The 55,382-nt window shown below is 62.3% G+C and carries 53 protein-coding genes (2 of these 53 only partly in view); 35 read left to right on the forward strand and 18 right to left on the reverse strand.

Translation table 11 applies throughout. From position 1 onward, the window contains the following. The 4 genes from BUA36_RS03215 to BUA36_RS03230 all read left to right on the forward strand — a co-directional run. Positions 1–785: the end of a M61 family metallopeptidase gene (locus BUA36_RS03215; RefSeq protein ID WP_072781261.1), read on the forward strand. 1,090 nt of this gene lie to the left of the window's left edge; only the last 785 of its 1,875 coding nucleotides appear in the window; the start codon falls outside the window, past its left edge; it ends in the stop codon at positions 783–785. Positions 786–869: 84 nt separating this feature from the next. Then, positions 870–1,754: a sensor domain-containing diguanylate cyclase gene (locus tag BUA36_RS03220; RefSeq protein WP_229255593.1), complete on the forward strand. Its 885-nt coding sequence runs from the start codon at positions 870–872 to the stop codon at positions 1,752–1,754. A gap of 9 nt (positions 1,755–1,763) precedes the next feature. After that, a complete protein-coding gene (locus tag BUA36_RS03225; RefSeq protein WP_072781265.1) occupies positions 1,764–2,396 on the forward strand; it encodes a glutathione S-transferase family protein in 633 nt (210 codons plus the stop codon). Positions 2,397–2,410: 14 nt separating this feature from the next. Beyond that, positions 2,411–2,749, forward strand: a complete 339-nt coding sequence (locus BUA36_RS03230) for a hypothetical protein (RefSeq protein WP_072781266.1) — start codon at positions 2,411–2,413, stop codon at positions 2,747–2,749. Here the strand turns inward: BUA36_RS03230 and BUA36_RS03235 are convergent. Continuing rightward, complete coding sequence (locus BUA36_RS03235; protein ID WP_072781268.1) at positions 2,746–3,504, reverse strand: alpha/beta hydrolase family protein; 759 nt, start codon at positions 3,502–3,504, stop codon at positions 2,746–2,748. The genes BUA36_RS03230 and BUA36_RS03235 overlap by 4 nt on opposite strands. A gap of 13 nt (positions 3,505–3,517) precedes the next feature. On the opposite strand from BUA36_RS03235, the gene BUA36_RS03240 reads away from it, so the two are divergent. After that, on the forward strand, positions 3,518–3,709 hold the full coding sequence (locus BUA36_RS03240; protein WP_072781270.1) for a DUF1653 domain-containing protein: 192 nt from the start codon (positions 3,518–3,520) through the stop codon (positions 3,707–3,709). A gap of 35 nt (positions 3,710–3,744) precedes the next feature. On the opposite strand, the gene BUA36_RS03245 is transcribed toward BUA36_RS03240, so the two are convergent. The 4 genes from BUA36_RS03245 to imuA all read right to left on the reverse strand — a co-directional run bounded on the left by BUA36_RS03245 (position 3,745) and on the right by imuA (position 7,392). Next, entirely contained in the window at positions 3,745–4,425 is a 681-nt protein-coding gene (locus tag BUA36_RS03245; RefSeq protein WP_084559961.1) for an RES family NAD+ phosphorylase, read from the reverse strand. 4 nt (positions 4,426–4,429) lie between these two features. Continuing rightward, on the reverse strand, positions 4,430–5,059 hold the full coding sequence (locus BUA36_RS03250; protein WP_072781275.1) for a hypothetical protein: 630 nt from the start codon (positions 5,057–5,059) through the stop codon (positions 4,430–4,432). Positions 5,060–5,291: 232 nt separating this feature from the next. Beyond that, a complete protein-coding gene (locus BUA36_RS03255; RefSeq protein ID WP_072781277.1) occupies positions 5,292–6,770 on the reverse strand; it encodes a Y-family DNA polymerase in 1,479 nt (492 codons plus the stop codon). Continuing rightward, a complete protein-coding gene (gene imuA, locus BUA36_RS03260; protein ID WP_072781279.1) occupies positions 6,697–7,392 on the reverse strand; it encodes a translesion DNA synthesis-associated protein ImuA in 696 nt (231 codons plus the stop codon). Before imuA ends, BUA36_RS03255 begins: the two co-directional genes overlap by 74 nt. A 114-nt stretch (positions 7,393–7,506) precedes the next feature. Here imuA and BUA36_RS03265 point away from each other — a divergent pair, with 114 nt between their 5' ends. The 3 genes from BUA36_RS03265 (at position 7,507) to BUA36_RS03275 (ending at position 10,765) form a co-directional block, all read left to right on the forward strand. Continuing rightward, a complete protein-coding gene (locus tag BUA36_RS03265; RefSeq protein ID WP_072781280.1) occupies positions 7,507–8,763 on the forward strand; it encodes a putative Na+/H+ antiporter in 1,257 nt (418 codons plus the stop codon). A gap of 98 nt (positions 8,764–8,861) precedes the next feature. Then, the gene (locus BUA36_RS03270; protein WP_072781282.1) at positions 8,862–9,839 is read left to right on the forward strand and encodes a TlpA disulfide reductase family protein; all 978 of its coding nucleotides are present in this window, start codon (positions 8,862–8,864) and stop codon (positions 9,837–9,839) included. Further along, a complete protein-coding gene (locus BUA36_RS03275) occupies positions 9,836–10,765 on the forward strand; it encodes a DMT family transporter (protein WP_072781284.1) in 930 nt (309 codons plus the stop codon). The genes BUA36_RS03270 and BUA36_RS03275 overlap by 4 nt, the downstream gene beginning before the upstream one ends. On the opposite strand, the gene BUA36_RS03280 is transcribed toward BUA36_RS03275, so the two are convergent. Together BUA36_RS03280 and hrpA are read right to left on the reverse strand one after the other, a co-directional pair. After that, a complete protein-coding gene (locus tag BUA36_RS03280; protein ID WP_072781285.1) occupies positions 10,695–11,825 on the reverse strand; it encodes an extracellular catalytic domain type 1 short-chain-length polyhydroxyalkanoate depolymerase in 1,131 nt (376 codons plus the stop codon). The genes BUA36_RS03275 and BUA36_RS03280 overlap by 71 nt on opposite strands. Positions 11,826–11,891: 66 nt before the next feature. After that, a complete protein-coding gene (hrpA, locus tag BUA36_RS03285) occupies positions 11,892–15,998 on the reverse strand; it encodes an ATP-dependent RNA helicase HrpA (protein WP_072781287.1) in 4,107 nt (1,368 codons plus the stop codon). 56 nt (positions 15,999–16,054) lie between these two features. On the opposite strand from hrpA, the gene argA reads away from it, so the two are divergent. Together argA and BUA36_RS03295 are read left to right on the forward strand one after the other, a co-directional pair. Then, positions 16,055–17,365, forward strand: a complete 1,311-nt coding sequence (gene argA, locus BUA36_RS03290) for an amino-acid N-acetyltransferase (protein ID WP_072781288.1) — start codon at positions 16,055–16,057, stop codon at positions 17,363–17,365. Between the two features lie 36 nt (positions 17,366–17,401). Beyond that, the gene (locus tag BUA36_RS03295; protein WP_072781290.1) at positions 17,402–17,674 is read left to right on the forward strand and encodes an oxidative damage protection protein; all 273 of its coding nucleotides are present in this window, start codon (positions 17,402–17,404) and stop codon (positions 17,672–17,674) included. An 88-nt stretch (positions 17,675–17,762) separates the two neighbouring features. Here BUA36_RS03295 and rpiA read toward each other — a convergent pair whose 3' ends face one another. Then, entirely contained in the window at positions 17,763–18,440 is a 678-nt protein-coding gene (gene rpiA, locus BUA36_RS03300; RefSeq protein ID WP_072781291.1) for a ribose-5-phosphate isomerase RpiA, read from the reverse strand. 186 nt (positions 18,441–18,626) lie between these two features. On the opposite strand from rpiA, the gene BUA36_RS03305 reads away from it, so the two are divergent. Genes BUA36_RS03305 through BUA36_RS03320 form a run of 4 tightly spaced genes read left to right on the forward strand, consistent with a single transcriptional unit; the run spans position 18,627 to position 21,076 of the window. Next, positions 18,627–18,998, forward strand: coding sequence for a response regulator (locus BUA36_RS03305; RefSeq protein ID WP_072781293.1), 372 nt, complete (start codon positions 18,627–18,629; stop codon positions 18,996–18,998). A 2-nt stretch (positions 18,999–19,000) separates the two neighbouring features. Continuing rightward, the gene (locus BUA36_RS03310) at positions 19,001–19,627 is read left to right on the forward strand and encodes a chemotaxis protein CheC (protein ID WP_072781295.1); all 627 of its coding nucleotides are present in this window, start codon (positions 19,001–19,003) and stop codon (positions 19,625–19,627) included. A 7-nt stretch (positions 19,628–19,634) separates the two neighbouring features. Then, entirely contained in the window at positions 19,635–20,591 is a 957-nt protein-coding gene (locus BUA36_RS03315) for a diguanylate cyclase (RefSeq protein ID WP_072781297.1), read from the forward strand. Next, positions 20,588–21,076, forward strand: a complete 489-nt coding sequence (locus tag BUA36_RS03320) for a DUF6265 family protein (protein ID WP_072781298.1) — start codon at positions 20,588–20,590, stop codon at positions 21,074–21,076. The genes BUA36_RS03315 and BUA36_RS03320 overlap by 4 nt, the downstream gene beginning before the upstream one ends. Here BUA36_RS03320 and BUA36_RS03325 read toward each other — a convergent pair. After that, positions 21,058–21,822 (reverse strand): helix-turn-helix domain-containing protein, encoded by a 765-nt coding sequence (locus tag BUA36_RS03325; RefSeq protein WP_229255594.1) that lies wholly within the window; start codon positions 21,820–21,822, stop codon positions 21,058–21,060. The two genes, BUA36_RS03320 and BUA36_RS03325, sit on opposite strands and share 19 nt — an antisense overlap. A 180-nt stretch (positions 21,823–22,002) precedes the next feature. On the opposite strand from BUA36_RS03325, the gene BUA36_RS03330 reads away from it, so the two are divergent. Both BUA36_RS03330 and BUA36_RS03335 read left to right on the forward strand, forming a co-directional pair. Further along, positions 22,003–23,427: a cytochrome P450 gene (locus tag BUA36_RS03330; protein WP_072781302.1), complete on the forward strand. Its 1,425-nt coding sequence runs from the start codon at positions 22,003–22,005 to the stop codon at positions 23,425–23,427. A 68-nt stretch (positions 23,428–23,495) separates the two neighbouring features. Then, entirely contained in the window at positions 23,496–23,807 is a 312-nt protein-coding gene (locus BUA36_RS03335) for a hypothetical protein (RefSeq protein WP_072781303.1), read from the forward strand. Here BUA36_RS03335 and BUA36_RS03340 read toward each other — a convergent pair. After that, a complete protein-coding gene (locus BUA36_RS03340; protein ID WP_072781305.1) occupies positions 23,786–24,526 on the reverse strand; it encodes an NAD(P)H-dependent oxidoreductase in 741 nt (246 codons plus the stop codon). The genes BUA36_RS03335 and BUA36_RS03340 overlap by 22 nt on opposite strands. 81 nt (positions 24,527–24,607) lie before the next feature. Here BUA36_RS03340 and BUA36_RS03345 point away from each other — a divergent pair, with 81 nt between their 5' ends. Then, complete coding sequence (locus BUA36_RS03345) at positions 24,608–25,501, forward strand: LysR family transcriptional regulator (RefSeq protein WP_072781307.1); 894 nt, start codon at positions 24,608–24,610, stop codon at positions 25,499–25,501. A 27-nt stretch (positions 25,502–25,528) separates the two neighbouring features. Here the strand turns inward: BUA36_RS03345 and eda are convergent, their stop codons facing one another. Together eda and edd are read right to left on the reverse strand one after the other, a co-directional pair. After that, complete coding sequence (gene eda, locus BUA36_RS03350) at positions 25,529–26,155, reverse strand: bifunctional 4-hydroxy-2-oxoglutarate aldolase/2-dehydro-3-deoxy-phosphogluconate aldolase (RefSeq protein WP_072781309.1); 627 nt, start codon at positions 26,153–26,155, stop codon at positions 25,529–25,531. A gap of 3 nt (positions 26,156–26,158) precedes the next feature. Beyond that, positions 26,159–28,081, reverse strand: coding sequence for a phosphogluconate dehydratase (gene edd, locus BUA36_RS03355; protein WP_072781310.1), 1,923 nt, complete (start codon positions 28,079–28,081; stop codon positions 26,159–26,161). A 212-nt stretch (positions 28,082–28,293) separates the two neighbouring features. Here edd and pgi point away from each other — a divergent pair, with 212 nt between their 5' ends. The 14 genes from pgi to BUA36_RS03425 all read left to right on the forward strand — a co-directional run bounded on the left by pgi (position 28,294) and on the right by BUA36_RS03425 (position 46,867). Continuing rightward, the gene (gene pgi, locus BUA36_RS03360; protein ID WP_072781312.1) at positions 28,294–29,946 is read left to right on the forward strand and encodes a glucose-6-phosphate isomerase; all 1,653 of its coding nucleotides are present in this window, start codon (positions 28,294–28,296) and stop codon (positions 29,944–29,946) included. After that, complete coding sequence (locus tag BUA36_RS03365) at positions 29,943–30,842, forward strand: SMP-30/gluconolactonase/LRE family protein (protein ID WP_072781314.1); 900 nt, start codon at positions 29,943–29,945, stop codon at positions 30,840–30,842. The genes pgi and BUA36_RS03365 overlap by 4 nt, the downstream gene beginning before the upstream one ends. A 178-nt stretch (positions 30,843–31,020) precedes the next feature. Further along, positions 31,021–32,493 carry a glucose-6-phosphate dehydrogenase gene (gene zwf / locus BUA36_RS03370; RefSeq protein WP_072781316.1) on the forward strand — a complete coding sequence of 491 codons (1,473 nt, stop codon included), beginning with the start codon at positions 31,021–31,023 and terminating at the stop codon, positions 32,491–32,493. Positions 32,494–32,499: 6 nt separating this feature from the next. Continuing rightward, a complete protein-coding gene (locus tag BUA36_RS03375) occupies positions 32,500–33,354 on the forward strand; it encodes an SIS domain-containing protein (protein ID WP_072781318.1) in 855 nt (284 codons plus the stop codon). 111 nt (positions 33,355–33,465) lie between these two features. Beyond that, the gene (locus tag BUA36_RS03380; RefSeq protein ID WP_072781319.1) at positions 33,466–34,095 is read left to right on the forward strand and encodes a hypothetical protein; all 630 of its coding nucleotides are present in this window, start codon (positions 33,466–33,468) and stop codon (positions 34,093–34,095) included. 115 nt (positions 34,096–34,210) lie between these two features. Beyond that, positions 34,211–35,632, forward strand: a complete 1,422-nt coding sequence (locus BUA36_RS03385; RefSeq protein ID WP_072781321.1) for an ATPase domain-containing protein — start codon at positions 34,211–34,213, stop codon at positions 35,630–35,632. Between the two features lie 7 nt (positions 35,633–35,639). Beyond that, entirely contained in the window at positions 35,640–36,026 is a 387-nt protein-coding gene (locus BUA36_RS03390) for a response regulator (RefSeq protein WP_072781323.1), read from the forward strand. A 32-nt stretch (positions 36,027–36,058) separates the two neighbouring features. Continuing rightward, on the forward strand, positions 36,059–36,922 hold the full coding sequence (locus BUA36_RS03395) for an EamA family transporter (RefSeq protein WP_072781324.1): 864 nt from the start codon (positions 36,059–36,061) through the stop codon (positions 36,920–36,922). A gap of 71 nt (positions 36,923–36,993) precedes the next feature. Then, a complete protein-coding gene (gene tal / locus BUA36_RS03400) occupies positions 36,994–37,929 on the forward strand; it encodes a transaldolase (RefSeq protein WP_072781326.1) in 936 nt (311 codons plus the stop codon). Between the two features lie 144 nt (positions 37,930–38,073). Next, on the forward strand, positions 38,074–39,246 hold the full coding sequence (locus BUA36_RS03405) for an efflux RND transporter periplasmic adaptor subunit (protein WP_072781328.1): 1,173 nt from the start codon (positions 38,074–38,076) through the stop codon (positions 39,244–39,246). Between the two features lie 12 nt (positions 39,247–39,258). Continuing rightward, entirely contained in the window at positions 39,259–42,411 is a 3,153-nt protein-coding gene (locus BUA36_RS03410; protein WP_072781329.1) for an efflux RND transporter permease subunit, read from the forward strand. Beyond that, complete coding sequence (locus tag BUA36_RS03415) at positions 42,404–43,870, forward strand: efflux transporter outer membrane subunit (protein WP_139260336.1); 1,467 nt, start codon at positions 42,404–42,406, stop codon at positions 43,868–43,870. Before BUA36_RS03410 ends, BUA36_RS03415 begins: the two co-directional genes overlap by 8 nt. Positions 43,871–43,977: 107 nt before the next feature. After that, positions 43,978–45,051: a patatin-like phospholipase family protein gene (locus tag BUA36_RS03420; protein ID WP_072781332.1), complete on the forward strand. Its 1,074-nt coding sequence runs from the start codon at positions 43,978–43,980 to the stop codon at positions 45,049–45,051. 94 nt (positions 45,052–45,145) lie between these two features. Then, positions 45,146–46,867, forward strand: coding sequence for a methyl-accepting chemotaxis protein (locus BUA36_RS03425; protein WP_072781571.1), 1,722 nt, complete (start codon positions 45,146–45,148; stop codon positions 46,865–46,867). Here the strand turns inward: BUA36_RS03425 and hemW are convergent. Genes hemW through BUA36_RS03440 form a run of 3 tightly spaced genes read right to left on the reverse strand, consistent with a single transcriptional unit; the run spans position 46,864 to position 49,752 of the window. Next, on the reverse strand, positions 46,864–48,114 hold the full coding sequence (hemW, locus tag BUA36_RS03430; protein ID WP_072781334.1) for a radical SAM family heme chaperone HemW: 1,251 nt from the start codon (positions 48,112–48,114) through the stop codon (positions 46,864–46,866). The genes BUA36_RS03425 and hemW overlap by 4 nt on opposite strands. Next, the gene (rdgB, locus tag BUA36_RS03435; protein WP_072781336.1) at positions 48,111–48,698 is read right to left on the reverse strand and encodes an RdgB/HAM1 family non-canonical purine NTP pyrophosphatase; all 588 of its coding nucleotides are present in this window, start codon (positions 48,696–48,698) and stop codon (positions 48,111–48,113) included. Before rdgB ends, hemW begins: the two co-directional genes overlap by 4 nt. Positions 48,699–48,744: 46 nt before the next feature. After that, on the reverse strand, positions 48,745–49,752 hold the full coding sequence (locus BUA36_RS03440; RefSeq protein ID WP_072781337.1) for an NADP-dependent oxidoreductase: 1,008 nt from the start codon (positions 49,750–49,752) through the stop codon (positions 48,745–48,747). 102 nt (positions 49,753–49,854) lie between these two features. On the opposite strand from BUA36_RS03440, the gene BUA36_RS03445 reads away from it, so the two are divergent. Together BUA36_RS03445 and BUA36_RS03450 are read left to right on the forward strand one after the other, a co-directional pair. After that, the gene (locus BUA36_RS03445; protein ID WP_072781339.1) at positions 49,855–50,751 is read left to right on the forward strand and encodes a LysR family transcriptional regulator; all 897 of its coding nucleotides are present in this window, start codon (positions 49,855–49,857) and stop codon (positions 50,749–50,751) included. Positions 50,752–50,853: 102 nt separating this feature from the next. Beyond that, on the forward strand, positions 50,854–51,423 hold the full coding sequence (locus BUA36_RS03450) for an RBBP9/YdeN family alpha/beta hydrolase (RefSeq protein ID WP_072781341.1): 570 nt from the start codon (positions 50,854–50,856) through the stop codon (positions 51,421–51,423). Here the strand turns inward: BUA36_RS03450 and rph are convergent. Genes rph through BUA36_RS03465 form a run of 3 tightly spaced genes read right to left on the reverse strand, consistent with a single transcriptional unit; the run spans position 51,392 to position 54,101 of the window. After that, positions 51,392–52,120 (reverse strand): ribonuclease PH, encoded by a 729-nt coding sequence (rph, locus tag BUA36_RS03455; RefSeq protein WP_072781343.1) that lies wholly within the window; start codon positions 52,118–52,120, stop codon positions 51,392–51,394. The genes BUA36_RS03450 and rph overlap by 32 nt on opposite strands. A gap of 10 nt (positions 52,121–52,130) precedes the next feature. Beyond that, complete coding sequence (locus tag BUA36_RS03460) at positions 52,131–53,078, reverse strand: PP2C family protein-serine/threonine phosphatase (protein ID WP_072781344.1); 948 nt, start codon at positions 53,076–53,078, stop codon at positions 52,131–52,133. Positions 53,079–53,102: 24 nt separating this feature from the next. Further along, positions 53,103–54,101: a serine/threonine protein kinase gene (locus BUA36_RS03465; protein ID WP_072781346.1), complete on the reverse strand. Its 999-nt coding sequence runs from the start codon at positions 54,099–54,101 to the stop codon at positions 53,103–53,105. Positions 54,102–54,189: 88 nt separating this feature from the next. Here BUA36_RS03465 and BUA36_RS03470 point away from each other — a divergent pair, with 88 nt between their 5' ends. Together BUA36_RS03470 and BUA36_RS03475 are read left to right on the forward strand one after the other, a co-directional pair. Continuing rightward, positions 54,190–55,080 (forward strand): YicC/YloC family endoribonuclease, encoded by an 891-nt coding sequence (locus BUA36_RS03470; RefSeq protein ID WP_072781348.1) that lies wholly within the window; start codon positions 54,190–54,192, stop codon positions 55,078–55,080. A gap of 139 nt (positions 55,081–55,219) precedes the next feature. Then, on the forward strand, positions 55,220–55,382 hold the start of the coding sequence (locus BUA36_RS03475; protein WP_072781349.1) for a nuclear transport factor 2 family protein. The gene runs 224 nt beyond the window's last position; the window shows 163 of its 387 coding nt (coding positions 1–163); the start codon lies at positions 55,220–55,222; the stop codon falls past the right edge of the window.

Genomic DNA, 55,382 nt, shown 5'->3' on the forward strand with positions numbered 1-55,382 from the left:
TTGCCGCCACCGCTGCCCGCTACGACAACGTCAAAGGCCGCGAATGGCGTGCCGTGCAGGACACCGTCAACGATCCTATCGTCAACGCGCGCCGTCCGCAGGGGTGGAACAACTGGCAGCGCGCCGAAGACTACTATTCGGAAGGCGAACTGATCTGGCTGGATGCCGACACCAAGATCCGCGAGCTGTCGGGCGAAAAGAAATCGCTCAACGATTTCGCCCGCAGCTTCTTTGGCGTCGATGACGGCGTCAACGTCGCCAAGCACTACACGTTTGACGACGTGGTGAAAGCACTCAACGCCGTGCAGCCTTACGACTGGGCGCCGTTCCTGCGCAGCCGCCTGGATGGCCATGGCCCCGGCGCACCGCTGGACGGTCTGGCGCGCGCGGGCTGGAAGCTGGTCTACACCGACAAGCCAACCGATTTCCTGAAAGCGCAGGAAGACTTGAGCAAGTCCGCCAACTTCCAGTACTCGCTGGGCTTCTCGGTTGGTGCGGATGGCAAGCTGGAAGCGTTCCAATGGGAAGGCGTCGGCTTTAAAGCGGGCCTGGCGGGCGGCACCCAGCTGCTGGCAGTCAATGGCCGCGCCTACAAGCCGGAGCTGCTGCGGGCTGCGGTGACGGCCGCCAAGACGTCGAAGGAGGCAATCAATCTGCTGGTTAAAAAAGGCAGCCTGTATCAGACGGTCGCGCTGGACTATCACGGCGGCCTGAAATATCCACGCCTGGAACGCATCGATGGCACGCCAGATCGTCTTGAGGCGATTTTGCAACCGATGAAATAATTTTCATGCAAGATTGAAGGGGGCTCGCGCTATACTGGTTTCATGCCAGACCGGAACGACGCCCCTGCCCCCGCACGCACAGAGTTGGATGAACTGCGCGCGTCTGACCGCATCTTTCGCGCGCTGCTCGACCATGCGCCCGTGCTGATTTCCACCAAGGATCTGCACGGCACGATCACCATGGCCAACCGCCATTTTGAAATCCTCGATGGCTACGATGCCGCGACCTTCGTCGGTGGCAATGTCTTCGATCTGTTCCCAGCCGATATCGCCGAACGGCTGTGGCGCAACGACCGCAAGGCCGCGCTGGAAAAGCGCGCCGTGCACGAAGAGGAACAGGTCTACCACCGCGACAAAACCTTGCACAGCTACATGACGGTAAAGTTCCCGCTGCTCGATGAGCACGGCGAAGTCTATGCCACCTGCGCCGTCTCCACCGACATCACCGACGCCAAAGCCGCGCGCATCGATAGCGTGACGGATGAACTCACCGGCCTCAACAACCGTCGCTACTACAACATTCGTTTCGTCGAAGAACAAAAACGCGCGCGCCGCGACCAGCGTACGCTAACCTTGCTGCTGGCGGACGTTGACCGCTTCAAGGAATACAACGACACCTACGGCCACCCGCAAGGCGATGAAGTGCTAAAAGCCGTGGCCCAATGCATGCGCCAGACCTTGCATCGTCCTGGTGACCTGTGCTTCCGCATGGGCGGCGATGAATTCGCCTGCCTGTTCAGCAGCAGCGGCCCCGGGGAAAGCATGGCGATGGCGGAACAACTGCGCAACTGCATGGCCGCACGGTTGCTGCCGCATGCGGGCAATCCGCCGGCAAACCATGTAACCTTGTCGCTCGGCCTGGCGTTTATCGCGCCAGATTCTCAAGATGGCCAGGAGGAAATCTACCGCCTGGCCGATCAGGCGCTGTATCGTGCCAAGCACAAGGGGCGAAACACGGTATCGCGCTAAAGGATGCCCATGCTGACACTCCACACCTGGACCACGCCCAACGGCCGCAAAGTACCCATCATGCTGGAAGAACTGGGCCTGCCGTACACCATCAAGACCGTCAATCTCAAAGAGAACGAGCAATTCCAGCCGGCCTTCCTGGCGCTCTCTCCCAACAACAAGATCCCGGCAATTGAAGACACCGATGAAAACGGCAAGCGTTTCAGCATCTTCGAAAGCGGCGCCATCCTCACCTACCTGGCCGAGAAAACCGGCAAGCTGCTGCCCATTTCCGGCCCTGAGCGCTACAAGGTGCTGGAGTGGCTGCACTGGCAGATCGGCGGCCTTGGGCCGATGCTGGGTCAAGTGGGCTTCTTCACGCGCTCGGAAGAAAAATCCGGGCTGGCCATCAAGCACTTCGTCGATGAAGCCGACCGTTTGTTGACGGTGATGGACAAACAGCTGTCCCAGCACGACTACATCGCCGGCGCTGCGTACAGCATTGCCGACATCGCCTGCTATCCATGGGCGGTAGGTGTGCTGGACAAGCTGAAACCAGCGCTGGGCGACAAGCTGGACAGCAAGCCGCATCTGCAACGCTGGCTCAAGCGCATCGGCGAGCGTCCCGCGGTCCAGCGCGGTATGGCCTTACCCCGGATTTAGTGTATGCTGAGTCCATGACTCAAGACACCGACATCCATCTCAGCGGCCCCTTCAAGGCCACCGACGGCTCCGGCCGTGCCCACGACGCCACAGCAATCCGTATCTTCGACGAAGGCTACGGTGCGATAGACGTCTACGTGGATTTCAAAGCGCCGATCAGCGGCCTGCACAAGGACAAGGCGCTGATCGCCGCCGTGATCGCGCAACTGCGCAGCGTGGGCTACAAAGGCCCGGATCTGACGCCCGGCGATCCGGTGCTGCAGGAAGGCCGTCTGCTGGTGCTGGAAGCGCCCGACGAATTCAGCACCTTCGCGGCCAGCAAGGGTTGGAAAGACCTGTCGGAAGACTTCTAAAACAGATAACGTTCAGCCCAGGTCGCAATCAGATTGGCGACATAGACCGCGTCTTCGCGCCGCGTGAGCAAGTGGTCGGCGCTGTCCAGCGAGATAAAGCTCTTGGGATGCTTGGCCGCAGTGAAAATCTCCATCGCGTTGCTGAGGCCGACCGTATCGTCACCCGGCGCGTGCATCACCAGCAGCGCGCGCCGCAAGCCTGCAATCTTCAACTTTAAATTGTGCCCGCCCGCATCCTCAACGAACTGTTGCTTGATGCGGAAAGGCCGCCCCGCCAGTTGCACCTGCGCCTCGCCCTCGCGCGCGATTTCGTCCAGATGCTGGCTGAACATCCCCGTCACATAAGACGGATGGCTGGGCGCGGCGATGGTCACCACCGCTTTCACCTCCGGCATGTCCGCAGCAGCAGCCATTACCGCCGCGCCGCCGAGGCTGTGGCCGATCAACAGGCCTGGCGCCTGGTAGCTGGTTCGCATAAAATCCGCCGCGGCCACCAGATCGGCCAGATTGGACGAGAAGTTGGTATTGGCGAACTCGCCTTCGCTGGCGCCCAGGCCGGTAAAATCAAAGCGCAGCACGGCGATGCCATGCTCGGTCAGCGCCTGCGCGACGCGGCTGGCGGCAAACACGTCTTTGCCGCAGGTGAAGCAGTGCGCGAACAAGGCATAGGCTTTGACCTCGCCATCCGGTCCGTCCAGCCGCGCGGCCAGCTTGTGGCCATGGGCACCAATAAATTCTTGTCGTTGTGATTTCATAAAGGAGTAGGCTATGCGTTTCCAACACTACAAAGGCGGTATCTACGAGCTGGTCTGCGAGGCCACGCTGGAATCCGACCTCAGCACCATGATTGTATATCGTGCCGCCAATGGTTCCATCTGGTGCCGCCCGCGCGAGGTGTTCTTTGAAATGATCGAGGTGGATGGCAAACAGGTGCAGCGCTTTACGCCGATGGAAGAATGAAACTGGCGCGGTTGAACCGCGCCAGTTTCATGGGCTTACAGCGAATCGCTGTCGGTGCAGCATGGACTGGCGACGAGCCTCGCGTACTCGTCGGTATCCACCAGGCGCTGGGTACGGACAGTTAGCCTGGTTTCCAGGACATCTTTTACACAGGAAGAAATCGCATAGGCGACCTTGCCCGGGTTGCGACGAGATGGATACACGAAGCCATGTACCGCGCCCTGGTGCTCCCGGATGATTTTGCCGATCTCCCAGCCCAGCCACTGGCACCACTCATAGTCGGGACCGCGCAGTTCATCGTAGATGCCCAGCACACTGACAGCTTCTCCAGACAAATCAAAAAGGCGCAATGGTTCGCTGAAATCAAGCTGGGCGATGACGGCGTTTTCCGCAGCAGCACTGAACCTGAAGTGGCCAGGTGCAGTGGCGATCTTGTTGCGCAAGCGCCCTTCCACGATGGCAGTGAAAATGTCTTCCGCGCCATAGATCCAGAAAGGCCCATCGCCCTCTCGATCCAGCATGACAGCTGGCGTTCCAAACCGGTCATGATGATCTGACCTTGTTGGCCAGATAAAACGCTTGTCACGTGCTGCACGAATGATGGCCTGGTTGGGCGATAGTTCGATGATTTGAGCTGCCAGCACTTTACGTAAAAGATCTGGTGCTGGCAGCCGTTTTGCTACTTCAATTGGAATTGCTTCATCTTGTTGCAACATGTCGTTAGCTCACGGGTTCTGACATGCTCCTGAGTTGCCACTTCGCCTGCTCAACCACCTTACGCATGCGCTCATTCGCGGGTAGTTTCAGCATCGCTCGTTGGCTGTTATGCATTTCAATCCGCGTCTCGAATGGTAGCCCCGCCAGTACCTCTGCGGGAGACAGCTCATTCAATTCGTCAAATTCGCTGACCCAGAAAGCATGGATTTCTCTGCTCGGCGTATCCTCTAGCTCGGTCAATACCGGGGCGATCAGCTCGGGCACCGGCTGGATAAATTGCCATGCCGGGAACTCCTTGCCAATACTTCGTCCAGTTGGGGTGATGCAGTAAAACCGCTTCTGCTCCACAGCACGATACAACGATGCCTGCGAAAGCTGCACCCGTCCCTGCTCGAGAACCTCCGAGGCCTTGAGTTTCGACACCGGTAGATGGCTTGGACGATCAGCTTCGCTGATAGCGCCTGTCGTCAGCACATCTTTCACTTCCAGTATTGCCTGTCGTACCAGCTTAATCAGACGAGCATCTTCAGGCTTTTTCGCAAGCGCATCAAGCCGTCCAGCAAGCAGCCGGGAAAACTGCTCGACAGCAGACAGATCACTCTCGGTCAAGGCTGATTTAGAAGTTGGTGTCATCTTTCTATCCTCAGGCAACTTGTGGTGGGGCTATGGACGGGTGGGTTGCGGTTATCCTGCGCACACAATGAAGCTCCTCCATCAGCGCACGACGGAATTGCTCCACTTCCTGCTCGAGCGTCTCTTGACCTGCGTCGCATTCTGTAAAATCAATCATGACCGCTTCCGGTGTGAGAATTCATTAGCTATACCATAGCAAAGATTCTCAAGTTTATCAAGTCTCTCGATATTCTCAACCAAAGAATCCGTGCAAATACCAGCGCGTTTCCAGTTCCGCCCCTTTGATCACGCGCTCCTTGTAAAGCCAGTAATGCGCGTGGTCCTCGCCCTGGGCCATAAAGTAGTCGCGCGTTTGCATATCGCTCCACCAGCCAGCTTCGATGCGTTCGCCTGTGGAGCGGATACGTAGCGGCGAACCATAGTAGGGACGGTGGTCGCGTATCAGCAGCGGCACCGGCTTGGCCAGCAGCCAGGTGGGGCGCGGCAGGCTGGTGACGTCCATCGGCAGTTGCGCGCGGGCTTCGGCCGGACGGATCTTTTCCTGAATGCTGACCCACGCGTTGGCATGTTCGGGGCGATAGTCCGCTTTCGGCGCTGCTTGCAGCACGTTCTCCGGCCCCAGCCGGGCTGACAGCAGTTCCAGCAGGCGCTGCCAGTCTTCCTTGCTGCCGCCCGGCTCGGGGAACAGCGAGTCACTGAGCGGCGCCATCGGCTGCACTTGCGGCGCTTCCAGACACAGGCCGATGACGGGTGCATCCAGTTCCTGCTTGGCCAGGCGCTCCTTGAGCAGGCGCACCAGATGGGCGTCCTTCCACGTCGGTTCGGCCAGCACGACTTCAATCACGGTGGGCGGTCCTGCGGTGCGGCCGCGCTCGTGCTCGAGCAGCAGGCGAATGCGTTCGACCGCCAATTGATGCACACTCAGCCACCCCGTCAGTTGCAACAGCAAACGGTGCGCGCCGAACAGCAGCGCTTCCGCATTCTCCACGCGGTCGAACAATTCTATTTTGGCGTGGAAGCTCGCCGGTGCTTCCAGCCACTCATGCAGCTCGGGACGCCCGCCATGCGCGTCATCGAGCATGTCCAGCAAGGCACGGCCGCAACGGCGCTGCAAGCCGGGACGCGGCAAACGGTACAGATCCCCCAGCGTCAGGCAACCGATGCCTTCCATCCAGCTCAGGTACTGGCGCGCTGGCGGCAGCACGCTGACCAGCAAGCCTTCCAGCCTGCGTTCGAGCGAGGACATTTTCAGCGCGCGGCCGGCATGGCAGCGCGCCAGCAGCCAGGCGCCACGCGCCGTCGGTGCGCAACTGAGGTTGCCGGTGAAGCCAAGCGCACGCACGCTGCTTGCCACCTTACGGCACAGCACGTGTATGCCGCCAAACAAACGCAGGCTGGCCCCGACATCCAGCAGCAGCGTGGACTCTTCCGCTTCTGCCAGTTGTGGCGTGAACTGCAGCAGCGCCAACGCGACCGCCTGCAATGCCTCGGCCTCCAGCGGCAGCGAGCGTTCCTGAAACTGCGCTTGCGGCGCCAGCAGCATCGCGCCACCGCGCCGCATGTGCAAGCTCACGCCTGCATCCTGCGCCGCAGGCGACATGGCGGCCACCCGTTCCTGCTCCAGCACAATCGTGCAGTTATCCGCCGACCAGCGCGGGCAGAATACTTCGAGCGGGAGCCTCGGCAGATGTAGGGCGATCCAGAGACGCATGACGTTGGAGCAAAGCAGGAGTTAGGGGTAAGAACAAAGGAGCGTCACGCAACGGTCCTCGTCGTTTGACAAAGCCGATGTCCATGCCGCCCGCCGCCGGTTTCAGCGATAACCGCAATGGCGCCGGTGAGGCTTCCTGCGCAGCCGTCAACGGCCGCAGCATGCAAAACAGCGTCTCGCTACTTTGCGCCGCCAGATGCAGGCGCCGCAAGGTTTCGCCACGCGCATGCTTTTGCCACATCAGCAGCGCACCACAACAGCCACTGCGCAGGATTTGCTCGGCGGCCCAGAGCGCATCACTGGCCTTGGCGCCACTGCGTACCCACAGCAGTTGTGACGGCTCCATGCCCAACGCGGCCAGCGCCAGCGCCTGCGGTGCATGCGGCGGCTGCAGCAGCACGATGGGACGCTTGCCCAGTGCGGCCAGCGCCGGCTGCAACAGCCGCAACTCGCCGATGCCGTGTTGCTGCACCAGCAGATCCACCAGCGTCCCCAACGGCCAACCGCCGCCCGGCAACTGCGCGGACAGCGCGGCAAAACCGGTGTCCAGACAGCGCGTGGCGCTTTGTGCGAGTTGGTCCGCCCGCCATAGCGACGGGTGCACGGTTTCAGGGAGTGTCATGGCATTGTACCGCAAATACTGTATAAATACACAGTACTACTCGCACGCTTGTTTGGCAAGGTTTATCTGCCTTTGCTGTACCATGTGCCTGGAAGAATTACCAAAGGACACACTTTGCAAACGATACAACTGATCGGCGCCATCCTGTTTGGCCTGGCGCTACTGCATACTTTCGCCGCCAAATCCTTCGAGGTGCTGTCGCATCGCCATCCCCGTCACGCCGGGCTGTTTCACCTGCTCGGTGAAGTGGAAGTGGTGTTTGGTTTCTGGGCCTTCATCCTGATGCTGGCAATCGCCTTCCTCAATGGGGGCGAGGCTGCGATTGCGTATGCCGAATCGCGCCAGTACACCGAGCCGCTGTTTGTGTTTGTGGTGATGGTGGTGGCCGCATCGCGGCCTGTGCTGGACATCGTGCAACGCGTGCTGCTGGCCCTGGCGCGCAGCATGCCGGTAAAAACCGAACTGGCGCTGGTCTGGTTCGGCCTGGCGCTGGTGCCGCTGACCGGCTCGCTGATTACCGAACCGGCCGCCATGACACTGGCCGCGCTGATGCTGGCGCCGCTGATCTTCCGCGACGGCATGCCGGAATGGCTCAAATATGCAGCCTTGGGCGTGCTGTTCGTGAACATTTCCATCGGCGGCCTGCTGACCGCCTACGCCGCGCCGCCAGTGCTGATGGTGGCCGCCACCTGGGATTGGGACAGCGCCTACATGGCCTCGCAATTTGGCTGGAAGGCGACGCTGGCAGTGCTGGTCAACGCCACTGCCATCTGCTTCGTGCTGCGCAAGCACCTGCACACCGCTACCGATAACACGACTGCCACCAGCAATGCTCCAGCCGTGCCGCTGGCTGTCACCGCCATTCATCTGGTCTTCCTGGCTGCGGTGGTGATACTGGGCCACCATCCGGTGCTGTTCCTCGGCATCTTCATGCTGTTCCTGGGCTTCACCACCGCCTACCAGCGCTACCAAAGCCCGCTGATTATCAAAGAAGGCCTGCTGGTGGGGTTCTTCCTGGCCGGACTGGTGGTACTGGGCGGGATGCAGCAATGGTGGTTGCAGCCGATTGTGGAAAGCCTGTCGCCGCTGGCCCTGTTCTTCGGTTCCATGAGCCTGACTGCGATTACCGATAACGCCGCCCTGACCTACCTGGGCTCCCTCATCAACGGCATTTCCGCAGACGCGCAATACATGCTGGTGGCAGGCGCAGTGACCGGCGGCGGCCTGACCGTCATCGCCAATGCGCCCAATCCGGCCGGCGTTTCGCTGCTGCGCCGTGGCTTCCAGGACCAATCGATCAGCGCCCTGGGCCTGCTGGCCGGCGCCCTCGCCCCCACTGCCGTCTCGGCTATCGCCTTCTTGCTGCTCTGATCCATTCATGGCCTAGTCATTTAGACAGTTCTTGCACCTTTTGATTACACCAAGCTCTGGGTAGCATGGGTTGATATTCAACTCATTGAAGGTGTCTTATGAAATGGAGTGCGGTATTTTTGCTGTTGTGCGGACTGGCTGGCGTGGCTGTGGCGGCGGATGGCGATGGTGGTAGCGGTGCGCAGCGCGCGCAGCGGGCCGGCAAAACGCTGATCGGCCAGCCGGGACCTGCCGCCAGCGTAACGTCGATTGACGGCCAGCGCATCGACCTGGCGTCGCTATATGGCAAGCAGCCGGTATATCTGAAATTCTGGGCGACGTGGTGCAAGCCATGCAACGAGCAGGCGCCCGCGTTTGAGCAGATCTATGAGAAGTACGGCAAGCGCATTGCCGTGGTGGCCGTCAACACCGGCTATAGCGAAACGGAAGCCGACGTGCGCGCTTTCATCGCCAGGTACAAGCTGCAGATGCCGGTGGTAATCGATGACGGCAGCCTGGCCGGCAAGCTGAATCTGCGCGTCACACCGCAGCACGTGATTATCGATGCCAGCGGCCGTATCGTGCATGTCGGCCACCTGGACGACAAGGAGCTGCGCGATGCACTGGAGCGCGTCGCCACAACCAGGCCTGCTGCCAATACGATTCCGCTGGCGCCGCAAGGCACTACAGCCGCAGCGTTCAAAGTGGGGGACCGCGTGGGCGGCATCAGCGTTACCACCATGACGGGCAAAAAGGTATCGTTCAACGCCGGCAAGCCACGCGCGCTGGTGTTCTTCTCGCCGTGGTGCGAGTCCTATCTGCGTGATACGCGCCCTGTCGTTGCCGCCGCCTGCGAACGTACACGCATCGAAAGCGAAAAGCTGGCCAAAGACCGCAGCACGGAATGGCTGGCGATTTCCTCACCGTTGTGGACTTCGCGCGCCGAACTGGCCGACTACGCCAAACAGCATCACACCAGCATTCCACTGACCCTGGACGAAGATGGTGAAATCTTCCGCGCCTTCGGCGTGCAGAATATCCCCACCATCGTGATGCTGGATGCGCAGGGACGCGTCAGCAAAATAATCGCGCCATGAAAAAGTCCGACCTCGCCTGCCTGCTGACGCTTGCCGCGCTATGGGGTGCGTCATACCTGTTCATGCGTGTGGGCGCGGGCGAATTCGGCGCGCTCTCCATGGCCGGTGCGCGGGCGGCGGGAGCGTCTCTACTGCTATTGCCGATACTGGCTGCGCGGCGCGATGGCAGCCTGGCCGAGCTGCGCCGCCACTGGCAGCGTATCGCACTGGTGGGCATGACCAATTGCGCCCTGCCCTTTCTGCTGTTCGGCTACGCGGCGCTGAGCATCAATGCCAGCCTGTCCGCGATCTTCAATGCGGCCACGCCGTTGTATGCGGCCATCATCGGCTGGTTATGGATCAGGGAACGCATTGACCCGCCGCGTGCCGCGAGCCTGGTACTGGGTTTTGCCGGCGTCGCATGGCTGGTGTGCGATGGCGCCGGATTCAAGGATGGTGCGACTGGATGGGCGGTGCTGGCCTGCGTGGCGGCGACCATGCTATATGCGTTTTCTGCGCACTACAGCAAGCAGCGCCTGGCGCACATCGATCCGCTCGTCGTGGCTACGGGCAGCCAGCTCAGTTCTGCGATTGTACTGGCGGCGCCTGCATGGATCTGGCGGCCGAGCGTAATGCCTTCCGCGTCATCGTGGCTGGCATTGCTGGCGTTGACGGTTGCCAGCACGGCGCTGGCCTATGTGCTGTTCTTCCACCTGGTTGCACGCGTGGGTGCAGCACGAACCATGGCGGTGCCGTTCCTGGTGCCGGCGTTCGGCGTGTTGTGGGGCGTGCTCTTTCTGGGGGAGGTATTCAGCGCAAAGATGGCGCTGGGTGCGGCGTTGATTGTCGCGGGAACGGCGTTGACGACGGGTGTCCTCAAGCGCGCCGATGGCGGCCGAAAAACTCCAGCATCATCTTGCTTGCATTCGGACCGGCGCGGTCATTGAAGGCGAAGGCAGGATCGCCACCGCTCCACGCATGTTCCAGCTTGTCGACCTGTGCGACGCGCAGCAGCAATTTGCGGCCATCGAAGAAGTCATGCAGCGTGTAGTGGCGTTTACGCGTGGTCTTGGCAGGACCGGATAAATGGTTGAGCAGCATGCTTTGCCTGACCAGCTGCAGCTGGTTGACTGAGCGGACGACGTTGTCGCTGTCGCCCTGAAACAGGATGGCAGGCATGCCCGGAAATCCCGGATGGCGCTTCAGGATTTCGTGCGCGGCGAGATCTGCACGCATGCCAAGCGCGCCATTCTTCATCACGCTCAGCGCGCCCAGCGGATTATGGCCTGCGCCGAAAACGGGCCCTGAGTGCAAGCCAACCGCAGCGAAAAGATGCGGGTTGTTCAGCGCCAGGATGTTGGCCATGCCGGCGCCGGCCGAAATGCCGGCGGCGTAAATACGCGAACGGTCTATCGCGTGCAGCGTCGACACTTTATGGATCATCGCCAGGATGGTGGCAACATCGCCGCCGCCTTCCTGCGTGGCGCGGTCATACCATTTCCAGCAGCGGTGTGGGTGGGCGCTCACTGGCTGCTGTGGATAGAGGACTGCGTAGCCCAGCTTTTCCGCCCACAGGTTCATGCGCGAGCCTTGCGCGAATTGCGTCGCGGTCTGTTGACAGCCGTGCAGCATCACGAGCAGCGGCAAACCTTTGCTGGCCGCGCGTTCAGACAGATTGTTGGGCAGGTATAGCCAGTAGCTCATACGCTGCCCCGCCGCGTTGGGGAGATAAGAAGTAAGCCATTTGCCCGGAGCGACGGCGGGCGGTTCGGTGGCGGATGGCATGGCAGGGAACACGCCCGGCGTCCGCAGGGGCGCCGGATGCGGCTTCGCGCGTGGCTGTTGCGTTGTGGTGCGCTTAGGCTTAGGCGTGGGCTTGGGCTTCGCTGCGGCCCTGGCGGCTTTATTGGCTGCTTTGGTATTGGCCGCGGTGGCATCGGCAAATAGCTTTGCCGTCCGTGTACCGGCACGGATCAGACTGCGCAGCAGCTTGCCGGATTTGACCATCACAACCTCCTCATGTTGCAAAATAGTCTATCCGAAAGCTGCCGCGTGCTGCGTACGGCAGGCCGCTTAACGCTGCATGGACTCCCACACTTTTTGCAGGCGCTTGGTCGATACCGGCATCGGCGTACGCAATTCCTGTGCGAACAGGGAGACGCGCAATTCCTCCAGCATCCAGCGGAATTCCACCATCTTCGGATCGGTATTCTTGCCGGCCGATTTGTCGCGGCTCGCACGCAGATACAGCGCTGACGCCTGCTGCCATTCGGCCATCAATTTCGTATCGCGGGATGGATCGCCACGCAGCTTCTCGATACGCACGTTCATCGCTTTCAGATAGCGTGGGAAATGCGCCAGCTGGCTGTATTCGTTCTCCAGCAGGAAGCGCTTGTGCACCAGTCCTTGCAGTTGCTGCTGCATGTCCTGCGCCGCCTGCTGCGGCAAGCCTTGCAGGCGTTTCGGCAAGCCGTGGAACTCGGTCAGCACCTGCGACAGCAGACGTGCGATCTCATTCACCAGCAGTACCAGGCGCGATTTGCCTTCATCCTTGCGCTTGGCGAAGGTGGCGGCGTCGATCGGCAGCGGGTCTTGCAGGCACGCGATGTCCAGCGCCTTGTTGATGATCTGTTCGCGCAGTTCTTCCTGCGTGCCCATGCTCATGAACTGCATGCCCATCTGCTGCAAATTGGGGATGCTCTTTTCGATGAACTTGATCTGGTCCTTCATCTGCAACGCGAACAGGCGGCGCAGGCCAACGCGGTGCGTGCGGGCCGCAACGGTTGGATCGTCGAACACTTCCAGGTCGCAGTGCGTGCCTTTGTCCACCAGTGCCGGGAAGCCGATCAGCGTCAGCTTGCCCTGGGCGATTTCCAGTAGCTCCGGCAGTTCGCCGAAGGTCCAGGAAGTCAGGTTGGTCAGCGTGATGTTGTTGGTCGACGTGCCGGTTGCAGCAGGCGCAGCATGGGTACCCGCTGGTGCCGGTACCGGTGCGGCAGTATTTTTTGACGGCACAACGGCGCGCGCAGCGACGGTGGACTGCGAGCCGGAAGCCTCTGCCATTTTCTGGAAGCTCTCGCGTGCCTGCGTGCCGTACTCCGCCTGCAAGGTGGCGAGGTTGCGGCCCATGTCCAGCTGGCGGCCATGCTCGTCGATCACCTTGAAGTTCATGAAGTGGTGAGCAGGCAGCGTCTCCGGCTTGAAATCGGAGGTCAGCGGCGTGACCGTAATCTGCGCGCGGATGTCGGCAATGATGGCATCAATCAGCTCACCACGGCCGAAGGCATGCTTCTCTTCGATGCGCTCGCAGAACCTGACAGCATATTCCGGCAGCGGCACGCAGTGGCGGCGCAGTTTTTGAGGCAGGGATTTCAGCAGCAGATGCACCTTCTCCTTCAGCATGCCCGGCACCAGCCACTCGCAACGTTCGCGCGACAACTGGTTGAGCGCATACAGCGGTACTGCCAGCGTCACGCCATCGCGCACGCTGCCCGGCTCGAAGTGATAGGTCAGCGCCAGTTCCAGGCCGCTCGCATTCATCTTCTTGGGGAACAGGTCCGTGGTAACGCCTGCGGCCTCGTGGCGCATCAGCTCATCACGATTCAGGTACAGCAGCTTGGGCTCCTGGGCGGTAGCGTCCTTGTGCCACTTTTCAAAGCCCGCGCCGTTGACCACGTCCGCCGGAATCAGCTTGTCGTAGAACGCGGCAATCAGTTCATCATCCACCAGCACGTCCTGGCGGCGCGACTTGTGTTCAAGGTTTTCGATCTCCTTGACCAGCTTGTGGTTATGCGCAAAGAACGGCGCACGCGTCTCGTAATCGCCGCCCACCAGCGCATCGCGGATGAAGATTTCGCGCGCTTCGGCCGGATTGAACAGGCCATAGTTGATGCGGCGCTGGCTGTAGACCACCAGGCCGTACAAGGTCGCGCGCTCGGAGGCGGTGACTTGCGCCGAGCGTTTTTCCCAGCGCGGCTCGCCCCACGATTTTTTCAGCAGGTGGCCGCCAACCTTCTCCAGCCACTCCGGCTGGATCTGCGCGATGCAGCGGGCGTACAGGCGCGTGGTGTCCACCAGCTCCGCCGCCATGATCCACTTGCCCGGTTTCTTGGACAACGAGGAACCCGGCCAGATATTGAACTTGATGCCGCGCGCGCCAAGGAAGCCCGGATCGTCTTCCATCTTGAAGCCGATGTTACCCAGCAGGCCAGTCAGCAGCGCCAGGTGCAGGTTTTCGTAGGTGGCCGGCGTTTCGTTCAGGCGCCAGCCCTGTTCTTTGACGATGGTCAGCAGTTGCGAGTGCACGTCGCGCCACTCGCGCAGACGCAGTTGCGACAGGAAGTTGGTGCGGCAATTGTCTTGCAGCTGGCGGTTGGTCTTCTTGTGCTCAATCGCGTTTTCGAACCACTTCCAGATCTTGATATAGCTGAGGAACTCGGACTTCTCGTCAGCGAACTTCTTGTGCGCTTCATCGGCCGCCTGCTGGTGCTCCATCGGCCGGTCACGCGGGTCTTGCACCGACAGGGCCGACGCGATAATCAGCACTTCGTTGAGGCAGACGTTGTCCAGCGCGGCCAGGATCATGCGGCCGACGCGCGGGTCCAGCGGCAGCTTGGCCAGCTTTTTACCCAGTGGCGTGATCTGGTTGTATTCATCCACCGCGCCCAGTTCCTGCAGCAGCTGGTAGCCGTCTGCAATCGCGCGCGCCAGCGGCGGTTCGATGAACGGGAAGCTCTCGACGTCCGCCAGGTGCAGCGTTTTCATGCGCAGGATGACGGAGGCCAGCGAGGAGCGCAGGATTTCAGGCTCGGTAAATTTGGGGCGCTGCAGGAATTCCTGCTCGTCGTACAGGCGGATACACACGCCATCGGCCACACGGCCGCAACGGCCGGCGCGCTGGTTGGCGGCCGACTGGGCGATCGGTTCGATCTGCAGCTGTTCGACCTTGTTGCGGTAGCTGTAGCGCTTCACACGCGCCAGGCCAGCGTCCACCACGTAGCGGATGCCGGGCACGGTCAGCGAGGTCTCGGCGACGTTGGTGGACAGCACGATGCGGCGTGCGTTGGTCGGCTTGAAGACACGTTCCTGCTCCTCGGCCGACAGGCGGGCGAACAGCGGCAGGATTTCCACATGCGGCGGATGGTGCTTGCGCAGGGCTTCGGCAGCGTCGCGGATTTCGCGTTCGCCGGGCAGGAACACCAGCACGTCGCCGGAGCCGATGCGGGCCACTTCGTCCACGCCGTCCACCACCGCATCCATCAGGTCGCGTTTTTCGCGCGCGGCGGCGCTGCGCGCGCCCTTGCCTTCGGCGTTGGCGACCGCCGCATTCGGCACATCGGTATCGATCGGGCGATAGCGCACCTCGACTTTGTACAGGCGGCCGGAGACCTCGATCACCGGCGCCGGTTTCTCCGGCGTGCCGAAGTGGCGCGCGAAGCGGTCGGCGTCGATGGTCGCGGACGTGATGATGATTTTCAGGTCCGGGCGGCGCGGCAGCAGCTGTTTCAGATAGCCGAGCAGAAAGTCGATGTTCAGACTACGTTCGTGGGCTTCGTCGATGATGATGGTGTCGTAGGCCTTGAGCAGCGGGTCGCTTTGCGTTTCGGTCAGCAGGATACCGTCGGTCATGAGCTTGACCGAAGCGCCCTTTTGCAGGGTATCGGCAAAGCGGACCTTGAAGCCCACGTGTTCGCCCAGCGGCGAACCCAGTTCCACGGCGATGCGCTTGGCGGTCGACGACGCCGCGATACGGCGCGGCTGGGTGTGGCCGATCAGGCCTTTCTGGCCGCGGCCCAGCTCCAGGCAGATCTTCGGCAGCTGCGTGGTTTTACCGGAACCGGTTTCACCGGAGACGATGATGACCTGGTTGTTTTGCAGCGCCTCGGCGATTTCGTGACGGCGGCCCGATACCGGCAGGTCTTCCGGGAAGGTGATCGGCGGCAGCGGGTTGCGGAAATTGCGCTCAGCCTCGCGCGCTGCCAGTTCCTCCGGCGTCAGGCGTGGCCTCGGCTCGCGGCGGTTTTCGGTGCCTGGCGAGGTACGTGGTCCGCGCCCGCCACCCCGCACTGCGGGCCCTGGGGTCTGACCCCGTACGGGGTCAGACCCCGCCTCGGTTCGGGGTGCAGCGGCACGTTTAGGGCTGGATGACTGGCTTTTTGGCTTGTTGCTGGCTTCTGACATTGTTTTTTACAAAGGTATTTGGCGCGGACGTCGCGCACCGAATTATAATGCGGCTAATGGAAAACCCTACCCAATTCGTCCAATGGCTGCGCTCCGTCGCACCGTACATCCACGCCTTCCGTGGCAAGACCTTCGTGGTTGCCTTCCCAGGTGAACTGGTTGCCGCCGGCGCTTTGCCGGTGCTGGCGCACGACCTCTCGCTGCTGCACGCGCTCGATATCAACGTCACCGTCATCTACGGCTCGCGCCCACAGGTGGCGGAACAACTGGCCCTGCGTAACGTCGAAGGCCGCTTCCACAACGGCTTGCGCATCACCGACATCGCCGCCATGGAATGCGCCAAGGAAGCCGCCGGCGAACTGCGCCTCGACATCGAGGCCGCGTTCAGCCAGGGCTTGCCGAACACGCCGATGTCGAATGCGGCCATCCGTATCATTTCCGGCAACTTCATCACCGCCCGTCCGCTCGGCGTGATCGATGGCGTTGACCTCGAGCTGACCGGTGTGACCCGTAAAGTGGACGCCGAAACCATCCATTCCATCCTTGGTTCCGACGGCCTGGTGCTGCTGTCGCCGCTGGGCTTCTCGCCCACCGGCGAGGCGTTCAACCTGACCATGGAAGACGTGGCCTGCAGCACCGCCATCGCGCTGCATGCGGATAAGCTCATCTTCATCACCGAAACCCCGCTGATGACCGACGCCGCCGGCGCCGAAATCCGCGAACTGTCCTCGCACCAGGCCGAAGCCGTGCTGCAGGCCGGCTTCCTGCCCGACGCCACCGCGTTCTACCTCAAGCACTGCATCAAGGCCTGCGACAACGGCGTGGAGCGCTCGCACATCGTCTCGTTCGACATGGACGGCTCGGCGCTGCTGGAACTGTTCACCCACGATGGCGTGGGCACCATGATCTCGCACGAGAACCTGGAATCGCTGCGTCCCGCCACAATTGAGGACGTTGGCGGGATTATCAAGCTGATCGAACCGCTGGAAGCCGACGGCACGCTGGTCAAGCGCGGCCGTGAACTCATCGAGCGCGAAATCGAGATGTTCTCGGTCATCGAGCACGATGGCGTGATCTTCGGTTGCGCCGCGCTGTACCCGTTCCCGGAACAGAAAATGGCCGAAATGGCATGCCTGACTGTCAACCCGGAAGTGCAAGGCCAGGGCGACGGCGACCGCATCCTCAAGCACATGGAAAACCGCGCGCGCGCCATGGGCGTGCAAAAGCTGTTCGTGCTGACCACCCGTACTGCGCACTGGTTCATCAAGCGCGGCTTCGCGCCGGTCACCGTCGATGCGCTGCCCAAGGATCGCCAGCGCATGTATAACTGGCAGCGCAAATCCCAGGTTTTGATTAAGACCTTATAATCACTCTTTTTAGATACAGTTTTAGGAGCAACCCATATGGCCCGCACCGTTCAATGCATTAAACTCAACAAGGAAGCCGAGGGCTTGGACTTCCCGCCGTATCCGGGTGAACTGGGTAAGAAGATCTACGAACAGGTTTCGAAGGAAGCCTGGGCGGCATGGCTCAAGCATCAGACCATGCTGGTCAACGAAAACCGTCTGAACCTGGCCGATCAGCGCGCCCGCAAGTACCTGGCGACGCAGATGGAAAAACACTTCTTTGGCGACGGCGCCGATGCGGCGCAAGGCTACGTGCCACCCACCGAGTAAGCTTTTACCCCGCATCCTTTAGCAGAAAAGCACGCTTTGCTGCTTAGGGGTCGGACCCGCAGGGTCCGACCCCACCTGGCAGTACGGGTTAGAACTTCAGCGTTTTCACGCCTTCCGCAGTGCCCAGCAGGCACACATTGGCGCCACTCACGGCGAACAGCCCCACCGCAATCACGCCGACGATCTGATTGATACGCGCTTCCAGCGCCTTCGGATCGGTAATCGACAGACCCGCCACATCCAGGATATTGCCGCCGTTGTCGGTCACGAACGCTTCGTCCGTACCCGCTTTCAGACGCAGCTTGGGCGTGCCGCCCAGCTTGGCCAGTTCACGCGCCACCGACGCGCGTGCCATCGGGATCACTTCCACCGGCAGCGGGAACTTGCCCATCACGTCCACCAGCTTGGAACCATCGGCGATGCAGACAAACTGCTTCGACACCGACGCCACAATCTTCTCGCGCGTCAGCGCCGCGCCGCCGCCTTTGATCATGGCGCCGGAATTGTCAATTTCATCAGCACCGTCGATATACACCGCGATTTCCGCCACATCGTTCAGGTCCAGCACGTCGATGCCATGGCCGCGCAGGCGCGCCGCAGTCGCTTCCGACGACGCCACGGTGCCTTTGATCTTGTCCTTGATCTTGGCCAGTTCGTCAATAAAGAAGTTGGCGGTGGAGCCGGTGCCCACGCCGATAATCTCGTTTTCCACCACATAGGCAATGGCGGCACGGGCTACGGCTTGTTTCAGTTCGTCTTGGGTCATGATAAATACATAAGAGAGGGGAAATCGGATGGCGCTATTTTACCACCCCGCTTTTTCGCCAAAAGTTGCGTGCAGACAATGCCCTTGAATTAGCGTACAAAGCAAGCAACACCTGTGGTCAGTAATGCCATGGGATATGCGAGAATGGTCCAACACAGAGGCCGAAATGATCGCGGGGGATAAGACATGACAACTACCAAAACCGTCCTGATTGTCGATGACAGCCGCGTATCGCGCATGATGGCGCGGCAGTACATCGCCGTCCTGCACGCCGACTGGATCGTCGAGGAAGCCGGCACCGGTGAAGAGTCGCTGATCAAAGCCCGCCACACCACGCCGGACCTGATCCTCATGGACGTCAACATGCCCGGCATGGGCGGCATCGCCGCCGCCGAACAGCTGCGCCAGGAATTCCCCGCGGTACCGATCTCGCTGCTGACGGCCAATGTGCAAACCGCCACGCGCGAGCGCGCCAGCGCCATGGGCATCGGCTTTGTCGAAAAGCCCATCACCGAAGCGCGCATCGCACAGCTGCTGGCCACGCTGGAAGCGGTGTAATCATGTTCAACCTGACCGAACTCGAAAATGATGCGCTGATCGAGATCTTCAACATCGGCGTCGGCCAGGCGGCATCCTCGATGAGCGCCATCGTCAAGGAAGCGGTGCGGATGTCGGTGCCGTCGATCTCCTTCATTCCGCGCACCGAGGCGGCGCGGCTGCTGGGCCAGGCGGACGGCGTGGCGGAACGCATCTGCGGCGTCAGCCAGCGTTACCGGGGCGCCTTCGACACCGAAGCCATCCTCATGTTCCCGGAAGATAAAAGCCTGGAAATCGTGCGCCTGATGGTGGGCGAGGCGGTGCCGCTCAAGGAGCTGACCGAGATGGAGCAGGAAGCCATGTGCGAGATCGGCAACATCATGCTCAACTCCTGCGTCGGCACGCTGGCCAATATCTTCCAGCGCGAACTGCAAGGCTCGCTGCCGCAGTACCACATCGGCACCAGCGACGAAATCCTCACCGCCACCGGCAGCCAGTTCAACTCCGTGGTGCTGATGCTGCACATCGACTTCCTGCTGGAGAAGCACCAGATCCACGGCTATGTGGCCTTTGTGCTGGATATCTCGGCGCTGCACGATCTGAAGGACCAGATCAATCTCTACATCGCGCGCGCGATGGGCAAGGTTTGAGGAGGCCATGAGTTCACTGCGTCTTCCCCTGCTGGAGAGTGTGTTCTGCGCGGTGAGCCTGGGCGCCATCGTGCTCGATAACGAGCGCCGCATCGTGTTGTGGAATTCGTGGATGGTCAAGCATTCAGGCTTGAAGCATGAGCAGGTGCTGGGCCAGGACTTCTTTGCCGTCTGTCCGGAACTGCGCGGCGGCCGCGTCGACACCGCCATCCAGCACGCGCTGTACAACAACTTCCCGTCCCTGCTGTCGCAGACGCTGAACAAGGCGCCGTTCGCGCTTTACCTCAGCCCTGCGGCCGCAGCGCACGATGAACGCATGCAGCAGGCGGTGGAGGTCACGCCGATTGCGATTGAAGGCACCGCGCGCCACTGCCTGATCCAGGTTAGCGATGTCAGCATCGCCGTCGGCCGCGAAAGACTGCTGCGCGAGCAGACCATGGTGCTGCGTTCGCAAACCTTCTCGGACGGCCTGACCGGCATCGCCAACCGCCGCCATTTCGACGTGGCGATGGAGAAGGAACACCGGCGCGCCAAGCGCGGCGGCACGCCGCTGTCACTGCTGATGATCGACATTGACCACTTCAAGGCTTACAACGACCATTACGGCCACCAGAAAGGCGACCAGTGCCTGATACAGGTGGCGGCCGCGCTGGCCGGCATCTTGAAACGTCCCTGCGACCTGATGGCGCGCTACGGCGGCGAAGAGTTTGCGATGATACTGCCGGAGACCGACGTCAATCAGGCGCTGCTGATGGCGGAGGCGATCCGCGCCCGCACGCAGGAGCTGGCGATACCGCATGAACGCACCACCGACGCCTCACAGCTGGTCACCGTCAGCATCGGCATCGCCACGCAAAAAGCCGAGGCGACAGTGGAGATCGACGCCCTGATCGGTGCCGCCGACCGCGCGCTCTACCAAGCCAAGCGCAATGGCCGCAACCGCGTGGCGGCCCTGCAGTCATGAAACTGCGCACACAGCTTGCTGCGGCAGCACTGGCCATCGCCGCCGGTAGCGCCTACGCTGCCCCGTTGGACCAGCTGTCATGGCTCAGCGGCTGCTGGGCAGACACCTCGGGCGCTGACGCCGGCTCCGGCGAACAATGGACGACGCAAGCCGCCGGCTCCATGATGGGCATGAGCCGCACCATCCGGAACGGCAGACTGGCCAGCTATGAGTTCATGCACATTACGATCAACGATGACGGCAAGGCGGTGTTCCATGCCCAGCCTTCCGGCCAGCCTGGCGCCAGCTTCACCGCCATCACGCTGACCGCAACCGAAGTGGTATTTGAAGACCTGCAGCACGACTTCCCGCAGCGGATCATCTACCGCTACGAGGCGCCGTCAACATTAAAAGCCAGCATAGAAGGCATGCGCAAAGGCACGCTCAAGCGGATTGACTACCCGATGCGCCGCACCGCCTGTGCGGATCAGGTCCAGACGCGGTAAATCCAGTAGCTTTCCTCATCGGAACCCAGCCTGCGGGCCAGCTCCGCCGGACTGTGGCCGGTGATCTCGCGCGCCACGCGGCAGAAGTGCGCCTGATCGGAATAGCCGCCGCGTGCGGCAATATCGGACCAGACGGCTTTGCCGGCAAGGTATTCGTCACGCGCTTCAAAGAAGGAGAGCTCGGCGCGCTGGAAGAGCAGCAGCTTGCGCATCGGCTGTCCGGCGCGGGCCTTGATGCGGCGTTCGATATTGCGCACACCCCGCCCCAGCGCGGTGTCGGCGACCTGCGCACCCAGGTGCCGTACCCAGTCGCTGGCCATGGCGCCGGCGCCGCCAGGACGGGCAGCTTGCCAGCGTGGTTCAAGGAAGGCCTCAATGATTGCGATGGCCTCGTCGGGGTTCGCCACCACCGCATCGGCCAGCGTTTGCCACTCCGGTCCCAGCGCCACATCGATGGGCGCCCAGCGGTTGACCCATCCGGATACATCGACGCCGCATAGTGCATGCAATACCTGCGGATACAGCATCAGCATCAGGATGCGTACCGGGCCAGGATTGTAAGTCGTCATTGGCCGATTCTGTGGACCGCAGAACACCACGCGGATATTGCCCTGCGGTGCATCCGGCGGATCCACCACTTCCGCCTCGCCGTCGATGTAAAACGAAATCGAACAATGCGGCGTGGCGGGGAAATGGTTGTACCGGTCAAGGGGGTCGGTCAACGGCGCATCCATGGTACTGCGCAAGATGTACGCCCGCACGCAAGACGCCAGCGACTTGCGCGGGAAAACCAATCGTGTAGGTTGTACCTGAGGCTCCATACCGAATAGTTTATACCAAACGCGGATGTCGGAAACGTTCAATACTGCCGTCGCCGCGCCGCGCACAATGTGGCATCGCTAATCAAGGAAAACAAGGAAAACACTATGCAGACCACGATGACCGCTACCACGCCGCTACGCCAGATGAACGAGCTGCCGGGGCCACGCCCCTGGCCACTGCTGGGCAATCTCCCACAGATGCGGCCTTTGCGCATCCATCAGGATGTGGAAGCGTGGAGCAGGCAATATGGTCCGCTGTTCAAGATCAGCTTCGGCAAAACCCCGCTGCTGGTGGTAGCGGACCATGAACTGGTCAACACCGTGTTGCGCGACCGGCCGGATGGCTACCGCCGCCCTGCCCTCACCGAAAGCGTGGCGCTGGAAATGGGTGGCCGCACTGGCGTCTTCATGGCGGAGGGCGCGGTCTGGCGCAATCAGCGGCGCATGGTCATGACGGCGCTGGCGCCGCATGCGGTCAAGGCCTACTTCCCCTCTCTGGTGTCGGTGGTGCTGCGTTTGCAGAAGCACTGGCAGCAAGCGGCGCGCACGGGCAAGGAGATCGACCTGGCGGAAGATCTGAAACGCTATAGCGTGGACATCATCGCTGGCCTGGCCTTCGGCACCGCCGTGAACACCATCGACGGCGGCGAGGATGTGATCCAGCGTCATATGGACGTCGTGCTGCCCGCCATCGCGCGCCGTTCGATTGCCCTGTTCCCCTACTGGCGCTATTTCAAGCTGCCGCGGGACCGCCATCTGGACGCCTGCCTGGCCGAATTGAACAAGGCCGTCGATGAACTGATCGCCAATGCACGCACACGTCTGGAAGCCGAGCCAGCGCGCCGCGAACATCCCGCCAATCTGCTGGAAGCCATGATCTGCGCTGCGGACGAAGGCGGCAGCGGCGTGGACGACGTCGCGGTGGCCGGCAACGTCACCACCATGCTGCTGGCGGGCGAAGACACCACCAGCAATTCGCTGGCGTGGATGCTCTACCTGCTCCAGCAGAATCCTGACACCCTGCGCAAGGCGCGCGAGGAAGTGCTGCGCGTGGCGCCGGACCCGGGCGCGTTCACCATCGAGCAGATGGATGGGCTGGACTATCTGGAGGCGTGCGCACAGGAAGCCATGCGCCTCAAGCCGGTAGCGCCGTTTATGCCGATGGAATCGCTGCGCGATAACGTCGTCGGCGATGTGCAAGTCCCCAAAGGTGGCCTGCTGTGGTGCGTGATGCGCAATAACAGCGTATCGGACCAATACGTGCCCGATGCAGCCGATTTCAAGCCGGAGCGCTGGTTGCCGGGCAGTGTACCCGCCGTCAACAAGCATCTGTCGATTCCCTTCGGCTCCGGCGTGCGGACCTGCCCGGGGCGCTATCTCGCCCTGCTGGAAATCAAACTGGCCAGCGCCATGCTGCTATCCAGCTTCGACATCCAGTCCATCGCCACCATGGACGGCAAGGACGCCGAGGAATTGATGGGCTTCACCATGTCGCCGATAGGTTTGCAGATGCGGCTACAACACTCCTGATTTGCAAGCATATTTCGCGTGCGCGTTGGCCGTGCTAGGCTCATTCCATCTGTCGATGGAGGGGCACGATGCGGTTTAAATTTGAAACCAGGCGGCATGGACGATGTCTCGCGGAGACCGAGCATGATGACGATGCGATTCGGGTCGAGATCTGGTACGACCAGAATACCGATCCGAAGAAGGTCGAGTACCTGCTCCATATTACCGACCTGCCGCTGCCCAAGCAGATCACCGAGGCCGGCGCCCTGCAGGATGCGACGCGCATCGCCATCAATCACTTCTACGCCACCAAGACCAGGGATGGCGATGAGTTTGAAATGCACTGCAGCCGCATCACCGCACGCTGGCCCGGGACGCTTTACAACAAGCTGGGTGGCTGAGCCAGATGCGCCTTGAAGCCTTGCGCACCGGGCGCCAGTGTCGCTTTTAAGGTCATCGCGGGAATGTCATAGTCGCCGTCATTCTGGCGTCGGAAAGGAATCGGCGCTGTGGTCGCCAGCGTGTCCAGCCGCTGCCCCAGTCGCGCGCATGCTTCGGCAAAAAGCGCCTCGTTCATGCGTCCCGTGCGGTACAACAGGAATGGTGGCAGCACTTCCATGCCAGGGTAGAACAGGATGCCATGATGGATGGGGAATAGCAGCTCATCGATCGCGCCGTTGATGCCGCGCGGGCTGTAATGCGACTCCCACCCGCCGGCCGTCACCAGCAGCATGGCGCGCTTGCCCGCCAGCGTGCCTTCGCCGTAGCGGTCACCCCAGCGTTGATCCGAATGCTCACCGACGCCGTAGCCAAAGCCCAGCGTGTACACGCGCTCCACCCAGCCCTTCATGATCGCCGGCATGGAGAACCACCACAATGGGAACTGGAAGATCACCGTATTCGCCCAGCGCAGTTTTTCCTGCTCGCGCAAGATGTCAGCGCGGTGATCGGCTCGCTCAGGGATTTCGTCCGCCTGCAGTATTGCGTTCCACTCCATGGCATACAGGTCAGAGACTTGTACCGTGTGGCCGCCAGCTTGCAGGTGGCGGACGGCGTAGTCCTTGAGCGAGGCATTCAGCGACTGTGGATCGGGATGGGCATAAACGATGAGGATATTCATATCTGGCTCCGGTAAGAAAACCTCAGCTTACGGCGGCATCAGGTATAGTAGAAATGAATTCCCGATATCCCAGCTATAGACATGAATAATCTCAGGCGACTGGACCTCAACCTGCTGGTGACGCTCGACGTACTGCTGGCCGAGCACAACGTCACGCGCGCGGCGGAGCGGCTGAACTTTTCGCAGCCGTCGATCAGCGTTCACCTGGCCAAGCTGCGCGATATTTTCGGCGACCCACTACTGCTGCCAGGGCCGCGCGGCATGCGCCCCACCGCGCGTGCGGAAGCATTGCGCGAACCGCTGAAGCAGGCACTCGAAGCACTGGGCCGCGCCGTCTCGCCCGCCGCCGCATTTGATCCTGCGCGCGCGGACAATACCTGGCGCGTCGCCGCCACCGACTACGGCGAATCCACCATCGTACTGCCCGCGATGGCCAGCCTGCGCGCCGCCGCGCCAGGCACGCGGCTGGCTGTGATGGAACTGGCGCCGAACCATATCGCACGCCAGGCCGAGCAAGGCGTCATCGACCTCGCCTTCCACATCACCGAAGAGGCGCCGCCGGGCATGCGTCACCGGCTGTTGTTTGAAGAGCGCTATGTGCTTGCGGGCCGCGCCGGCCATCCGCGTTTGAAGCGCAAGCCGACGCTCAAACAGTTGTGCGAACTGGAACACGTCATCGTCTCGCCGGACGGCGGCGGTTTCAGCGGCATCACCGACACCGTGCTGGCGCAGGCCGGCCTGACGCGCCGCGTCGTGCTCTCCGTGCCCCATTTCCTGTTCGTGATCTCGGCACTGACCAGCACCGATCTGGTGGCCATGCTGCCCGAGCGCCTGGTACGCGGTAACACTGCGCTGCGTACCGTGGAAGCGCCAGTCGCGCTGCCCGGCTACGAAATGGCCATGCTATGGCACGAGCGCGTCCACCGCGACCCCGCCCACCAATGGCTGCGCGAGCACATTGGCGCGAGCCTATGAAAAACGGCGCCGAAGCGCCGTTGTCGTTTAAGCCCGCAGGCTGCTCGCCAGTCTGGCGATTTCGGTGATCTTGTCCCACTCGCCAGCGGCGATCAGGTCTTTCGGCGTCAGCCAGGAACCGCCGACGCAGGCCACGTTCTTCAGTTTCAGGAACTGCGGCGCGGTTTCTTGCGAAATGCCGCCGGTCGGGCAGAAGGTGACGTCCGGCAGCGGACCGCCAATCCCGTTCAACATGCCAACGCCGCCCGCCGGCACGGCCGGGAACAGTTTCAGCTGCTTGAAGCCATGCTCGCGCGCCACCATCACTTCCGATGGCGTCATCACGCCTGGCAGCAGCGGCAGGCCGCTGCTCTTGGCGGCGGCGATCAGCGCCGGGGTCAGGCCGGGCGACACGCCAAACACGGCGCCCGCATCACGTGCGGCGGCAAATTCTTCCGGCTGCGTCAGGGTGCCGACGCCGACGATGGCGCCTTCCACTTCGCTCATGGCCTTGATCGCGCCCAGGCCGTGTTTGGTGCGCAGGGTTACTTCCAGCACGCGGATGCCGCCAGCCACCAGCGCTTTCGCCAGCGGTACGGCGTGTTCAGGTTCGTCAATCGCGATCACCGGGATCACGGCCGAAGTACGCATAATGTCGAGCAGAGTCATGGTCATGATTTAAACTTCTTTCTTCGTCGAGAAATCTTCATCGGAACCCGGCACGGTATTGCCTACCGGGTCTTTGTCATGCAGGCCTACCGTGGTAGGAATCGGCGATGGCAGCGGGAAGGTGGTCGCGCCCTTCTCTGCTTCGCAGACGCTGGCGCGGAACATGGCGAACAGCTCGCGGCCCATGCCCACGTGATTCGGCGACATGTCCGCATGCGCCATCGAACGCGCATGCCACACGGCGGAATCCACCAGCGCTTCCAGCGTGCCGGTTTCAGCGCAGACCTTGAGGATGTCGCCATCGCGCACCAGGCCCAGCGGACCGCCCGCCAGGATTTCCGGCGACACGTGAATCGCCGCCGGCACCTTGCCCGATGCGCCGGACATGCGGCCATCGGTCACCAGCGCCACCTTGCGGCCTGCGTCCTGCAGGTTGGCCAGCGCTGGCGTCAACGCGTGCAGTTCCGGCATGCCATTGGCACGCGGACCCTGGAAGCGGATCACGGCGACAAAGTCGCGGTCCAGCTGGCCGGCCTTGTACGCATCCATGAAGTCTTCCTGCGAGTTGAACACCAGCGCCGGCGCTTCCACCGTGCGGTGCTGCGGCTTCACGGCCGACACCTTCATCACGGCGCGGCCCAGGTTACCCTGCACCAGCACCATGCCGCCGTCCGGTGAGAATGGGTTATCCGCCTTGCGCAGCACTTTGTCGTCGCCCGATTCAACTGGTGAATCCTTGAACACCACGCCCTTGTCGCCCTCGCCCAGGAACGGCTCGGCGCAGTGCTTGCGCAGACCTTTGCCCAGGATGGTGGTAACGTCGTCGTGCAGCAGGCCGATATCCAGCAGCTCGCGGATGACAAAACCGGTACCGCCTGCGGCGTGGAAGTGGTTCACGTCCGCTTCGCCGTTCGGGTAGATGCGGCACAGCAGCGGCACCACTTTCGACAGCTCGTCGAAGTCGTTCCAGTCGATTACGATGCCGGCCGCTTTTGCAATCGCCACCAGGTGCAGCGTGTGATTGGTGGAACCACCGGTGGTCAGCAGCGCGACAATCGCGTTGACGATGGATTTTTCATCGACCACATGGCCGACCGGGATGTATTCGCTGCCCTGGTCCGTAATCACTGCGGCGCGTTGCGCGGCAGCCTTGGTCAGTTCATCGCGCAGCGGCGTGTTCGGCGTAATGAAGGCGGCGCCCGGCAGGTGCAGGCCCATGACTTCCATCAGCATCTGGTTGGAGTTGGCGGTGCCGTAGAAAGTACAGGTGCCGGCGCTGTGGTAGGACTGCGATTCGCCTTCCAGCAGCTCGGCGCGGCCAACTTTACCTTGTGCGTACAGCTGGCGGATCTTGGCTTTTTCCGAATTCGACAGGCCGGTGGTCATCGGGCCGGCCGGCACAAACACGGCTGGCAGGTGACCGAAGTGCAGCGCGCCGATCAGCAGCCCAGGGACGATCTTGTCGCATACGCCCAGGTACAGCGCGGCGTCGAACATATTGTGCGACAGCGCCACTGCAGCCGACATCGCAATCGCGTCGCGCGAGAACAGCGACAGTTCCATGCCCGGCTGGCCCTGGGTAACGCCGTCACACATGGCCGGCGTGCCGCCCGCAAACTGCGCCACCGCGCCCACTTCGCGCACGGCTTGCTTGATGATCTCAGGATAACGCTCGAACGGCTGGTGCGCCGACAGCATGTCGTTGTAGGCCGAAACAATCGCCACCGATGGCTTTTTGATTTCCTTCAGCACCAGCTTGTCGTTGACCGGGAAGGCGGCAAAGCCGTGCGCCAGGTTGGTACACGCCAGGGTGCCGCGCTGCGGGCCTTTGACGCGGGCCGCTTCGAGGTGCGCCAGATACGCGCCGCGCGATGGTTTGCTGCGCTGAATAATGCGATTGGTGACAGTTTCCAGGACTGGATGCAACGCCATGATCGTTCCTTATGTATGGATTCCGTGAAATTTTACTACAAAAATACAAATCGCACCGGCTTTTATTGGACGGGCTGGCCTACGCTGGCGGTCATCGCATGGTCCCACTACCCCTCTGAAACGCAGAAATATTCAGCGCACGTCATCAAACCGTAGTGAATTTACCTGATTTTCCTGTATTATTTCGCCATCCCCTCCCTACTGACAAGATTATGCGCCAGCCTGCACTTACTTCGACCGCCAGTTTCCAAGCCCTCGCATCCCATGCTGTCAACGCCAAAACCTGGCAAATGCGCCAGCTGTTTGCCGCCAACCCACAACGCTTTCCCGAGTTGACGGTCGATGCGGCCGGTCTGTTCCTGGACTATTCCAAGAATCGCCTGGATGCCACCACCGTCGGCCTGCTGCTGGATCTGGCCCGCGAACGCGGCGTCGAACGTCAGCGCGACGCCATGCTCGGCGGCGAGAAGATTAATCTTACCGAACATCGCGCCGTACTGCACACAGCGTTGCGTATGCCGCGCGGCAAAGCCCTGATAGTGGACGGCCAGGACGTCAACGCCGACGTGCATGCGGTGCTGGACCACATCAAGGACTTCACCGACCGCGTACGCAACGGCCAGTGGCTGGGCTATACCGGCAAGCCGATCAAGGATGTGGTCAATGTCGGCATCGGCGGTTCGGACCTGGGACCGAAAATGGCGGTACTGGCACTGCGCTCGTACGCCCATCCGCGCCTGAAAATGCATTTCGTCTCCAATGTGGACGGCCACGATATGGACGCCGCGCTGGCGCAGGTGAATCCGGAAACCACGCTGTTCATCATCGCCTCCAAGACCTTCACCACGGCAGAAACCATGCTGAATGCGGGCACTGCACGCACCTGGTTCCTGCAGAACGGCGGCACACAGGACAACCTGGCCAGGCACTTTGTCGCCGTCTCCACCAACACCAAGGCGGTCGCGGACTTCGGCATCGATACCGCCAACATGTTCCCGTTCTGGGACTGGGTCGGCGGCCGTTACTCGGTATGGTCGGCAATCGGTCTGTCGGTCGCGCTGGCGGTGGGCTTTGGCTACTTCAGCGACTTCCTGGCTGGCGCCCACGCCATGGATGAACACTTCCGCGAGGCGCCGCTGGAGCAGAACATGCCGGTGCTGCTGGCCATGGTCGGTTTCTGGAACCGCCAGTTCCTCGACGCCAGCTCGCTGTCGATCGCGCCTTACCATCAGGACCTGAACCGCTTCCCGGCCTATTTGCAGCAGCTGGACATGGAATCCAACGGCAAGCGCATCACACGCGGCGGCGCGGCAGTCGATACGCCAACCTGCCCGGTGGTGTGGGGCGAGTGCGGCACCAATGCGCAGCACGCGTACTTCCAGCTGCTGCACCAGGGTACCGATGTGACGCCGATCGACTTCATCGCCGCGCTGCGCGCCACCCACGACCTGGCAGGCCATCACGATGCACTGCTGGCCAACTGCTTCGCACAGTCGGAAGCCTTCATGACCGGCAAGACCGCCGACGAAGTGCGCGCCGACCTGGCTGGCGCACAACTGAGCGCCGAAGAAATCGAAGCGCTGGTACCGCACAAGACCTTCCCGGGCAACCGTCCGTCCAACACCATCCTGATGGACCAGCTGACGCCAGCTGCGCTGGGCGCACTGATCGCACTGTACGAACACAAGACCTTTGTACAGGGCGTGATCTGGGACGTGAACAGCTTTGACCAGTGGGGCGTTGAACTGGGCAAGGTCCTGGCCAAAAACATCCAGTCCGAGCTGACTGGCGAGGTCAAGCCGGAACGTCACGACAGTTCGACCAATGGCCTGATCATGATGGCGAAAGCGGCGCAACACATATGAGCACTTCCGACATCAAGGTAGCTTACGACGCGGTGATGCAAACGGGCGAATGCCCGCTGTGGCATCCACAGGAACAGGCGCTGTACTGGGTGGATATTCCCGCCTTCACCGTACACCGCCTCGATCCGGCCAGCGGCGCACACCGTGCCTGGAAGCTGGCCAGCGAGCCAGCCACGCTGGGCATCAGCGACCAGGGCGGCCTGATTGTCGCCCTGCGCAGCGGCTTTGCACACCTGGACACCAGCAGCGATGAAGTGAAAATGACGGAGATCGCAGCGGCGCCGTACGACCAGGCCATCACGCGCTTCAACGATGGCCATGTCGATCCGGCGGGCCGCTTCTGGGTCGGCACGATTTACGAGCCGCGCGACAAGCCGGCGGCGGAAATGTATGTGCTGGAAAAAGGCGCGCTGCGCAAGGTGTGGTCGGGCGGCATGACCAACTCGAATGGTTCGGGTTTCAGCCCGGACCAGAAGACCATGTACCACGCCGACACCGCTGCGCACCGCGTGACAAGGCTGGACTACGACGTCGCCACCGGCACCGTCGCAAATCAGCGCCTGCTGCACCAGTTCTCGATGGACAAGGAAAACAACTACGGCGGTCGTCCCGACGGCGCAGCCGTGGACAGCGAGGGTAACTACTGGGTGGCGATGTTTGAAGGCGCGCGTATTGCCAAGCTGTCGCCGGAAGGCGTGCTGCTGGGCGAAATCACGCTGCCGGTGCGCTGTCCGACCATGCCGGCGTTTGGTGGTCCGGATCTCAAGACCCTGTATGTGACCAGCGCCGGCGCCCGTCCGGCGCCGGAACTGGCGCAGTATCCGCTCAGCGGCAAGCTGCTGGCGATTCCGATGGATGTCGCCGGCCGCGCCGAGCCCACTTACCGCAGCGCTTAACCCGCACTACGGCAAGCAGCAAGCAACGGCTGGCCAGCTTATAATCCACCTACATCACCCCATAGGGCAATGTAGTAAAATTTCTTGCAAACCACCCTTATAAGTAGTAAATTTACACCGGCTGCCGCGCCTGCGCGCGGCGATTCCTTCTGCACTTTCTTGCGACGATTTTCATACTATGGCTCTTTCCGATTTTGATCTGGTTCTGTTTGGCGGCAGCGGCGATCTGGCGATGCGCAAATTGCTGCCCGCGATGTACGCGCGTGACGTCGCCAATGACTTGCCGCCGACTGCCCGCATTATCTGCGTCGGCCGCGCAGACGCCAGCCAGGAAGAATTCCTGCAAACCGTCGAGACCACGTCCAAACCGCTGATCAAGTCGCCCGCCGTGGCGCCGGCAGCGTGGGCGCGCTTTACCGCGCGTATCGTCTACGTGTCGCTCAACGCGACCGACTCCGGCAGCTACAAGTCGCTGGTGGACGCGCTGCGCAAGGAAGAGAACATCACCAAGGTCTACTACCTGGCGACGCCGCCAGCCATCTTCGCGCAGATTTGCGAGAACCTGAAAGAGAACGGCCTGGTCACGCCAAACTCGCGCGTGGTACTGGAAAAACCGCTGGGCCGCGACCTGGCCTCGGCCAAGCAGATCAACGCCGAAGTCGGCAAGGTATTCGAGGAATCGCAGATCTACCGTATCGACCATTACCTGGGCAAGGAGACCGTACAGAATCTGCTGGCCCTGCGCTTTGGTAACATCCTGTTCGAGCCGCTGTGGCGCCGCGAGTGGATCTCCGACGTGCAGATCACCATTGCCGAGAAGCTGGGCGTGGGCAACCGCATGGGCTACTACGACACCTCGGGCGCGCTGCGCGACATGCTGCAGAACCACCTGCTGCAACTGCTGTGTATCGTCGCCATGGAACCGCCGACCTCGATCGCGCCGGATGCCGTGCGTGACGCCAAGCTGCAGGTGCTGCGCTCGCTGAAAAAATTCACGCCGACCACGCTGGCGCAGAACATCGTGCGCGGCCAGTACCGCGCCGGCCATGTCGACGGCAAGGCCGTGCCAAGCTACCGCGACGAGCCGGATGCGCCGGAACACTCGCGCACCGAAACCTTCGTCGCCATGAAAGCGGAAATCGACACCTGGCGCTGGGCCGGCGTGCCGTTCTACCTGCGCACCGGTAAGCGCATGGCGGACGGTCTGGCGGAAATCGTGGTGCGCTTCAAGCAGATTCCGCACTCGATCTTTGCCCAGCCGACCAACAGCTTCCAGCCAAATTCGCTGGTGATCCGCCTGCAGCCCGACGAAGGCCTGCGCATGAACCTGATGGCGAAAACCCCGGGCGACGGCATGCGTTTGAAACAGGCGGAGCTGGAACTGGACTTCCGCGAGCAGTTCAAGACGCCGCGCATGGAAGCCTACGAGCGCCTGCTCCTCGACGTGCTGCGCGGCCAGCTGACCCTGTTCATGCGCGGCGACGAGCTGGAAGCCGCATGGGAATGGGTCGAACCTATCCTCGACAACTGGGAGTCGGACGACAGCTATCCTATCCCTTACGCCGCCGGCACCTGGGGTCCTGCTGCGGCATCGGCCCTGATCGGCCGCGATGGCCTGCAATGGCGCGAAGAAGCGCTACCGGAAGATTAATCACGCATGCTACTCGACTCCATCCGTACCCAACTCGACTCGCTCTCCAAATCGGAGCGCAAGGTCGCGTTGGCCGTGCTCGATCACCCGACGCAGACGGTCAACCAGAATATCACCGCGCTGGCCAAAAGCGCGCAGGTGTCCGAACCGACCGTGGTGCGTTTTTGCCGTACGCTGGGCTATGACGGCTGGCATGAGTTCAAGCTCAAGCTGGCCCAGGGCCTGGCGCTGGCCCTGCCGGGCCTGAACGAGCAGCCGACCCAGGACGACCTGGCGGCAGACCTGGTCAACAAGATCTGCAGCCGTTCGATCAACACCCTGCTGGACCTGCGCAACAACCTCGATCCGGAAGCGATCCAGAAGGCGCTGGACATCCTGTCCAAGGCCAACAAGATCGAGTTCTACGGCCAGGGCACGTCCGGCATCGTGGCAGCCGATGCGCAGCACAAGTTCTTCCGCTCCGGCGTCCCGACCGTGGCCTATGCCGATCCGCACATCCACAGTATCGCCGCTGCCCTGCTGCGCACCGGCGATGCGCTGGTAGCGATTTCCCAGCGCGGCAACAGCCCGTCGCTGGTGCGCTCGGTCAAGCTGGCGCGCCGCGGTGGCGCCGAGGTGATCGTGCTGGCGCCGTCGGGCACGCCGCTGGCGGAACTGGCCACGGTGCTGATACCGATAGACCTGATCTTCAACATCGACCCGTACACGCCAATTTCCGCGCGCCTGGCCTACCTGGTGGTGATTGACGTGCTGGCGGTCGGCCTGGCGCTGCAGCGCGGCCCCGAGTTCCGTAAAAAGATGCAAAACGCACAAAAAGCGTTGCAGGAATTCGACTTGCAATTCGACTCCTTCATCGGCTGACGCCCCTCAGTAACATTTTGCAATATCTGTCAGGTCGGGATTTACGCTCCCGGCTGTTGCCTGAGTGAACGCTCTGGCCTAGCCTGTGATGACTCACCACAGGAGGCAATCATGAGCAATGAGCATTTCGGCTTCGGTTCACACGGCAATGGCTTCAATGGCGGCGGCAACGCCACTTACAGTTTCACGCTGACCAGCGGCGCGATCACCGCCGTTGCCGTCACCGAAACCCACGGCAGCCGCAGCAGCACGCACAGCGTCGATATCGGCCCCACCACCAGCTACACGGTCGGCACCGACGGCAAGATCACCGAAACTTCGGTGGTCGGCAATGCGGTGGAAACCACGGTCTACGTTGCGGGCAGTACCGCCGGCCAGTACACCATCCAGTCCGAGACCCATACTTACATTGCGCAAGGCACGGCCACCACCCGCCTCGATGTCGAGCCTTACGACCGCGCCAAGTTCACCATCAGTACTGGCGGCGCCGTCACCGCCGTCGACCGCGTACTGCCCGACGGCAGCACCAAGTCCGTCACCATCGGCAGCAGCACCACCTACACCCAGCTGGCCGCCGGCTATGTGCTGGAAGTGCAGACCCATGGCAGCCATAGCAATTACGAGGTCTACCACGATGGCAATGGCGATGGCGTCTACACCGAAATCGCCCATGGCAGCGGCAGCACGGTGGACCTGGTGGGCCTGCAAACCCAGGTCAGCAGTATTAACGGCGCGCTCTAAGTCAATGTGCCGGTCGGTGCGCCAGCGAGCGCACCGGACTCGATATAACTTCTATAATCGTCCACAGTACGTTACAGTGTCGCTGTTGCATCACCCGTAATATTGTGACCTGGACATGAACACGACGCGCATCCCCCTGCTGCACACCGGCGTACCCGGGCTGGACCACATCCTCGGTGGCGGCTTCCCTGCGCATAGCCTGTACCTGATCGAAGGCCTGGCCGGCAGCGGCAAGACCACCCTGGCGTGCCAGATCGGCTTCCATCACGCACACCAGGGCAAGAAGGTGCTGATCCTCACGCTGATCGCCGAGACCCATAACAAGATGCTCAACCACCTGAGCAACTTCTCCTTCTTCGACGAGAGCCTGGTTGGCGACCGTATCAAGTTTCTCGGCGCCTACAGCGAGCTGCTGCGTGGCGGCCTGCGCGCGCTGCAGAAGCTGATTGCCGCCACACTGGCCGAACAGCGCCCCGACATCATGATTATTGACGGCTTCCGTACCGTGCGCGAGGCCGCGCCATCGGACATGTCGCTGTCCGAGTTCATGCTGTCGCTGAATTCGCTGGTGTCGACCATGGAGTGCACCACCTTCCTGCTGTCGCCGACCGAAGGCAATGTGGCCGACTCGGAAAACACGCTGGTCGATGGCCTCATCGAACTGAGCCAGTTTGAACGCGGCATGCAACTGATCCGCGAAATCAAGGTCTTCAAATTGCGCGGGTCCAAGCACATGCTGGGCCGACACGTGTTTGAAGTGGGCAGCGACGGCGTCGCCATCTACCCGCGCCTGGAAGCGATCAACAGCGCGGCCGGCGCCGAGCCGCCGCAGACGCCATCCCGGGTCGGCTTCGGCATCGACGGCTGGGACCTGCTGACCAATGGCGGCGTCATCAGCGGCTCCACCACCGCCCTGCTGGGCAATCCCGGCGTCGGCAAGACGCTGATGGCGCTGCACTTTATTTACGATGGCCTCAAACGCGGCGAAACCTGCCTGATCGTCGGTTTTCACGAATCGCCGACACGGTTGCTGGAAAAGGCGCGCAGCGTCGACATCGACCTGCAACCGCACCTTGACAGCGGCAAGCTGCAAGTGATCTGGAACCCACCCCTGGAAGTGCTGGTGGACGGCCTGGCGCAGCAGGTGCTGCACAATATCGAACAGCGCAAGGTCGTGCGGCTGATGGTGGATGGCATCGACGCGCTGCGCGAAATCATCCTGCACGCACACCGTACCCGCTCCTTCCTGGTGGCGCTGGTAAACGAGCTGCGGCGCCGCAATGTGACCACCTTCTTTACGCAGGAACTGCCCTACTTCGCCCATGGCACCGCCAAGCCCGAGGCGTCGGAGTCGATGCTGTTCGAGAACATCATCCTGATGCGCTATGTCGATGTGGGTGGCGTCAACCGGCGCCAGATCGGCGTGCTAAAACTGCGGGAAAGCACTTACGACGCCGCCAATCATGTCCTGCTGATTTCCAATCAGGGCATGAGCATAGAAGGACCCGCATCCTTCCAGCGCGCACAGCCGTTTTAAGGCGCCCATGAACTCGCCCCCCGCTTCCCCCGCCGGCCCGCTACTGCTGCTGGTCGATGATGAATTCGACGTGCTGAGTGCCTACAGCATGCTGTTCGAATACCACGGCTACCGCGTGCTGACGGCCAACAACGGTGCCGAGGCGCTGGCGGCGGCGGCCATCGAGCGGCCGGACCTGGTGTTATCCGACCTCATGATGCCGGTGATGGACGGTGGGCGGCTGTGCAAGGCCTGGCGCGACGATGCGCAACTACGCAACATTCCTTTCATCCTGACCAGTGCCGGCATGATCAAAGAGCCCGCGCTGCCGTATGATAGCTTTTTCAAAAAGCCGGTGCGCTTTGAAGTGCTGCTGGCCGAAATCGAGAGGCTGATCGCACCAAAGGGGGAATGATGCGCGCCACTGCCCGGACCACTGGCTAGCTGATGGACAGTTCCGTCGTCACCGTCGTCCTGTTTGCCGCGCTGCTGCATGCGACCTGGAATGCCCTGGTCAAAGCCGGCCCCGATAAATACCTGACCACGCTGCTGGTGGCCTGCGGCGCTGGCCTGGTCTCGTTGCCGCTGCTGCCGTTCATCGCGACGCCAGCACAGGACAGCTGGCCGTGGCTGATCGCCTCCGCCTGCTGCCAGGTGATTTACTACCGCTTGCTGGCCGCCACCTACCGCCACGGCGACATGAGCCAGGCCTACCCGCTGATGCGCGGCGCCGCACCGCTGCTGGTGGCGCTGGCCAGCGTGCCGCTGCTGGGCGAGCGCCTGCATCTGAGCCAGGACATCGCCGTCATGCTGATCTGCGGCGGCGTACTGACGCTGACCATCCTGCGTGGCGCCAACGCCGGCGCCGACACCGCCGCCAACCGCGGCGCGCGCCGCCGGGCAACCAGCTACGCGCTGCTCAACGCCGCCGTCATCGCCGGCTACACCATGATCGACGCCGTCGGCGTGCGCCGCTCCGGCGCGCCGGCCGCCTACACCATGTGGCTGTTCGTGTTGACCGCCGTGATGCTGCTGCTGTGTTCCACCCACCGCTGGCGCGAACTGCCCGCCTACGCCCGCACGCACCTGCGCGTGATGCTGCTGGGCGGGGTCGGTACGCTGGCGTCCTACGGCCTGGCGCTGTGGGCGATGACGCAGGCGCCGGTGGCCGCCGTCGCCGCGCTGCGCGAAACCTCGATCCTGTTTGCCGCCGCGATTGCCGCCCTGTTCCTGCGCGAGCGGCTGGCGCCCGGCCGCATCCTGGCGATTACCCTGATCGCCTGTGGCGCAATTGTCATGCGCCTCGGTTGAACTGGGCTGTTACGGGCTGGTAGGAGTAAAATAAGCGCGACTACAACTCCCTTATCAGATTGGCAGCGTTTATGAACCAACTCGAACAACTCAAGCAATACACCACCGTCGTCGCCGATACCGGCGACTTCCAGGCCATCCAGCAATACACCCCGCGCGACGCGACCACCAACCCGTCGCTGATCCTGAAAGCGGTGCAAAAAGACGAGTACAAACCGCTGCTGGAAAAAGCCGTACGCGACAACCTCGACGCCAGCACCGGCGAAGTGATCGACCACCTGCTGGTCGCTTTCGGCAAGCAGATCCTGCGCGTGATTCCTGGCCGCGTCTCGACCGAGATCGACGCCGCCCTGTCGTTCAACACTACCGCCTCGGTGGCCAAAGGCCGTGAACTGATCAAGCTGTACGAAAAGAACGGCATCGAGCGCGAGCGCGTGCTGATCAAGATGGCCTCGACCTGGGAAGGCATCCGCGCCGCCGAGATCCTGGAGAAGGAAGGCATCCACACCAATATGACGCTGCTGTTCTCGCTGCCACAGGCAATCGCCTGCGCCGAAGCGGGCGCCAAGCTGATTTCGCCCTTCGTCGGCCGCATCTACGACTGGTACAAGAAAAACACCGGCATCGAATACGAAGGCGCGGAAGACCCGGGCGTGCAGTCGGTCAAGCGCATCTACAACTACTACCGCAAGTTCGGCTACAGCACCGAAGTGATGGGCGCCAGCTTCCGCAACGTCGGCCAGATCCTGGAACTGGCGGGCTGCGACCTGCTGACCATCAGCCCCGACCTGCTGCAAAAACTGGCGGACACCAACGCCCCGGTCGAGCGCAAACTGAGTTCGGACAGCGGCAAGAGCGCCGCCATCGGCAAGATCGCCGTCGATGAAGCCACCTTCCGCTTCATGATGAACGAAGATGCAATGGCCACCGAGAAAACCGCCGAAGGCATCCGCGCCTTCGTCGCCGACACCGGCAAACTCAAGCAAATCATCTCCGGCATGCGTTAATCCTTAGCGCCGGCCGGCACAGGGCAGAAGCGCGGCGCAGGCCGTTCTTCTGCCTTTTTTGCATTTGGGACCGGTCCCAACGTGGTTTTTCTGACTGTATTACAATCTTGCATCAACTATAAAACCCACTCGCGAGACCAGTCCATGAGATCCGTTCCTCGTAGCACCGCTGTTGCCGTCGCCGTTCTCACCCTTTTGAGCGCCTGCGGCGACAAGGCGGCGCCGCCTGCCGCCCCACCGCCCGCCACCGTTGCTGTCATCACCGTCAATCCCGCCACCGTTACGCTGAGCAGCGAACTGCCGGGCCGCACGGAAGCCTCGCGCATTGCGCAGGTGCGCGCGCGTACCGCCGGCATCGTGCTGCAACGGATGTACAAGGAAGGTGGCGACGTCAAGGCCGGCGAGGTGCTGTTCCGCATCGATCCGGCGCAGTTCCAGGCCTCTTTCGACAGCGCCCAGGCAGCCGTGGCCAAGGCGGAAGCCAACCTGGCGCAGGCGGACCTCAAGGTAAAACGGTATAAACCATTGTTGGCGGCGCAGGCCGTCAGCCAGCAGGAATACGACGACGCCGTCACCGCGCAGAAGCAGGCCGCGGCCGACCTGGCCACCAGTAAAGCAGCCCGCACCAATGCCGGGCTGACACTGGGCTATGCAACCGTCACCTCGCCGATCGCCGGCCGCGTCAGCCGCGCGCTGGTGACCGAGGGCGCGCTGGTCGGCCAGGGCGAAGCAACGCCGATGGCCACCGTGCAGCAGCTGGACCCGATCTACGTCACCATCACCCAGTCCTCCACCGAGGTGCTGAAATTGAAAAGCGCGCTGGCCAGCGGCAAGCTGAAAAGCGCCGGCAAGGACCAGGCGCGCGTGACGCTGGTGACGGAAGACGGCCAGGTCTATCCGCAGGCGGGCAAGCTGCTGTTCTCGGATGTGTCGGTGGATGAGAGCACCGGCTCGGTCTCGATGCGCGCCGAATTCCCCAATCCGGACCGTATTCTGCTGCCGGGCATGTATGTGCGTGCACGGCTGGAGCAAGGCGTCAGCGATGCCGCCATCACTGTGCCGCAGCAGGCGATCGTGCGCACCAATGAAGGTTCGACGGTGCTGATCGTCGGCGCCGACAACAAGGTGGCTTCGCAGCCTGTCGTCGCCAACGCCAATGACGGCAACAACTGGGTGGTCAGCTCCGGCCTCAAAGGTGGCGAGCGCATCGTGGTTGAAGGCTTCCAGAAAGCCAAGCCTGGCGCCACCGTGAATCCGCAGCCGTGGAAAGGCCCGGCCGGCAGTGCCGCCGCGCCCGCCGCCAGCGCCGCCAAATAACCGGGAGCCCACATGGCCAAGTTCTTCATTGACCGCCCGGTCTTCGCATGGGTCATCGCCCTGTTCATCCTGCTGGGCGGGATGCTGGCGATTACCGTGCTGCCGGTCGCACAGTACCCCACCATCGCCCCGCCATCCATCGTGGTGACGGCAACCTACCCTGGCGCCACCGCGCAAGTGCTGGACGACGCCGTCACCAGCGTCATCGAACAGGAGATGAACGGCGCCGACGGCCTGCAATACGTCGAATCGCAAAGCGAAGCCAATGGCGCCGTCACCATCACCGTCACCTTCGTCCCCGGCACCAATCCCGACCTGGCGGCGGTGGACGTCCAGAACCGCATCAAGCGCGTGGAATCGCGCCTGCCGGCCGCCGTCACGCAGCAAGGTGTGCAGGTCAACAAAGCCCGTTCCAACATCCTGATGTTCGTCGGCCTGACCTCCACCGACGGCCGCCTCGACCCAACGGGCCTGGGCGACTACATGGCGCGCAACGTCGTCAATGAAATCAAGCGCATTCCCGGCGTCGGCCAGGCGCAGTTGTTCGGCACCGAGCGCGCCATGCGTATCTGGGTCGATCCGCAAAAACTGCTCGGCCTGAAAATGACCATGGCCGACGTCACCGCCGCCATCCGCGCGCAAAATGCGCAGGTCACCTCCGGCACGCTGGGCGACCTGCCCAGCCCTGCGCAGCAAACCTTCTCGGCGCCGATCGTGGTGACGGGCCAGCTGTCGTCCACCACCGAGTTTGGCGAGATCGTCCTGCGCGCCAATCCCAACGGCTCGCTGGTGCGGCTGAAAGACGTGGCCCGCATCGAAATGGGCGGCGCCAGCTTCAACATCAGCGCACGCCTGAATGGCGCACCGTTTTCGGCAATTGCCGTGCAGCTGTCGCTGACCGGTAACGCGCTGCAAACCGCCACCGCCGTCAAAGACAAGATGGAGCAGCTGTCCAGATACTTCCCGCCTGGCGTCAAGTACACCATCCCTTACGACACCTCGCTGTTCGTCAAGATCTCGATTGAAGAAGTGGTCAAGACCCTGCTGGAAGCGGTGGTGCTGGTGTTCCTGGTAATGTACCTGTTCCTGCAAAACATCCGCTACACGCTGATCCCGACCATCGTCGTGCCGGTGGCGCTGATGGGTACCTTCGCCGCCATGCAGCTGTTTGGCTTCTCCATCAACGTGCTGACCATGTTCGGCATGGTGCTGGCGATCGGCATTCTGGTCGACGACGCCATCGTGGTGGTGGAAAACGTCGAACGCATCATGAGCGAAGAAGGCCTGTCGCCGCGCGACGCCACGCGCAAGGCCATGGGCCAGATCACCGGCGCAATCATCGGCATTACGCTGGTGCTGGTGGCCGTGTTCATTCCCATGGCCTTCTTCGGCGGCGCCGTAGGCGCCATCTACCGCCAGTTCTCGCTGGCGATGGTGTCGGCCATGCTGTTCTCCGCGCTGATGGCGCTGACGCTGACGCCGGCGCTGTGCGCCACCATGCTCAAGCCGGTGGAAGCGGGACACCACCACGAGAAGAAAGGCTTCTTCGGCTGGTTCAACCGCAAGTTCGCCGTCACTGCGACCGGTTACCAGGGCGTGATTGCCAACATCCTCAAGCGCACCGGCCGTTACCTGATGATCTTCGCGCTGCTGTGCGGCGTGGTGGGCTGGCTGTATGCGCGCCTGCCATCGTCGTTCCTGCCCAACGAAGACCAGGGCTACCTGATCGCCAACGTCCAGCTGCCGGCGGGCGCATCGACCAGCCGCACGCAAGCCGTGCTGGCGCAGGCCGACGCCTACTTCCGCAAACAGCCCGGCGTGGCGCGCACCATCGCCGTGGCGGGCTTCTCGTTCTCCGGCAACGGCCAGAACGCGGGCCTGGTGTTCATCCCGCTCAAAGACTGGAAAGAGCGCGGACCGGATGAATCGGCACAGGCGATTGCACAGCGCGCGTTTGGCGCACTGTCCTCGATCCCGGACGCCATCATCTTCCCGCTCAGCCCTCCGCCGATCCGCGAACTCGGTAACGCCACCGGCATCACCGCGCGCCTGCAGGACCGCAGCGCACAGGGCCACGATGCGCTGATCGCCGCGCGCAACCAGCTGCTGGGTCTTGCCGGCAAAAGCGACATCCTCAAAGGCGTGCGTCCCGAAGGCCTGGAAGATGCGCCGCAGCTGCAGGTGGACATCGACCGCGAAAAAGCCAATGCCCTGGGCGTCTCGTTTGCCGACGTCAACGCCATGATGTCCACCGCGCTGGGCTCCTCCTACGTCAACGACTTCGCCAGCTCCGGCCGCCAGCAGCGCGTGATCGTGCAGGCCGACGCGCCACGCCGCCTGCAACCGCAGGACATCATGCAGCTCAACGTGCGCAGCGCCAGCGGCACCATGGTGCCGTTCTCCTCGTTCGCATCGTCGCACTGGATACAAGGTCCGGTGCAGCTGGTGCGCTACAACGGCTACCCGGCCATCAAGCTGACCGGCGACGCCGCGCCAGGCCGCTCCACCGGCGAAGCGATGGCGGAACTGGAACGCCTGGCGCAACAGTTGCCGCCGGGCTTCGGCATCGAATGGACCGGCCAGTCGCTGGAAGAAAAAACCTCCGGTTCGCAAGCGCCGATGCTGTTTGCGCTGTCGCTGCTGGCCGCCTTCCTGGTGCTGGCCGCGCTGTATGAAAGCGAATCGATCCCGATTGCCGTGCTGCTGGTCGTGCCGCTTGGCGTGCTGGGTGCGCTGCTGGGCGCCTCCTTGCGCGGCCTGCCGAACGACGTCTACTTCAAAGTCGGCCTGATCGCGATTATCGGCCTGTCGGCCAAAAACGCGATCCTGATTATCGAATTCGCCAAAGACCTGCAGGCACAGGGCAAAGGCCTGATCGAAGCGACGCTGGAAGCCGTGCACCTGCGCTTCCGCCCCATCATCATGACCTCGCTGGCGTTCATCCTCGGCGTGCTGCCGCTGGTGATCGCCACCGGCGCGGGCTCCGCCAGCCAGCGCGCCATCGGCACGGGCGTGATGGGCGGGATGATTACCGCGACCGTGCTGGCCGTCTTCCTGGTGCCGGTATTCTTCGTGGTGGTCCGCAAAATCTTCAAGGGCAGCGAACGCCAGCGCAAACTGGCCGCACATGAACTGAACGACAAACACCATGAAACCTATGACTAAGCCCGTTCCCTTCGCAGGCGCGCCGCGCGCCGCATTGCTGACCGCTGCGCTGCTCGGCGCATCGCTGCTGTCCGCATGCTCGATGGCGCCGACCTACGAACGCCCTGCGGCGCCGGTGGCAGCGGCCTTCCCGTCCGACAGCGCCGGCGCCGCCTCGCGCACCAGCGTACCGTTGCCGCTGGCTGCCAACGCCAGGACCGCCGTCGATACCGGCTGGCGCGACTACTTCACCGATCAGCGCCTGCAATCGCTGATCGCCGCCTCGCTGGAAAACAACCGCGACCTGCGCACCGCCGTGCTGCGCATCGAAGAAGCGCGCGCGCTGTACAACGTGCAGTCGGCCGACCGCCTGCCCAACGTCAATGCCAGCTTCGGCGAAACGCGCGCCAAGACACCGGCCTTCCTGTCGTCCACGGGCCAGACCACCATCGGCAAACGCTACGACATCGGCGCCTCGGTCTCCGCGTTTGAACTCGACTTCTTCGGCCGCGTAAAAAGCCTGAACGACGCCGCCCTGGCCAGCTACCTGGCCACCGAAGAAGCACGCAGCGCGGCGCAGATCGCGCTGGTGTCGCAAGTCGCCCAGGCCTACTACACCGAACGCGCCTACGCCGAACAGTACGCACTGGCGCAGCAAACCTACGAAGCGCGCGCGCGCACCTACAAGCTCACGCAGCAGCGCGCCGAAGTCGGCGCCTCATCGCGCCTCGACCTGCGCTCCAACGAAACGCTGATGGAAACCGCACGCGCATCCGCGTTGACCTTGGCCCGCCAGCGCGCACAGGCCGAAAACGCACTCACGCTGCTGGTCGGCCAGCCACCGGCATCCGCTGCCAGCGGCGCCATGCCGACCGACGCCCAACTCGACGCCCTGAACGCGCTGCCGGAAGGCCTGCCATCCGACCTGCTGACACGCCGTCCCGACATCCGCAGCGCCGAGCAGCGCCTGAAATCCGCCAGCGCCAACATCGGCGCCGCGCGTGCCGCCTTCTTCCCGCGCATCAGCCTGACGGCAGCAATCGGCAGCAGCAGCCCATCACTGCATGGTCTGTTTGACAGCGGCTCCGGCAGCTGGTCCTTCGCGCCACAACTGACGCTGCCCATCTTCGACGCCGGCCGCAACAGCGCCAACCTGACACTGTCCGAAGTACGCAAAAACATCGCCGTCGCCGACTACGAAAAAACCATCCAGACCGCGTTCCGCGAAGTGGCGGACGCACTGGCCGCGCGCGACTACCTGGGCGAACAGGTCAACGCCCAGCGCGCAGTGCAGGAAGCGCAAGCCGACCGGCTAAAACTGCTGCAACTGCGCTTCGACAACGGCGTCGCCAGCACACTGGACGTGCTGGACGCCCAGCGCGAACTATTCAGCGCCCAGCAATCGCTGGTGCAGGCCCGCCTGCTGCGCACCACCACCGCCATCGACCTCTACCGCGCCCTCGGCGGCGGCCTTCGTTAACCTCCGGGGTCAGGTCCGTCATTTCTACACGGCCTCTGCTGTAGCGCTGTCCCTACAGCAGAGGTCGTGTAGAAATGACGGACCTGACCACGGATTAGGAATATTGCATGAGCTCACCTATCACGATTCGTCTGGGCCAGCGGGCCAGGCAGCGGATTGCGGCCGAAGGCTTGCAGGCTGCTGATATTGCGATCGTCCCCGCCGCCGCCGGCGGTCCCAAGGGGCTGATTCTGCATGGGCTGGATTGCTGGATGTTTGGTGAGTTTTTCAGGCACGCGCCACGCCAGCGCCGTCTCGTCGGCGCGTCGATTGGCGCCTGGCGCATGGCGGCGTCGGCGTTTGATGATCCGGTCGCCGCGCACAAGCGCCTGGCGCGGCTGTATGCCGGCCAGCGCTATCCGGACAAGGTGACGCCGGATTATGTCAGCCGCACTTGCCGCGCCCTGCTCGATGAGGTGCTCGATGGCCGTGTCGCCGAGCCGCTGCAGCATCCCCACCATCACCTTTCGGTGTTGACGGTGCGCGGTATCGGCAGGCTGGCCAATACCCAGGGCACGCGTTGGCGCGAAATGGCCGGCTTCCTGATGGCCGCTGCCGGCAACGCCATGTCGCGCAACCGTCTGGCGGCGTCGATGGAGCGGGTGATCTTCCATCACCAGCGTGACGATGCGCACTGGCTGCGTGATGGCTTCGATGCCTTCTCCAGCCACTTCGTCGGCCTGTCTGAAGCCAATCTGCGTGATGCGCTGCTGGCCTCGGGTTCGATTCCGCTGGTGCTGGAAGCGGTCACCAACATCGCTGGCGCACCCGATGGCGCTTACTGGGACGGCGGCTTGATCGACTATCACCTGCATCTGCCCTACCAGCGCGATCCCGGCCTGGTGCTGTACCCGCACTTCAACGATTACATCGTTCCGGGCTGGCTCGATAAATCCATGCCCTGGCGCCGCGCCAACGATCACGCGCTGGAGAATATGATTCTGGTGTCGCCGTCGCCGCAATTTGTCGCCACACTCCCCAACGCCAAGCTGCCCGACCGCAAGGACTTCAATGTCTATGGCCAGGACCACGACCGCCGCAACCGCGACTGGTTGCAAGCCGTCGGCGAAAGCGAACGCATGGCCGAGGCCTTTGCGCGCTGGGCCGAAAAACCGGACCTGCATCTGACCAGCAGTTTCTGACTGTTCTCAAAAAGCAACAGAAGTTAGCAAAAGCGCCGTTTCGGCGCAGGACAGGCGCATACTTGTATCCCGCATGCTGGAGGGAGTGAAGATCATGAACGTTCTGTCGCAAATGCGTATCGGTACCCGCCTCGCTTTTGGCTTTGCCGTGGTACTGCTGCTGGCGATCCTTGCCACTTCGGTCGCGCTGGTCAACGCCCGCGCCAACGCCCAGGCCACGCGCGCCATGATGGAGCAGCCGCTTGCCAAGGAACGCCTGGTGTCCGACTGGTATGTGCTGATTTATTCCGCTATCGCCCGCACCGCGCTGATCGCCCGCAGCACGGACGACAAGCTCTCCGACACCTTTGCCGAGACCATCAGCGCCAGCACCAAGCGTGGCAGCGAGCTGCTGGGCCAGATCAAGGAGCTGCTGGCCACGGATGAAGAACGCAAGATGTACGAAGAGATCACTGAACTCCGCAGCAAGTATCAAAAGTCTAAAACGGATGTGATGAACGCGCGCAAAGCCAGCGACGCGGCCAAGGCCGAGCAGCTGTTCAAGGATGCCTTTACGCCTTCCGCCGACGCTTACCAGAACCGCGTGAAGAGTTTCCTCGCCATGCAGCGCAAGGCGATCGACGATACCGCGCATGCCATCGATGCGGCCAACAGCCGCGCCAACAGTTTGCTGATGCTATTGGCCTTGCTGATGGTGAGCATAGGCTCTGTCGCCGCCTGGATTATTTCGCGTTCGATCACGGTGCCGCTAAAATCCGCAGTGGACATCGCGGCCACGGTGGCCAACGGTGATCTGACCACGCAGTTCAATGCGCAAGACAACAAGGATGAAATCGGCGATCTGATGAAAGCCCTGCGCGGCATGAATGATGCGCTGCGCGAGGTGGTCAGCCAGGTGCAGGTTGGCACCAACACCATCGCCACCGCTTCCAACCAGATCGCTGCGGGGAATATGGATCTGTCGCAGCGCACCGAGGAGCAAGCCAGCTCGCTGGAGGAGACCGCGTCGTCGATGGAAGAACTGACTTCCACCGTGCGCCAGAATGCGGAAAACGCCAAGCAGGCCAACCAGCTGGCGCAAGCCGCTTCCAGCGTGGCCGAGAAAGGCGGCGACATCGTCGGCCAGGTGGTGAACACCATGGGTTCCATCAATGACTCTTCGCGCAAGATTTACGACATCATCAGCGTCATCGACAGCATCGCCTTCCAGACCAACATCCTTGCCCTGAACGCGGCGGTGGAAGCCGCGCGTGCCGGTGAACAGGGGCGCGGCTTTGCAGTGGTGGCGTCAGAGGTGCGCAATCTGGCGCAGCGCTCGGCCGGTGCGGCCAAGGAGATCAAGGAATTGATCGGTAATTCGGTGGAACAGGTGGGCATCGGCTCCAAACTGGTGCAGCAGGCTGGCAGCACCATGGACGATGTGGTGGCCAGCGTGCGCCGCGTTACCGACATCATGGGCGAGATTACCTCGGCCAGCAGTGAGCAGAGCATCGGCATCGATCAGGTCAACACGGCGATCACGCAAATGGATCAGGTGACGCAGCAGAATGCCGCGCTGGTCGAACAAGCCGCTGCCGCCGCAGCCAGCATGCAGGAACAGGCGACACGCCTGGCGGACGTGGCATCCTCGTTCAAGCTGGGGAATGAAGGCTTGCATGGCGCATTGACAGCACCTGCGCCAGCCCCCCGCAAACTGGCCGCAGCACAGCCGGTTGTTGCGGCGAAAGGCGCTGCCGCCAAACGCCCTGCACCGCAGCTGGCCAGCGCCAGCAAGCCCGCTGCCGTTGGCAGCGACAAGGAATGGGAAGAGTTTTAACCCTTCAGGAACATCTCTTGCAGATCATTGAGGAAGCGCTGGCCTAACACGGTCGGCTTGATGATCTTGTAGTCGCGATAGAGCAGGCCCTTGGCTTCGGCTTCGTTGAGGGTCTTGTCAATCGCGTTGATGCTCATGCCGGTACGCTCGCTGAACAGGTTGGGATCAAAGCCCTCATGCAGGCGCAGCGTGTTGAGCATGAATTCAAAGCCCATGTCCTCGCGCTCGATCTCGTATTCTTCCTGGATCGGTGCGCCCAGCTTCACCTGCTCCATATAGGCCTTGGGCTGCTTGTAGCGCGCCTGGCGCAGGATGCGGTGCGGGAACGACAGCTTGGAGTGCGCACCCGCGCCGATGCCGAGGTAATCGCCAAACTCCCAGTAGTTCAGATTGTGGCGCGCGCGGTGGCCCTTCTTCGCGTACGCTGAAATCTCGTACTGTTCGTAGCCGTTGGCCTTGGTCAGTTCGGCGATCATGTCCTGCATGTCAGCGCTGGCGTCGTCGTCGGGCAGCGTTGGCGGATACTTGGCAAACAGCGTGTTCGGCTCCATCGTCAGATGGTACAGCGACAGATGCGGTGGATTGAAGGCCATGGCCGTCTCCACGTCCTGGCGCGCTTCTTCCAGCGTCTGCGACGGCAGCGCGTACATCAGGTCCAGGTTGAAGTTATCGAAGTTGGCGAGGGCGATTTCCACCGCGCGTTTGGCTTCGTTGTCGTCGTGGATGCGTCCCAGCGCTTTCAGGTGGCGCTCGTTAAAGCTCTGAATGCCGATCGACAGGCGGTTCACGCCACTCGCGCGGTAGGACTTGAACTTTTCCGCTTCGAAGGTGCCAGGGTTGGCTTCCATCGTGATCTCGCAATCGCTGTCCAGCGGCAGCAAGGTGCGGACGTCGGACAGCAGGCGATCCAGCCCGGCGGCCGACATCAGGCTGGGCGTGCCGCCGCCAATGAAGATGGTGTAGATCTTGCGGCCCCAGATCAGCGGCAAGGCCTGTTCCAGATCGGCGCGCACGGCGTCGAGGTATTCCTGTTCCGGGAAGGCGCCGCCATCCTTGGCTTCGTGCGAATTGAAATCGCAGTACGGGCATTTGCGCACGCACCACGGGAAATGGATGTACAGCGACAGCGGCGGCAACGCCGTCAGGTTCAGCGCACCGCCTTGCAGGTATTTCGCAGCGACGCCCGCAGACTCGCTGATGTCGCGCGCTGGCTTGGTGCTTGCGCCGACGACTTTAATCGGGATCATTTTTTCAGCTTTTCTACCAGGGCGCGCAATGCCTGGCCGCGGTGCGACATGGCGTTCTTTTCATCGGCACTGAGTTCGGCAGCGCACTTGTCCAGCGACGGGATGTAGAAGTACGGGTCGTAGCCAAAGCCGCCATTACCGCGCGGCGTATCGATCATGACGCCGTTCCAGCGGCCGTCGGCGATCACCGGCTGAGGGTCATCGGCGTGGCGCACGAACACCAGCACGCAGTAGTAGTACGCGGACTTGTCTTCATGCTTCGCCAGCTCGGCGATCATTTTTTCGTTGTTGCGGGCGTCCGATTTCGGTTCACCGGCAAAGCGGGCCGAATACACCCCCGGGGCGCCGCCCAACGCATTGATGCACACGCCAGAATCATCGGCCAGCGCAGGCAAGCCTGTCAGACGCGCGGCGTGACGGGCCTTTTGCAGTGCATTTTCGACAAACGTGTGAAAAGGTTCATCTGCTTCAGGCACGTCGTATTCGCCCTGCGCGTGGACGGAGAAACCCACGGTGGACAGCAGTTCGTTGAATTCCTTGAGTTTGCCGGCGTTGTTGGAGGCGAGGATCAGGCGTTGGGTCATGGTGAGTCGGCGACATAAATTCGATGAAGCCGACATTGTAAACCCTTTAGCCCTGCGCCACCTTCAGTACCAGTTTGCCGTTATTGGAACCATCGAACAGCTTCTGGAAGGTTTCAGGGAGGGTCTCCAGGCCCGTCACCACGTCTTCACGCGTTTTCAGCTGGCCGGCGCGCAGCCAGCCCGCCATATCGGTGATGGCTTCTTTCGCGCGCGGGTAGTAGTCGGCCACCATCACGCCGCGCAGCGTGGCGCGCTTGACCATGATCTGCAGGTAGTTGGCCGGACCGCGCGCCTGCTCCAGATTGTTGTACTGCGAGATGGCGCCGCAGATCACCACGCGGGCGTGCATGGCCAGGTTGCCGAGCACCGCATCCAGAATCTCGCCGCCGACGTTATCGAAGAACACGTCCACGCCTTGTGGACAGTGCTGCCTGAGGGCCTTGGCCACATTTTCGGACTTGTAGTCGATAGCGGCGTCAAAGCCCAGCTCTTGGACCAGGTAGCGGCACTTGTCTGCACCGCCGGCGATGCCGACCACGCGTGCGCCCTTGATCTTGGCGATCTGGCCCACCGTGGCGCCTACCGCGCCAGCTGCGCCGGAAACCACCACCGTTTCACCGGCCTTCGGCTGGCCGACATCCAGCAGGCCAAAGTAGGCGGTCATGCCGGTCATGCCCAGCGTGCCAAGGAACAGCGGCAGCGGCGCCAGTGCAGGATCCACCTTGAACAGGCCCTGGCCGGTGGAGATGGCGTATTCCTGCACGCCCAGCAGGCCGGTAACATGGTCGCCCACCGCAAACGCTGCATTGCGCGAATCGATCACGCGGCCGGCAGCAATCGCGCGCATCACATCGCCCAGCGCGACTGGCGGCATGTAGGAGTTTTCGCTGGCGTTCATCCAGCCGCGCATGGCCGGGTCGAGCGAAATGTAGGCGGTCTGGATCAGCACTTCGCCATCGGCCAGGGCGCGCACTTCCTCACTGCCATAGGCGAAGTCACTGCGTTTGACGGCGCCTGCAGGGCGGCTGGTGAGACGGAATTGATGATTCAGCATGGTGGACCTCTTAAAGATGGAATGAAGCCAGTATAGACCGCACTCCGGCGCTTGATTAGTCATCAATGAGGCGATACATTGTTGACCAGACAGGGACAATTTATGCTAAATCCACAGCGTCTGGCGATTTTCGCCACCATCATCAAAGTCGGCAGCATCAGCGCGGCGGCGGCCCAGCTCCGCATCGGCAAATCCGTGGTTTCGCGCCAGCTGGCCAGGCTGGAAGAGGAACTGGGCGCGCGGCTGATTCAACGCTCCACGCGCAAGCTGGCGCTGACCGAGATAGGCGACCAGGTGCTGCAACAGGCCCGCCAGATCGAGCGGGCATTGGGCAATATCGAACAGCTGACCGACCAGCACCAGCAACAGGTGCGCGGCCTGCTGCGCGTCTCCAGCTCCATCGCCGCGCGGCGGCCGCTGGTACCGTTGCTGGCGGAGTTTGCGCAGCGCTACCCGGAAGTGAAGATTTCGCTGCAACTGGAAGACCGCATCGTGGACCTCATCGATGAACAGATCGATGTGGCGATACGCACTTCCAGTCTGGTCGACTCCTCGCTGGTCGCACGCAAGCTGGCCGAGAACCGCAGCGTCATCGTCGCCGCGCCCAGCTATCTCGCCCGCGCCGGTACGCCGCAGACCCCGGAAGACTTGCGCGATCACGCCTGCCTGCTCTACACGAATGGCGGCCGGGTATTCGATGAATGGACTTTCGTCGGCAAGGAAAACATCTACGCCGTGCGTGTCGATGGCCCTTTGCAGATCAATGACGGCGGCTCGCTGGTCGGCGCGGCCGTGGCGGGAGCAGGCATATTGCGCGTGCCCGTCGCGCTGGCGCGCAAGGAGCTGGCGGAAGGTTCGCTGGTGCAGGTGCTGGCCGATTGCCCGCTGCCGCAAGGCCCGGCAACCTACGCGGTGTATCCCGCGCGTGAGTTTCTGGCGTTGAAGACGTCGGTGTTTATCGACTTCCTCAAGGAGCGCATGAATCAGGCTTCCAGCTGATGCATGGCCGCCACCGCCACGCGCACAATTCATCGGCTTCACCATGGGATGGCGGGCAGATTAACGGGCATACTGGATGCGGTCAACCACCAAGGAGTGTGCATGTCTGTATTGATCGTGCCGGGAATCGGCAATTCGGGAGCGGAGCATTGGCAAACGCGCTGGCAGGAAAAATACGCGGACATTACCCGCATCGCGCCGGCAAGCTGGGATGCGCCGGAATGCGACGACTGGGTCGCGGCAATTGAACGTGCGGTGCAGGCCAGCGGCCCGCAAACGCTGATTGTCGCGCATAGCCTGGGATGCCTGGCCGTCGCGCATTGGGCGCACAGTCGCGTCACCGGCGGCGCGGCTACAGACACAAACGGGATTGCCGGTGCGCTGCTGGTTGCAGTGCCTGACCCTGATGGCCCGGTCTTCCCTGGCGCCGCCCGGGGATTCGCGCCGCTACCAACACAGCGCCTGCCCTTCCCCTCGCTGATCGTCGCCAGCGACGATGATCCGTACGCCAAGGCTGACTACGCACAGCGCTGCGCACAAGCCTGGGGCAGCCGTTTATACCGTATCGGCAAGCGAGGCCACATCAACGCCGCCAGCGGCTTGGGCGATTGGCCCGAAGGCTGGCGGCTGCTGGAAAGCCTTACAGGCCCAGGGTCTGCTTCTGCAGTTTGACGAGATCCGCAATACCGGCCTGCGCCAGGTCCAGCAGACGGTTCATGCCTTCACGGTCGAAGGCCGCGCCTTCCGCCGTGCCCTGCACTTCGATGAAGTGGCCGGCATCGGTCATCACCACGTTCATGTCGGTATCGCAGCCCGAGTCTTCGATGTAGTCCAGATCCAGCACTGGCGTGCCTTGATACACACCGACCGAAATCGCAGCGACAAAATGCTTGAGCGGGATCGCAGGAATGGCGCCGCGCGCGACCAGCTTGGAGAACGCGTCATACGCCGCCACCATGGCGCCGGTGATCGATGCGGTACGGGTGCCGCCATCGGCCTGGATCACGTCGCAGTCCAGGTGCAGCGTACGTTCGCCAAACGCTTCCAGGTCGAACGCCGCACGCAGCGAGCGGCCGATCAGGCGCTGGATTTCTTGTGTGCGGCCGGACTGTTTGCCCTTGGCCGCTTCGCGGTCCATGCGGCTGTGGGTCGAGCGTGGCAGCATGCCGTATTCGGCGGTCAGCCAGCCCTGGCCTTTCCCTTTCAGGAAGCCTGGCACTTTCTCTTCGATGCTGGCGGTGCAAATCACCTTGGTGTCGCCGCATTCGATCAGCACCGAACCTTCGGCGTGTTTGGTGTAGTCACGGGTCATGCGCAGGGTGCGCAGCGCATCGACGGCGCGGCCGCTAGGGCGGGTTACAACGGTCATACAGTTTTCCTTATTTGAGGATTTGGGAAGATTTTTCGATCGCACCGCGAATCTCCGCGATGGCTTTTTCTATTTCGTCGTCATCGAAGGCGTCGGCTTCGGCCGATGCTGCTTCGGGCGCGGGCGTGTCGCGGATGGTGGTGCTGTGCAGGCCTTCCGGCAGCGCCTCGGTAGAAATCACCGTCGCCGTTACCGGGTCGTCCATGCCATCCACCACCGAACTGCCCTGCCACATGATGGCCAGCGCGGTGACATTGTCGCTGGCATCGCCCGCAGCGCGCAGCGCGGCTTGCAGTACATCCGGCACGGCGCGCACCACGGTGTGCGCGTGCATGCGGGCCACCAGCTCATCGTCCGGCAGCATAGACCACAAACCGTCGGAACACAACAGCACCAGATCGCCCGGCAGCAGACCGGCGCCACCGCCTACCTCGATGCGCGGTGGCGTGTCGGCGCCGAGACAGTTCCACAGCTTGTTGCGGTCCGGGTGCGTGGCGCGTTCGGACGGCAGCGCCAGGCCTTTGGCGATCAGGTTTTCCACATGCGAGTGATCGCGCGTGCGGGCAAGGATCTGACCACTGCGCATCCAGTACAGGCGCGAGTCGCCGCAATGCGCCCAGGTCGCAGTATTGTGCTGGACCAGGCAGGCGACGATGGTGGTGCGCGGCGTCTCCGGCAACTCGTGCGTGTGGCGGTACTGGTGGATGTCGCGGTGCGCGGCCTGAAACGCCTCTTCCAGAAAGCGCTGCGGCTTTTTCACATAGGGCTGCGCCTGTTGCTGGAACAGCGTGGAGATGGTTTGCAGCGCCACCGTGGCGGCCACCTCGCCGCGCAAATGCCCGCCCATGCCGTCGGCCAGCACCAGCAGCAGCGCGTCGCGCGTGAAGCTGTAGCCCATGCGGTCCTGATTCACCTTGCGGCCGCCGATGTGACTTTCCTGGTACACGGAGAATTGCATGGCGACGTCCTTATCGAAGCGGAATCAGATCAGGGTATCCGGACCGGCCTTGGCCCGCGCTGTACTGCTGCCGCCCAGGCGCCCCAGCAGACCGCGCAACCGGTCTAGCATGGTGGCCGGTGGCGGCGCCGGTGCGGCTGCGGGCTCCTTTTCCTGCAGCGCCTTCTGCACCGCGAACAGGCTTTGAGGACGATCCAGCGGTTCGACCTCCAGACACCAGCGCACCAGCTTGACCAGCGCCGGCGAATACTGGCCTTCCAGCTTGTCGAAATGGCTGGCCATTTTGTCTTCGGTCTTGCGCTGGTCGGCCGGCTGTGGCGGCGAACCGACCATGCAGGCAAAGATCGACGCGCCGATGCTGTAGATATCGGTCCACGGTCCCATGCCGGTCTTGGCGTACAGCTCGGGCGGCGCAAAGCCGGGCGTGTACATCGGCGTCAGCGTCGGCATATCTGTGTTGACGGTTTGACGCGCCGCACCAAAGTCCAGCAGCATGGGCGTGCCGTCGGTGCGCAGATAGATATTGGCGGGTTTCAGGTCCAGGTGCAGCAGCTTGTTGGCGTGGACTTCGCGCAGGCCTTTGACCACCTGGGTAAAAATGGTGCGGATAAAAAGTTCGCCTACTTTAACGCCCTTGCCGCGCTGCCGCTGGATGTGCTCCTGCAGCGAGTGGCCGGATTCGTAGGCCATAACCATATAAACCGTTTCGTGCGCGCGGAAGAAATTGAGCACGCTGACCACATTGGGGTGGGAGATGCGGGCCAGCGCCCGGCCCTCCTCAAAAAAGCACTTCAAGCCGATGCGGAACACGGCAAGATTGGCTTTGGAGACCGACGGAACCAGCTCGCCCTCCTGCCGAAGTGCCAAAGAACTAGGCAAATACTCCTTGATTGCGACAGCGACACCGTCAGTATCGTACGCAAGGTAAACAATACTGAACCCACCGGACGCAATTTTCTTTACAATGCGATATCCAGCAATTTCCAGACCATCTGGTAAGGGGGCGTTGTTTTGTGCAGCCATAAGGTTCCTCGCCTCAACAACCGGATTGTGTGGATAAATCACTGTTTTGTAAAGATTAAATCGGGGATATCCATTGAGCATTTCCAGCATGACGGGCTACGCGGTCGCCACCAGTGAAAGTGCGGCGGGAACACTGACTATTGAAATCAAGAGTGTGAACTCGCGGTTTTTGGACTTACAGTTCCGAATAAACGACGATTTGCGTGCGCTTGAACCCGATTTACGCTCAGCGATCATGGGCGCCATCACCCGTGGCAAGGTCGAACTGCGCCTGAGCTTCGGCCGCAAGGCCGCGACAACGGGCACGCAGGCGCTGAATCTGCCGCTTTTGACCGAATTACAACGCTTGCAGGGCGAAGTCGGCGGCTTGTTCCCGGGCGTGCAAACGATGTCAGTTGCTGAGCTGCTGCGCTGGCCGGGTGTGATTGAAGAGGCGCAGATCGGCCAGGAGTCGCTGCAGGCGGACGTCGCCATCCTCGCCGGCCGCACGATTGAAGCGTTTGTGCAGAGCCGCCAGCGTGAAGGCGCGGCGCTGGAAGCCATGCTGATTTCGCGCATCGAGGCGATGGAAGCCATTGTCAAGCGCATTACGCCGCTGATTCCGCAAGTGGTGGCGGCGTTCCAGCAGAAGGCGGTGGAACGCATGCAGGATGCCTTGGGTCTGGCTTGCCAGGGGTCGAATTCGGCGCTGTCGCGCCAGGATGCGCTGGAGCGCATTCGCCAGGAAGTGATCTTGTACGGCATCCGTATCGACGTCGCCGAAGAGCTGGGCCGCCTGTCGGCGCACCTGACCGAAACCCGTCACATCCTGAAAAAAGGCGGCCAGGTCGGCAAACGCCTGGACTTCATGATGCAGGAACTGAACCGCGAAGCCAACACGCTGGGCGCGAAAGCCTCGGTCAAGGAACTGGCCGATGCCTCGATGGAGCTCAAGCTGCTGATCGAGCAGATGCGCGAACAGGTGCAAAACCTGGAATAAATCCAAGGAGCTCCGGCTCCTTTTTTAACGCCCGGATTATTCACCCATATGCACAAAGCATTCGGCGTTAGCGGATTTATCCAACAATGATGTAGCGCTACAGTGGAGCCATACCAACTTCCACTGAAAGCGAAACATCATGAAAAACGCCAGCCAATTACTCAACGCCTATCTGGACAACATCCAGGACCCTGCCGCTGCAGCGGCGCTGTTTGCCGATGACGGCGTACTGGAACTGCCGACACTGGGCGCCAACGTCCGCGCGGTCGGCCCGGCCGCCATCGAGGCGTTTATCGGCGGCC

Origin of the sequence: Duganella sacchari (assembly GCF_900143065.1) — a bacterium.
Taxonomy (GTDB): domain Bacteria; phylum Pseudomonadota; class Gammaproteobacteria; order Burkholderiales; family Burkholderiaceae_D; genus Rugamonas; species Rugamonas sacchari.

What these genes read in the sequence shown, in the direction of transcription:
- BUA36_RS03225 (WP_072781265.1), top strand. Translation starts at nt 1,764, where the DNA reads ATGCTGACACTCCACACCTGGACCACGCCCAACGGCCGCAAAGTACCC.
- BUA36_RS03230 (WP_072781266.1), top strand. Translation starts at nt 2,411, where the DNA reads ATGACTCAAGACACCGACATCCATCTCAGCGGCCCCTTCAAGGCCACC.
- BUA36_RS03235 (WP_072781268.1), bottom strand. Translation starts at nt 3,504, where the DNA reads ATGAAATCACAACGACAAGAATTTATTGGTGCCCATGGCCACAAGCTG.
- BUA36_RS03240 (WP_072781270.1), top strand. Translation starts at nt 3,518, where the DNA reads ATGCGTTTCCAACACTACAAAGGCGGTATCTACGAGCTGGTCTGCGAG.
- BUA36_RS03245 (WP_084559961.1), bottom strand. Translation starts at nt 4,425, where the DNA reads ATGTTGCAACAAGATGAAGCAATTCCAATTGAAGTAGCAAAACGGCTG.
- BUA36_RS03250 (WP_072781275.1), bottom strand. Translation starts at nt 5,059, where the DNA reads ATGACACCAACTTCTAAATCAGCCTTGACCGAGAGTGATCTGTCTGCT.
- BUA36_RS03255 (WP_072781277.1), bottom strand. Translation starts at nt 6,770, where the DNA reads ATGCGTCTCTGGATCGCCCTACATCTGCCGAGGCTCCCGCTCGAAGTA.
- imuA (WP_072781279.1), bottom strand. Translation starts at nt 7,392, where the DNA reads ATGACACTCCCTGAAACCGTGCACCCGTCGCTATGGCGGGCGGACCAA.
- BUA36_RS03270 (WP_072781282.1), top strand. Translation starts at nt 8,862, where the DNA reads ATGAAATGGAGTGCGGTATTTTTGCTGTTGTGCGGACTGGCTGGCGTG.
- BUA36_RS03275 (WP_072781284.1), top strand. Translation starts at nt 9,836, where the DNA reads ATGAAAAAGTCCGACCTCGCCTGCCTGCTGACGCTTGCCGCGCTATGG.
- BUA36_RS03280 (WP_072781285.1), bottom strand. Translation starts at nt 11,825, where the DNA reads ATGGTCAAATCCGGCAAGCTGCTGCGCAGTCTGATCCGTGCCGGTACA.
- hrpA (WP_072781287.1), bottom strand. Translation starts at nt 15,998, where the DNA reads ATGTCAGAAGCCAGCAACAAGCCAAAAAGCCAGTCATCCAGCCCTAAA.
- argA (WP_072781288.1), top strand. Translation starts at nt 16,055, where the DNA reads ATGGAAAACCCTACCCAATTCGTCCAATGGCTGCGCTCCGTCGCACCG.
- BUA36_RS03295 (WP_072781290.1), top strand. Translation starts at nt 17,402, where the DNA reads ATGGCCCGCACCGTTCAATGCATTAAACTCAACAAGGAAGCCGAGGGC.
- rpiA (WP_072781291.1), bottom strand. Translation starts at nt 18,440, where the DNA reads ATGACCCAAGACGAACTGAAACAAGCCGTAGCCCGTGCCGCCATTGCC.
- BUA36_RS03305 (WP_072781293.1), top strand. Translation starts at nt 18,627, where the DNA reads ATGACAACTACCAAAACCGTCCTGATTGTCGATGACAGCCGCGTATCG.
- BUA36_RS03310 (WP_072781295.1), top strand. Translation starts at nt 19,001, where the DNA reads ATGTTCAACCTGACCGAACTCGAAAATGATGCGCTGATCGAGATCTTC.
- BUA36_RS03315 (WP_072781297.1), top strand. Translation starts at nt 19,635, where the DNA reads ATGAGTTCACTGCGTCTTCCCCTGCTGGAGAGTGTGTTCTGCGCGGTG.
- BUA36_RS03320 (WP_072781298.1), top strand. Translation starts at nt 20,588, where the DNA reads ATGAAACTGCGCACACAGCTTGCTGCGGCAGCACTGGCCATCGCCGCC.
- BUA36_RS03330 (WP_072781302.1), top strand. Translation starts at nt 22,003, where the DNA reads ATGCAGACCACGATGACCGCTACCACGCCGCTACGCCAGATGAACGAG.
- BUA36_RS03335 (WP_072781303.1), top strand. Translation starts at nt 23,496, where the DNA reads ATGCGGTTTAAATTTGAAACCAGGCGGCATGGACGATGTCTCGCGGAG.
- BUA36_RS03340 (WP_072781305.1), bottom strand. Translation starts at nt 24,526, where the DNA reads ATGAATATCCTCATCGTTTATGCCCATCCCGATCCACAGTCGCTGAAT.
- BUA36_RS03345 (WP_072781307.1), top strand. Translation starts at nt 24,608, where the DNA reads ATGAATAATCTCAGGCGACTGGACCTCAACCTGCTGGTGACGCTCGAC.
- eda (WP_072781309.1), bottom strand. Translation starts at nt 26,155, where the DNA reads ATGACCATGACTCTGCTCGACATTATGCGTACTTCGGCCGTGATCCCG.
- edd (WP_072781310.1), bottom strand. Translation starts at nt 28,081, where the DNA reads ATGGCGTTGCATCCAGTCCTGGAAACTGTCACCAATCGCATTATTCAG.
- pgi (WP_072781312.1), top strand. Translation starts at nt 28,294, where the DNA reads ATGCGCCAGCCTGCACTTACTTCGACCGCCAGTTTCCAAGCCCTCGCA.
- BUA36_RS03365 (WP_072781314.1), top strand. Translation starts at nt 29,943, where the DNA reads ATGAGCACTTCCGACATCAAGGTAGCTTACGACGCGGTGATGCAAACG.
- zwf (WP_072781316.1), top strand. Translation starts at nt 31,021, where the DNA reads ATGGCTCTTTCCGATTTTGATCTGGTTCTGTTTGGCGGCAGCGGCGAT.
- BUA36_RS03375 (WP_072781318.1), top strand. Translation starts at nt 32,500, where the DNA reads ATGCTACTCGACTCCATCCGTACCCAACTCGACTCGCTCTCCAAATCG.
- BUA36_RS03380 (WP_072781319.1), top strand. Translation starts at nt 33,466, where the DNA reads ATGAGCAATGAGCATTTCGGCTTCGGTTCACACGGCAATGGCTTCAAT.
- BUA36_RS03385 (WP_072781321.1), top strand. Translation starts at nt 34,211, where the DNA reads ATGAACACGACGCGCATCCCCCTGCTGCACACCGGCGTACCCGGGCTG.
- BUA36_RS03390 (WP_072781323.1), top strand. Translation starts at nt 35,640, where the DNA reads ATGAACTCGCCCCCCGCTTCCCCCGCCGGCCCGCTACTGCTGCTGGTC.
- BUA36_RS03395 (WP_072781324.1), top strand. Translation starts at nt 36,059, where the DNA reads ATGGACAGTTCCGTCGTCACCGTCGTCCTGTTTGCCGCGCTGCTGCAT.
- tal (WP_072781326.1), top strand. Translation starts at nt 36,994, where the DNA reads ATGAACCAACTCGAACAACTCAAGCAATACACCACCGTCGTCGCCGAT.
- BUA36_RS03405 (WP_072781328.1), top strand. Translation starts at nt 38,074, where the DNA reads ATGAGATCCGTTCCTCGTAGCACCGCTGTTGCCGTCGCCGTTCTCACC.
- BUA36_RS03410 (WP_072781329.1), top strand. Translation starts at nt 39,259, where the DNA reads ATGGCCAAGTTCTTCATTGACCGCCCGGTCTTCGCATGGGTCATCGCC.
- BUA36_RS03415 (WP_139260336.1), top strand. Translation starts at nt 42,404, where the DNA reads ATGACTAAGCCCGTTCCCTTCGCAGGCGCGCCGCGCGCCGCATTGCTG.
- BUA36_RS03420 (WP_072781332.1), top strand. Translation starts at nt 43,978, where the DNA reads ATGAGCTCACCTATCACGATTCGTCTGGGCCAGCGGGCCAGGCAGCGG.
- BUA36_RS03425 (WP_072781571.1), top strand. Translation starts at nt 45,146, where the DNA reads ATGAACGTTCTGTCGCAAATGCGTATCGGTACCCGCCTCGCTTTTGGC.
- hemW (WP_072781334.1), bottom strand. Translation starts at nt 48,114, where the DNA reads ATGATCCCGATTAAAGTCGTCGGCGCAAGCACCAAGCCAGCGCGCGAC.
- rdgB (WP_072781336.1), bottom strand. Translation starts at nt 48,698, where the DNA reads ATGACCCAACGCCTGATCCTCGCCTCCAACAACGCCGGCAAACTCAAG.
- BUA36_RS03440 (WP_072781337.1), bottom strand. Translation starts at nt 49,752, where the DNA reads ATGCTGAATCATCAATTCCGTCTCACCAGCCGCCCTGCAGGCGCCGTC.
- BUA36_RS03445 (WP_072781339.1), top strand. Translation starts at nt 49,855, where the DNA reads ATGCTAAATCCACAGCGTCTGGCGATTTTCGCCACCATCATCAAAGTC.
- BUA36_RS03450 (WP_072781341.1), top strand. Translation starts at nt 50,854, where the DNA reads ATGTCTGTATTGATCGTGCCGGGAATCGGCAATTCGGGAGCGGAGCAT.
- rph (WP_072781343.1), bottom strand. Translation starts at nt 52,120, where the DNA reads ATGACCGTTGTAACCCGCCCTAGCGGCCGCGCCGTCGATGCGCTGCGC.
- BUA36_RS03460 (WP_072781344.1), bottom strand. Translation starts at nt 53,078, where the DNA reads ATGCAATTCTCCGTGTACCAGGAAAGTCACATCGGCGGCCGCAAGGTG.
- BUA36_RS03465 (WP_072781346.1), bottom strand. Translation starts at nt 54,101, where the DNA reads ATGGCTGCACAAAACAACGCCCCCTTACCAGATGGTCTGGAAATTGCT.
- BUA36_RS03470 (WP_072781348.1), top strand. Translation starts at nt 54,190, where the DNA reads ATGACGGGCTACGCGGTCGCCACCAGTGAAAGTGCGGCGGGAACACTG.